Genomic DNA, 57,671 nt, shown 5'->3' with positions numbered 1-57,671 from the left:
GGCCATCAGGCCGTCCCGCACGCGCAGGAAGACGCCCTCGCCGCGCACCTCACTGGCCGGTACCCAGTTCCGGATCCCCCGGGACAGTTCGACGCGCGTGGCGATCTCCGGTGATTCGGGGTCGGGCGCGTCGAGCCGGCTGAATCCGATCAGCGCTCGTGCCTCACGCAGCCGCTCGACCTGCCTGATGTCGGCGAAGAACTCACTCAGACGGGCCGGCACGGGCATCTGCCGGAGCGCGAAATCGTCGCTGGGGGTGGGAACGGGACCGGAGAGCGCGTCCCATTCGGGTCCGAAGAGGTCGGCCTGGACGTCAGGGGCGGAGGGAGCCGGCCCGGTGGTTCCCAGCTTGCGGGCCGTGATCGCCGCGACCACTGCGTCGGCGTCGAACTCCTTGAGGAAGGTGAACTTGGGCATGCGTGCCATGAAGTCGAACTGCCCTTGGTCCTCGATCAGTTCGAGGTCGGGCCAGTGGTTGTCCAGGAGCTTGCCGATGTCTCCGCCCTGAGCCTTGGGCAGTGCCAGGGCGCTGAGGGTGAGCGGGAACCACTGGTTGGACGCGCCCGCCACCATCAGGACCGGCTCCTGGTTGCAGCCGTTCGTCTCGTAGGTGCCGAGATGCGGATGCCGTCCACGGCACCGTGGAAGGTTGCGGCGCCCTCTTTCGCCCATGGCTTCCCGGATGTTGCGCTTCACGCCGCAGGCGACGCATTCGATGGTGACGTTGGCGGCCTGGTTGCCGCCATGGTCCTTCATGCGCAGCTTCGGGCGCGGTGTCTTGCCGCAGGCCTGCCCACGGTGCACGTACGCGGTGTAGGGGAACTCGTCGAGATGGCCGGCGGTGCACACGAGGGTGAAACGGGCCGCCACGGCCAGCGGCTTGCCCCGCTTGCAGTCGTGGACGAACTTCGCCTCGTGCGGTGTCCGTGGGTTGGCGTTGACGAAGGCGAACTCGCCCGAGTCGATCGCGGCCAGCACATTGCACGCGGTGCAGCGCATCCACTGCGGGAAGGGTGTCACGGGCACTCCCACCCCCTGTGCCGCCCAGCCCTTCGGGTCCGCGTCGGCGCCCTCCAGCCAGGGAGCGGCACGCAACTGCTCGACCTGGCCGCGTCCATAGCGCTGGAGCGACCGGTTGACGGCGGCGCGCAGCCGAGGTTCATCGATGTCGTATTCGGTGATACCGGAGTGACTCCAGGAGTCGATTCCCCGGATCAGGACGGAAAAGTTGGGCAGGTCGACGAGGGCGCCGACCCCGGCGGTGAACATGAGGTGGCTGGGCCGTACGGCGCCGACCCTGCGGTTGCTTCCCTGACTGCTCATCGCTGTGCCTTCCTTACCGTGCCGACCGTGACGGGTCCGTACTCGTCGCTGTCCACGGTGCTCGCCGTGTCCGGGTCGGTACCGGAGTCGGTCCCGGAGGCGCCGAACGTCCAGTCGGGTCCGTCGCCCGAGGGTTCTTCCAGGAAGGCGCCGCCGGGGAGGAGCAGGTTGATCTCGTTCTCCGTCTCGCGCATCGACATGCCGACGGTCAGCTCGGTCCACCGGGATCCGTCCGCCCGGCGCAGCAGGCCGTTCACGACGGTCGTCTTGTGCTTCTCCTTGCGGTAGGCGAGGGCGGAACTACTCTCGTCGCGTTTGCGGCGCCATTCGTCCTTGAGCCGGTCCAGACGTTCACTCAGGTACTGGCGGGGCCGGTCGCCTCCGACCCGCTCGGCGCGTTCGAGAAGCCGCCGTTCGACCTCCTGGGCGAGCGGTCCGTCGAGGTCGACGTGGTGGGCGTCGAGGTTGCGGGAGGAGTCGTGGGTCGCGTGGCGCAGCGCGGCGACATAGGTGGCGGCGACACCACGGTCGAGCGCGCGCCGGGTGTACGGGGTCACCGACAGCGCTTCCACCTGGCGGTAGAACGTCGCGTGGTAGTGCTCGAAGTCCTCGTAGTGGGCGAGGTCGCGGGGACGTGACCAGTTGTAGAGGGTCACCACCAGGCCCGGACGGGCGGCATCGCGGCCGACTCGCGAGGACGCCTGGATGTACTCGGCGGTGTTCTTGGGCTGGCCCACGACGAGCATCAGGCCGAAGCGGGAGACGTCGACACCGACCTGCAGCATCGAGGTCGCGAGGACGACGTCGACAGCCTGTCGAACGAAGGGCGTCATGGACGCTCGGGGCTCGCGCTTGTCCTTTATGGCGGCGGCGTACTCGCGGAGGAAGGCCAGCCTGCGCACCGAGGTGTCCCGCTCGGGATCGAATTCGATCTCCAGCCGCTTCAGGGCCCCGCCGATGTCGGAGGAGGAGATGCGGGAGGTCAGTTCCTGGATGCTGAGCATTCCGGCTCTGCTCACGATGCGGTCCGACAGCGTGTCCTGGCCCTTGCGGCTGCCGTTGGATCGCACCCGCGTGGTGATGTCGTCGTCCATGTACCGCCGCATGCCGGCGAGTTCACGCGTCGCGTTGAAGTAGCCGACGAGGGTCATGTACGGGTCGGCCGGCCAGCCGTAGTCGTCGAAGAGCTGTTGCGCCGAGAGCAGCAGGATCTCCGCGACGCGAATCTCGGAGGCCTTGAGACGGGTGCCGTGAGCACATACGCCGAGGTAGCGGCGGCCGGGATCCTCCCGGCTCAGTTCCACCTGCCGGGAGAAGAAGGTGTCCCCGACGTCCAGCACCTGGGGAGGGAAAACGGCGACCTTGCGGCCGAAGACACCGAGCACCTGGTCGGCGGCCCGTTTCGTGGTCGCGGTGGAGGCGACGATCTTGGGGCCGACTTCGTGACGTCCTCCGTGAGGGTCGGTGAAGCTCCACGTGCACAACTGGTCGACGGCCGCCTCGAAGAGGCCCACGGTGGTACCCAGGGCTCCGGAGATCAGGTGAAGCTCGTCCTGGATGATCAAGTCCGGAGGTCGCAGGCGAGTGACGGGCTGGGCGGTGACGCCGGGCAGGTCGCCCCGGGCGTTGTGGCGGCCACCGCAGCCGGTCTTGGCGTCCAGGTCTTCGTGGCGGTAGCCGTGGCGGGGGCACAGCTCGGTGACCCTGCCGAACAGCAGGCCGGAGTAGCCGTTCCACGGAAGCTGGGCGAACTTGTCGACCGTGGCGATCAGCAGTGAGGGTGCCAGCCGGTAGATCTCCTCGTCGACGGTGAGCACGGGGACGCCTTCGCCGAGCGCTTCGCGACGGGAGAAGGGGCAGCGGTCCTCCCCCTCGCCGCGAGGGCAGTACAGCAGAACCCTGCGGCGGCCCTCGTCGTACTCCATGTTCGAGCGGGCGGTCAGCCCGCTGCCGCACCAGGGGCAGGTGAGGACCTGCAGGACGCGGGCGTGCTTGTCGCTGGCGTTCTCCTTGGCTTCGGCGATCTGTTCCTTGGCCTCGTCGAACCAGTTCGGTGAGACGGAGGTACCCACCCAGAGCCCGATCCGGAAGGGGGTGGGTCCCCAGCGCCGGTCCCGCGCGAACTCCTCGCGGCGCAAAACCTCGCAGGCACTCACCAGGGCGGCGGCGCGCTGGAACTGCTGAGCGGTCAACAGCCGCAGGGTGTAGCGCATGAGAACGCCCACACCCGCCTCACCGCTGCGGGCTTCCGTACCCGAGCCCAAAGTGCCCTGGAGACGCCTCAGTGCGAAGGTGTAGGCGGCGAGTCCGAGATATGCCTCGGTCTTGCCACCGCCGGTCGGGAAGAACAGCAGATCGACGAGGGCTTCACGGCCGGTACCACGGTGCGGGTGTCCGGGCTGCGTGAGGGAGTCGATGTTCAGCAGGACGAAGGCGAGCTGGAACGGACGCCAGCTGGCTGCCGCCTTGCCCTTCCCGTGTACCTCGTCGTAGGCCTCCTGGTAGGACCGGGAATCGTTCTCGCGGCCGGTGCGGGAGGCCGCGATGGCCGTGTTGCGGCGCTGCAGGGCCATGGCCCGGTTGGCGAACCGGAAGGCCAGCAGGGCCGTCTCGTCGGCCACGAGCCGGTCGATGCCGAGGGTGATGCGGTCGCAGACCTCGAGCGCCTGCTCGATCGCGGTCTCGGCCGCTTCTCGCAGGTCATCGGGGAGTGAAGCGGCACTGCGGCGCTGCTGCTCCAGCCACGTGCCGTACCCGTCGGCCAACGGGGCCAGAGCGGCGCTCAGTTCGGATCGGCGGCCGGGCGTGGCGAGCGCCGCCAGCTCGTCCATGCCCAGCTCCAGCCCCTGGAGGAGGTCCTGCTCCTCGAGTGTCGGCGCAGTGGTCGCCCTGACGTCGTACTCGGGAAGCCAGACGGTGGTCAGCCGGTGCGCGTTGCGCTCTCCGTCGCGGACGTGCGCGTGAACGGCGACATTGCGGCCCTTGGCGTGGCTGAGGCTGTCCCGGTAGAGCAACCGCAGCCTCCGCTCCTCGGCGTCCTCGGGCGCGTTCTCGTGGGTCGCCGGGTCGAGGGGGTCGTCCACCGGCAGGAAGACTGCCGCCTGGTCGTCGGGAAAGGCGGTGACGTCGATCTCTGTCTGGAAGAGCCAGTGCGCGTCGCGCGCGTCCGCGCTGTCCGGCTGCCGGTTCACCAGGGCCAGCTCGACTATGCGCAGGTCCTCGGCGCCCCTACGGCCGCTGTGCCGGCGTACCTGCACGTCGAGGACGACGGTGTCGCCGTCGAGTTGAACGGTGCGGTCGGCCCCGTCGGTCACGTCGATGTCCACCAAACGCTCGACCGGCTCACGTGACCAGACCCTGCGCGTCGTCCCCCGCTCGGTGGCTTCTTCCGACTGGGTGTAGCGACCCCAGCGGACGGTGGCGCTGAGCGTGCCGACCGAGGCCGGAGCGGTGAAGGACAGCCCCATGGAGGACGCCCAGATGTGTCCGGCTGCCTGGGGACTCAGCCGGTCCTGCAGGTCACTGTCGTCACCTTCCTGCTCATCACCCGACTCCCCGTCCGCGCCCTGTGCGGCCGCACGGGCGATCCGGTCCGTGGTGACGGCCTGAGGGCGCGGACCGAGCATGCCGACCAGGTAGCGGTCACGGGGTCCGGAGGAGGCGCTCTGCAGCGTTTCCGTCTCACCGTCCCAGGGGCCCAGCAGATCCCGGCGGATGTAGTGCACGAGTGCGTCACGCACCGCGTACGAGTCCCCGGCACGGAACGTCTGGGGAACTTCGTCGAGCGGATGCGGAACAGCGGCCTGGGCAGGCTGGGCCGGCATGCGGTGGGTCCTTTCGGACAGGGCCGTTGGAGCACGGATGTGCACCCGTGGTGTGGCAGCATGAGAAATATAGGCTCGTTGACTCAGTTCACACAACAAATTCGAGGGGTCCGTCGCTCGGCGTCCCGTCAGTCTCTAGGCTGGTACCTGCCCACTGGGCGTCCACCACCCATCCGCGACCCGAGGACTCCCATGCCCCGTCTCGCTCTCTCCGACGACTTCGTCGCGGATCTGATCTCCCTGCAGAGACCTGTCCAGAAGGAAGTCAACGACACGATCCAGATGTTCCGGAGCCTGACCGTGCCGCAGCTCCATGCCAGCAAGGGAATGCATCTGGAGAAGCTCGAGCGGGCGCGCGACCCCCGGATCCGCACGATCCGGGTCACCAGGTTCTACCGGGGCGTTCTCCTCGCCCCGGACGACGGCAGCGAGTTGTTCACTCTCCTCAGAGTGGCGCCCCACGACGAGGCGATCAACTGGGCCTGCAAGCGCGCCTATTCTGTGAACGGCGCCACCGGAGGCCTGGAGGTTCGCAATGTCGAGGCACTCGAGCAGATGGAGACCTACTTCGAGACGAAGGCGGTCCGGACCCCGGCCAGGCTGTTCGCCCACCACTCCGACACCGTGCTGCGTGACCTCGGCATCGACGAGCAGGTGATGCGACTGGCGCGCGTGTGCGTCACCGCTGACGATCTGACGGTCATGGCGCCCCCCATGATGCCTGCCGATCAGTACGAGGTCCTGGAGTACTTGGCAGCCGACTGTTCCCCCGAGGATGTGTGGGAGCAACTGATCGCCCCGCGAGGTCAGACGGTCCGCACGGCGGAGGACCGGCCGGCCGTCACCATCAGCGAGGCGATCCTCAACACGCCCAACCGCATCGTGGAGGTCACCGGACCCGGTGAGCTGGAGCGGATCCTCACCGAGGACTTCATCCGCTGGCGCGTCTTCTTGCACCCTGCCCAGCGCCGGTATGCCTACCACGCGGGCTTCAACGGACCGGCTCAGGTGACAGGCGGCCCTGGCACCGGCAAGACGGTCGTCGCCCTGCACCGGGTACGTCATCTGCTGCGCACCGGGGGCGAGGGGGACCGGATCCTGCTCACCACCTTCACCAACGCCATGGCGGCCGCCCTGCGGGACAGCCTCGCTCTCCTGCTCGGCGACGCCGACGCGCATCTGCTCGACCGTGTCGACGTCACGACGGTGGACTCGCTGGCCGCCCGGGTACTCCGGGAAGCCAGGGGCAGCTCGCCGAAACCGCTGTCGGCGGCAGCGGAGAGGAGCGCTTGGACCCGAGCCGCCGCGCGCGAGGACCTGCCCTGGTCGGAACGCTTCCTGTCCCAGGAGTTCCGCAACGTCGTCCTGGCTCAGGGGCTGCGGACGCCTGAGGAATACCTGAGATGTGTGCGCAGAGGGCGCGGCACACAGGTGGGGCGGGTGCAACGGGCCCGGCTGTGGCGGGTCATGGAGCGTTTCACGGGGGATCTGGCCTCCCGCGACTCCGCGACGTACACCATGGTGTGCGACCAGGCCGCCCGGATTCTGGCCGAGCAGGGGCCGCGCTACCGACACGTCGTGGTGGACGAGGCACAGGACCTGCACCCGGCCCAATGGCGGGTGCTGCGTGCCTCCGCGGCCGAGCGGGCGGATGACCTGTTCCTCGTCGGCGATCCCCATCAGCGCATCTATGACTCCCGGGTCTCGTTGCGGTCCCTGGGGGTCAACGTGCGGGGACGGACGTCCCGGCTGCGCCTCAACTACCGCAGCACGGAAGAGATTCTGCGCTATTCCGCGTCTCTCCTGGACGGTCAGCCGGTGGGCCGCCTCGGTGAGGACGACGAGGACGACGGCGGCCGGGACTCGCTGCGCGGCTACCGTTCCGAGCTGCACGGCCGCGTCCCGGTGGCCCGCGGCCATGGCAACCAGGACGACGAGCTGCGCGCGCTGGTGGAGCAGATCCGCACCTGGATCGACCAGGACGGTGTGAAGCCGTCCGAAGTGGCAGTATGCGCCCGCTTCAACACACTCGTCGACGCAGTCATCGCCCGCCTGCGCCGGGAGGGTATCCCCGCCGTCGCGGTCAAGGACGACCCGGGGCCGAAGGTGTCAGGTGTGCGCGTGGCGACGATGCACGCCATGAAGGGGCTGGAGTTCCGCTGTGTGGCCGTCGTCGGCGTGACCTCCAACGTGCTGCCGTTCGCCCCGCAGGTGACGCCGGCCGACGAAGACGCCCTGCAGCACCGTTCGGATCTGCTGGCCGAGCACTGTCTACTCTTCGTGGCGTGTACGCGGGCGCGCGACGCGCTGGCGATCTCCTGGAACGGTGAGCGGAGCCGCATGCTGGACCCGGTCACCGGCTGAGCCGCACCGGGCCCTGTCCGGCGGACCCAAGAGGTGGGTTCGCCGGACAGGGCCCGTCCTGTCACCTTGCTGTGGCCTCGATCAGACGCTGATCTCCCGCACGACAACCGTGCGTGTCTTGCCCTGGGACGCGTCGTACGAGATCTCACGTCCTGTCGGCTGCCAGGTCAGGGCGAGGCCGAGGGGAGAGGACGGAGAAACGATGTCCGCCTCCTCGGTGGGCAGTTCGGCGATCGTGTACAGGGTGTCCTCGTCCACCTGGCCGTCGAACTCCAGACGGAGCAGCGCGCCCGGGATCACGACGTCCGGCACTGCAGCTTCACGTCCGACGCCGACGGCGTCAAGGAAGCTCCGCAGGAAGGCGAGGCGCTTGGTACGCCGCTCGCGCTGCTGGTCCTGGGTCCTCCTGAAGAAGACCAGCTGCGCCGCGTCCGCTCCTTCGGGGCTCTCGCGGGGAGCATCGACTGCCACCTGCAACAGCTGCACCTCGCGCACCAACCTCTGGAAGGCCGCAGCCGGGATCTCCCGAACCGGCAGGGGGCTCGACGCGGTCGGAGTGGGCATCGCCGACCGCACCAAGCCCTCGGATGGTGCGACATGCCCCGGCGAACCCGTCGGCCGTGCGGCCGGCGCCGCCGCAGGCACCGTCGCCCCAGCCCCCCGTGTGGGAGCGGCCCCGCTCCCCGCGCTCGTGGCACGCGTCCGGGTCGGAGTAGGCGTCGCCTGTCGGGCCGGACCAGTAAGGGACGCGTGCGGGTCCGTGGCCCTGGGCGCGGGCACCACCCCAAGATTGGCCGGAGTTCCAGTCGGCGATTGAGCTCGCACCGCGTCCCGGCTCCCTACAGCATGGCTAGGGGCGCCCCGCAGCTCGGACGGCACGCCGGCATCGGCCACGGCAGCGTTATCAGCCTCGCCCATGTCACGCGTGCGGGCAATGTGACCGGCCTCGGCCATGTGCCCCGTCACGGACACACCACCGCCCGCCGCCTCACTGGTCGGCTCCGCCCCGCTGGGCGCGGCGCCGTCGGCGGCACCGGAGACCTCCGGCTCCCGCCCGACCGGTTCGATGCCCAACCTTTCCAGCTCCGCCCACAGCGGGGCCAGAGCCTGCTCGCGGTCGAGGTGGAAGCGACTGCCCCGGATCCGGATGAACGTCCAGTCGACACGTTCCAGGTCGCGCTGTCTGGCGGCCGCGGTTGAGGCGTCCTCACCTTCGGCGAAGGCGTCACCGTCGCAGGCGACCGCGAGGCGACGCGTTCCGCCCTCCACGACCAGGTCGATCGTGTGACGGCCCACCTGGTATCCCGGACGGACCCGGTGGCCCCGTGCCGTAAGTTCCAGGTACACCTTCTGCTGGAACAGGCTGTCGAACGCTTCGTGCCGGACATCGGGCAGAACCTCGCCCTCGACCGCGACGACATCCTCCTCCGCGGGACGGGTGAGGTGATCGAGCCACCGTCGGCGCAAGTCGTTCTCGTGGAACTGTTCGGCCCGCGCGCTGTGGAACACCCACACCTGGTCCTGGGCACGCGAGGCCGCCACGTTGATGCGCTGCTCGTAGGTCTTGCCGTTGAAGCCGCCCGGGACCGCTCCTGCGGCCGTGGTCGCGGAGTTGACGAACGAGATGAACATGATGTGCCTCTCGTCGCCCTGGAAGTCCTCGGCGTCACCGACCCGGATGCGCCGCTCCTCGCGCTGCTCGTAGTCGAGGCGCTCGGCGAGCAGGTTCTCCAGCTCCGTCAGGTGTCCTTTGCTCGCGCGGAGGCTGACGACGCCCATGGTCTTCCCGTCGTAGGCGGGGTCTGCGCAACAGTGCACGATCGCGTCGACAAGGGCCTCGGCCTCGGCCGCGTTGGTCAGCCGGGTGTTGGCGCCGAGGGCTTCGCCGGTCTCGACGTACACCGTGCGCACTGGAGGCAGCCGGTCGGCGCCGTATTGCCGCAGGGGCAGCAGATCACGGTTGTAACAGAGGTCGTTGGAGAAGGAGATGATCTCCGGCATGCACCGGAAGTGCTCCTTGAGCATGAGCGTGCCGCGGCCCGCCGAGAACGCCTCCGTGAGGTCGAAGAAGCTGGACTCGGGGCCGAACAGACTGCGGACGTCCGGTTCCAGCGCGGTGAGCAGGCGATCCCTGAGGTGGAAGTACTCGTCCTGCTTGAGGCCGACGTTGGACGGACTGACCTGCTTGCTGTCGCCGACGACGACCATCCGGTCGGCGAGCCAGCTCAGCAGCATGGCCTCCAGGCCGGATTGGCTGGCCTCGTCGACGATGACGACGTCGAACAGACCCGGCCGGTCCATGGGTACGGTCTCGGCGACCTGGTGCAGGGGCATGATCCAGGCCGGCACCGCCGTCTGCGCCTTGCGCAGCGCGGCCTGCGCGTCGCGCCGGTAGCGGTGCTGGTACTTGCCCTTGATGCGCCGCGCGGCCTGCTGGTAGGCACTGAGTGCCCGGGACTGATCGCCGGTGAGCAGGCCGAGGCAGCGGTGCCAGGCGCGGGCAGCGGCAAGCCGCGCGAGCAAGATGCGGGCCTCGTCGTCGGCCTCCGTCAGCCGCTGGCGCAGGGCACGCTCGGCCTCGGGATCGGTCAGCCGCTCCAGGCGGTCGCGCCACGCGGACCAGGCCCAGGCCTCCGCGAGCGAGGGCAGTCTCGTCTCCCAGGCACTGTCCGTGTAGGTGCTGGAGATGCGGTCCGCAAGGGCCGGGAACGCCTCCCGGACACGAGCGAGGGCCACATCCTGCTCGGCTCGGAGCCGGGCGGCCTGACGCACTTCGGCCATCTCGTCGCTGAACGTGCGGTAGCCGTCGGGGTCACGGTCGCGGACGGTACCGAGTGCGCGCACGACAGCCGGCGACACACCTGGCCGATCACCCCAAGTCCGCAGGAGTTCCTCGCTGTCCGCGATGGCCTTGCGCGACTGTTCGGCCGCGCGCAGGGTGGTCGAGGCGCGCAGCAGGGTGCGCACGGCGTTCTCGACCGAAGGATCGTGCCAGGTGGCGACCGCGAGTGCCGTGGAGGTGGCCGCGGCGGTCAGAACGTCCGTACGGGCGGCGGCGACGGCGAGCAGGGCGTCCAGCACCTCCGCGTCCTGCCGCAACCGCGCGAGGCGCGGTCCGTGCCCCTGCCAAGCGGCGACGGGCGTGCCCCACTCGGACTCCACCTGGGCCAGGCGCAGTTCCAGCTGGACGCGGGCGAGGACGACGGCCGACGTCGGGACGTCCTCCGGCGCCCGGCCGTCGACCCGTACGTTCTCCGCGAACGCGCCGGCCGTCTTCGCAAGCTTCGAGCGCATACCGAGGGGGCCGCGCAGTTTCTGTCCCTGACCGAGACCGTCGTGCAGTGCGGTGACCTGCGCGAGCGCCGTGGCCGGATCGTACTGCTCCAGGCCGCTGACCATGGCGGTGCCCAGGATGGAGAGCGAGCTGTCGACGGCCGCAAGGGTTTCGGTGACGGCGGCCCGCCGGCTGCGTGCCTGCCAGTCCTGTCCCTCAGTCACCTGCCTCAGGAGCGCTGCGGCCCAGTCACCGGCCGCGGCGGCAAGAGCCGCGGCGCGGGCGCGGGTGGTGGAGAAGGCGTCGAGCGCCGAGGACAGCCGCTGCTGTTCCCCCTCGCCGAGGCTCCTCACGGCCGTGTCGTACTCCGCACACAGCGGGTCCTGGCGCGCGGCCGCATGTGCTTCCTCTGCCGACCGTACGATACGTACGGCCTCCTCGAAGTCGCCGGGGCCGGGGAGTTCGGAGGGGCCGGGCACCTCTGCCGCGAGGGCCTGGTGGTGCGGGGTGTAGGCACGGGTGCTGTGCAGCAGACGCAGGGCCTCGTCGGCGCTGAGGGCGGGTTGTTCCTGCGGGACCGGGCCCAGCCAGTCGTACCGTCCCGCCTCCCCGGTGAGGCGCCCTGCGATCTCCTGCAGGCTGCCGCTGTAGTCGCCGATCTCCGCCTCGAAGCGGTGCGTCTCCTGCTCGCGCAGTACGGCGAGGTCGCGCAGCATGGCCTGCTGGGCGGCGCGGGCCTGGGCTAGTCGTGTCTGGAGGGTACGGATCTCCTTGCGGGAGGCCTTCTCGTCGTAGCCCGCGTACTCACCGAGGATCCGCTGCACGGACGCCTCGAGCTCTCGCTGGGCCGCCGCGCCGTCCTCGGTGCGGCTCACGCACAGGTCGCGGACGGACTCCGGCAGCTTGTCCCGCAGCACGCGCAGGGCGCGCGGGGTGTGGCTGGTGATGAGGACGCGCTTGCCCTGGGCGAGCAGGTCGGTGACCAGGTTGGCGATGGTGTGCGTCTTGCCGGTGCCGGGCGGCCCCTGGACGACGACGAGGCGGTTGGCGCGGAGGCGTTCGGCGATCGTGCGCTGCTCTTCGTTGGCGGGGAGGGCGAAGTACATCTCGTCGCCGCCCTGCGCCGTTCCGTCGTCCTCCGCCGCCGCGAGGTCCGCCGCTGTCAGTGCGCCGTCCCGGCCCGCGATGTAGCTGAGCAGTGCGGTGGGCGGCGTGCCCGCGTCGATCTGCCGGGCGATGGCCTTGAGAGCGTCCATGGTGGAGCGGCGGCTGCGCTCACGCAGGACGAGTGCGGGGGTGAGTCCCACCTGGGGGACGTCGAGGCTGCGTGGCTTGGCGCGCTCGACGGTCGGCGCGTAACTTCCGGCGCTGTGGGCGGCGTTGACCCAGCTACGCAGGGCGGTGTGTACGGCGTCGAGGTGTTCGGGGTCGGTCACGTCCAAGGCGCCTTCCAGCACCTCGACGATCGTCTCGCGTACGGCGCCCGGCACGTGCTGGGCTCCTTCGAGCATGCCTTCTTCGAGTTCCAGGCCCGCGCCGGTGGGGTCGGGGGAGGCGGTGAGCGTGCCGGTGGACGGGTCGAGCTGGATGGTGGCGCGGTGCGTGACGAGGTGCCGTTCCACCCGCTGCCCGGAGGTCGTCTGCCACGTGAGCCGGCCCAGCCCGAGCACGAGTTCGTACGCCTCACCGAGGCCCGCGGCGTCCTCGTGCATCTTGTGCAGCCGGTCGTACAACCTGACCAGGGGGTCGATCGCGCGGCGCCGTTCCGCCCAGGCGAGCCATTCCTGCTCCCAGGCGGCGTACAGCTTCTCGATCTTCTCCCGCTGGGGGTGTTGGTCCAGCTCGTGGTAGGTCTTGTCGAGCGGGATGCCCCGGGACCAGTCGGGGAACTCGGGTTCGATACGCCGGCGCAGGTGCGGGGCGCGAGGCTCCTTGAAGTCACGGATGCGGGTCTCGTCCACCCAGGGCGCGAGCAGAGCCTTGGGGTGCGGCGCGTCCTCGCGTTCGGGGCGGGCGACGGTCAGCCAGGCCGGGTCGTCCCCCGCGAGAGCGCCGTCGATCATCACCTCGACGCCGTCGTCGTCCGGCAACTCGTCGAACCACACGGCCCCGGCCGCCCCGTCGAGCGTGCGCACGGGGCGCGTCTTCGACTCCTCGGCCTCGGCGAGGAACCGGAAGATCTGCCGGACGCGAGCGGCGTCCAGACCGTCGGCAGAGATTTCCGGGACCAGTGACCGGGCGGTCTGACGTCCGGGGCCGGTCGGCTGGGCCGGGACGGCGTCGAGCGCGGCCGGTGCGGTCGCTCGCTGCCCACCTGCGGCCGAGTCCGCGTGCCCGGCCCCGGTCACGGGCTCCGGGGCCTCGTCCGGCTCCGCGAACAGCGACTGCTGATGCTCACCGAACAGTACGGACTGGTCGAATGCCATCGGTGCGGGGCGCTCGCCGACCACCGTGGCGGCGGCCGACGCCGTGCTGAACGTGACGCTCCCCCGGTCGCGCGCCGGGAAACGGACCTCGATGTCCAGGTCACCGGCGGTGCCGGCCGGAATGCTGTAGGCCCACGTGGCGGAGACCCTGCGCCCGGTACGCAGGGTGCCCTCGAGCTCGTCGTCGAGCACGTCACTGCGGTAATCCTGCACCTGACGGCCCGTCTTGCCGTACGGCCCTCCCCGCACCAGCAGGGTGACGCCGTCGAGGTCGAACGGCCGTCCGGTGCCGTTGCTCACGGACAGGGTGCACCGCACCAAGTCGTCGCCCTGCCGGTACCCATGAGTGTCCTCGGCGTCTGCCAGTACGTGCGGCACGACGTCGTACACCCGCACATACAGGCCGTCGTCGTATTGGTAGACGGAACCGACTGGCCGCAGACCTTCGTTCAGCCCGCGCTCATCCTGACTCACACGCCCACCCCACTACTGCTCCTGAGGGCCATCCGGTGGCCCGTCCGGTCATACCGCCCCGACCACCACGAGCTCGATCACAATGCACCCCCCGGCGCACGAACTCGAGTGTGAACTGAGCACACATTGTGAGCGTATCAGCAATCCCGGACACCCATCACGCCATGACGCCCACCCCGCACAGATCGCCACCAACGAGTGATCACCGGCGACGTCGACCGCCCTCGTGGACACTTCGAGTCCGACCGACCTTTCGCGATATCGGTGTTGACTTAGTTCACAAGGGACGAGAGGCTGTCCTCGACGTCATGCCAGAGGAAGGCAAAGGTGCCATGCACATGCAAGTGGTCGACGTGTCGCCGCAGTTGGCAGCGCAGTGGCTCACCCACAACACCAGCAATCGGCCGCTCAGCAAGAGCACAGTGCAGCAATTGGCCGGTCAGATCCAGCGCGGGGAATGGCAGCTGACGCACCAGGGCATCGCCTTCGACGAGGACGACGTTCTCATCGACGGACAGCATCGCTTGGCCGCCGTCGTCAAGGCGGGCATCACCGTGCCCCTGACCGTCACGCACGGCGTGCCGCGCACCGCGTTCACCGTGATGGACACGGGCCGTAAGCGCACCGGCCTGGACGCGTTGGCCCTCGCGGGGGAGGCCAACGCGACCCACCTGGCGGCAGCCCTGCGCGGACTGCACCTGTACCGCAACGCCCCCAACTCCGCGTGGAGCGGCGGATCGTCGGTCACGAGCAACGATCAGCTGCTGAACCTGCTCGGCGAACACCCCGGTGTCCGCGACGCCCTGCACCACGGCATCGCGCTGAACCGGGGATGCCGTATCACCGTCACGGCCGCGACGATCGGCTGGTACGTCACCAGCGAGGCCCGGCCCGACATCGACCAGTCCGACTGGGAGGCGGGGGTCGTCACCGGCGCCCGCCTGGAGCCGGGCGATCCGCGTCTGACGCTGCGCAACACCATGCTCAACCTGGCCCTGGGCAACACGCACCGGCGCCGCGACGACTCACGCGAGCACCTGCTCTACTACCTCAAAGCGTGGAACGCGTGGGTCGAGGGCCGCACCATCAAGCTGCTGCGCCGCTCCCCCAACGAGACGATGCCGCGCATCTCCAGCCGTTCGTCCCTGGCATCGGCAGACAGCGACGCCTGACAAAGCCTGGATTCAACGGACAACTGCCTCTGAGCCGTGATACATCGGACATGAACGGGCTCGGTTTGTACACCCGTCAGGGTGCCGTAGGAAAGGGAGGCGCATGCGCGCCCAGGAGATCACCTTCCTCAAGCTCGTCCAAGGGGACAAGCTGTTCCAGGTGCCGCTCTACCAGCGCACGTACAGCTGGGGCCGGGATCAGCTTCAACGACTGTGGGAGGACGTCGGGGAACTCGTCGATCAGCATCTGGCCGGCGAACCGGCCGCACCGCACTTCCTCGGCTCTGTGGTGCTCGCACCCGGTCAGATCCAGGCGGGCGGGGTTCAGAGATGGCTGGTGGTGGACGGGCAACAGCGGTTGACCACACTGATGCTGGCCTTCACCGCCCTGCGCGACCACCTGAAGGAGACGGGTGATGCGCGCGGGGTGGACCGGGTGCACCGCCAGATACTGGTCAACGAGTTCCACGAGGGCGCGGACCACTATCGGTTGCTGCCCACTCAGGCGGACCGGGACGCGTACGCCGCCTGCGTCCAGTCCCGCGCGGACGCCGGCGGAAGCGACAACATCGGAGCTGCCTACCGGTTCTTCCGCGGTGTGCTCGCCGAGGGCCATGAGGCGGGCGACGCGCAGTGGACTGCCACGGTCGAAACGGCGCTCAAGGACCTGCTCTCCATCGTGGAGATCACCGCTGAGCCGGGCGACAACGTGTACCGGATCTTCGAGTCGATCAACAACACGGGGGTCGGGCTCAGTCAGAGCGACCTGTTGCGCAACTACGTGTTCATGCTGCTGCCCAAACGAGGCGAGCGGATCTATCAGGAACTGTGGCTGCCCATGCAGCAGAGCCTCGGCCCGAAGAACCTCGAACTCCTGGTCTGGCTCGACCTGGTGGTACGCGGCCACTACAAGACCAAGCAGAGTGAGATCTATCGCGAGCAGCAAAAGCGACTTCAGCCGCTGGCCGGCGACGAGGACGCGCTGCAGCGCGAGATCGAGCAACTGGCCGAGCGGGCCGGGAGGTTCCTGCGGATCATCGACCCCTCGCGTGAGCGGTCCCCCGCCCTTCGGGCGGTCCTGGAACGTCTGGCCGCCTGGGGTGGCCAGACGCACTACCCGCTCACGCTGCACCTGCTGGACCTTCTCGACGCCGGCGGGACGACGTCGGACGACGCCGCCCAGGCATTGGGTTACGTCGAGTCGTATCTGGTGCGACGCCTGATCTGTCAGACGCCGACCACCAACCTCAACCGCATCTTCATGGAAGCGCCGAAGGAGCTGGAGACCGACCGGCCGGCCGCCGAGGCGGTGAGGCGGTTCCTGTCCGGCCGGCGCCGACGGTGGCCGAGTGACGAGGAGCTGCGCGAGGCGGTCCGCACCAAACCGTTCTACTGGTCCGGGCGCCCTCCACAGCGCAGCTACATCCTGCGCCGCCTGGAGGAGAGCTACCGCGCCTCCGAACCCGTGGACTTCGCCAAGGCTTCCCTCAGCGTGGAACACGTCCTGCCGCAACGCCCCGCTCCCGCATGGTTCGACCTGCTCGCGGAGGAGACGGAGCCGAACCAGACTCCGCAGGAGCTGCACGACCTGCTGGTACACACGCTCGGCAACCTGACGCTGAGCGGTGACAACGCCAAGCTCTCCAACCACCCCTTCGAGCGCAAGCAGCAGATCCTCGACTCCAGCGCGCTGCGCATGAACCTCGAGATCGCCTCGGCACAGCGCTGGGGCAAGGCGCAGATCCTGGAGCGTGCCGACCGCCTGGCCGACCGCGCCGTGGAGCTGTGGCCCGGTCCGATCGGCGGGGTCAAGCCGACCGGTGAGGAATCGCCGGGCTGGGCCGAACTGCGGGCCGCTCTGACGGCGATGCCGAGCGGCACCTGGACGACGTACGGCGATGTCGCCGAGCTGATCGGCAGCCATCCGGTACCCGTGGGGACCTACCTGGGCGCCAACACGAGCGTGCTCGGCGCCTACCGGGTACTCACCGTGGAAGGCAGGATCTCCCCGTCGTTCCGCTGGGCCGACGGCAGTGACCGGCCGCCACCGCAGGAGCTGCTGACGAGCGAGGGAGTGCGCTTCGACTCGCTCGGGCGGGCTCACCCCTCCCAGCGCCTGTCCGCCGCCGAGCTGGCCACCCTGCTGGGCAAGGACGTGACGCGGCCCACCGCGCACGACCCGCTCCCCGAGGGGGAGGACGCGGTGGCCGCCGAGCGGTTCCGTGCGCAGTTGCGGGAGAACTGGCCTGATACGTACGCCGGAGTGGTGGCGGCCCTCGACTTCTGGCGCCGCCAGGGCGGCCATGTGACCTACGGCCGGCACGAGGAGACGAGCTGCTTCCCCATGCTGGACCTCGGGACCAGCCGTCGGCCACACCTGATGTGGCCGGTTGGGATCTACCCCGTCAGCGGAACGGTCGAGGTGGTCTTCCAGTACCTGAAGACCCGCAGCCCCTTCGACGACACGGAGCAGCGCCGGGAACTCCTGAACCGCCTCAACAAGATCGAGGGCATCGACCTGCCCGAGGCGAAACTGGAGCTGCGTCCGTCCTTCCCGGTCAGGGTTTTCGCGGAGCACGGGGACGAGATCTGCGAAGTGCTGGACTGGTTCGTCGGGGTGGCGGCGCTGGATCTGGCACGGAGGGACTGAATGCGTGGTGGGGATTTCCCAAAGGAGGCATCACTCGTGCGGTTATTGAACGACCTCACGCTGGTCCGAAACGCCGGAAGGGGCATCGAGAAGAGCGGAACGACCTGTTCCGGGGAAATGTCCAGGGCCACCGCCGTCGAGTGGGAGCTACGCCTCCCCGGGCAAGCGTCGCTGACGGTCCATGACAATCACTGGGTGAACGGCGAGCGCGACGTGGTGCTCCACAAGCCCACGGTCGTCCCCGAGATGCCGGCGGCCCTCTCCAATCTGCACAACCGACTGCGCTCCGGAATATGCGCATCTGCGAGGCCTGGGGAACTGCGCATCATGGTGTTCCCCACGTACGTCGACGTTCATGGCAGACCACGGATCAAGAAGTCCCTCACCACAGTGGACCTCGCGGACGCCATGGGACTGCACCATCTCAGAGAGCTGACCGCTCGGGAGGGTGTCATGTTGGAGGCCGCGTTCGACCGACCGGATCTGCCTCCGGTGGACCTGTACGACCCACAGCACGAGAAACCCCTCCAGCACGCTTTGTTCTTTCCCGCCGCGGATGACGAGACACCGGTAGTCGCCTTCGTCCGCTTCCGGATCGTGCCCGTGCTGCGGCATATCGGCTGGCTGTCGCGGGACGGCGACTGAAGGAGGCAGTGTCTGTGCCGGTCCGACCGTGCCGAGGAATTGTTCGCAGGCTCAATGGCCAGACGATCTGCTTCACAGGTCGAGTCCTCGTCGACGACGAGTGGAGGGTCAGAACGCACTGCGCCGAAAGGGCCAGGCAGGAGGGCGCGACCCCTAAGACCGACTTCTCGCAGAAGGCCACCCTTGTCATCTACGGCGATCTGGCCAGCAAGGTCGTGACCGACGACAGCCGTACCTACAGCAGCACGCTCGTGAACGCCGAGGCCGAGCGCCGCCGGGGACGGCATGTCTGCGTCGTGGACGGAGACGGCTTCTCGAAACTGCTGCGGGGGCGTCCCGCACCGTGCCTGGAGCTGAGAAGGGCACGTACGGGACGCGTTCGTCCCGTCGCCGCCGCTACGACCGAAGCACACATCCTCGGCGGCCCCCTCCGAGTCCGGAGGACCGGCCGACGCAGTTCCGCTGATCTCACGCTGGACCTCAACCGTCTCGACGAGGCGACGGCGGTGCACGAGGCGACGGTCGGAGCGCTCATCGCCCACCTGTCCCGCCAGGGCATCGAGGCATGTACGTACTCCTCCGGTGCTCCGGAATTCGACGCCGGCTGGTCACGCGGAGAGGACATCTTCGTCGCCGAGGTCAAGAGCCTCACCGGGGCACGCGAGGACCAGCAGATCCGCCTGGGCATCGGGCAGATCCTCGACTACGCCCACCAGCTCCGGAGCGCGCACCCGAGCACCGTCATACATCCTGTCCTGGTACTGGAGAAACGCCCGTCCGCAGCCCGTTGGACCGCACTGGCCGAGGGTGTCGGCCTACGACTCACCTGGGCACCCGGCTTCTCCGGGATCTGACCGGCCGTACTCTCGCTACGCCGTAGTGGACATCAGCGGTCCCACTCCATGATGATCCGTTCGGGCACGCCACCACTGCGGCCGGCTGCTCGGCCTGAGTGACGGGTCCGGGCCGTGACGGAGGTTGACCCTCGACCTGGTCGAGGGCTCAGAGTTCCGGGTGTGGAGAACGAGATGCGCAGCATCGGGGAGATGGCCCGGGACGGCGGACTGAGCGTGAGCGCGCTGCGGTTCTACGACCGTGCCGGCGTGCTGGTCCCCGCCTGGGTGGACCCGGTCAGTGGCTACCGCTGGTACGAGCCCGAGCAGTTGGAAGAGGCCCGGTTGCTGGCGCGGCTGCGCCGGGCGGGCACGCCGTTGGCGGATATCCGACTCGTGCTGGCCGCTTGGGCCGGCGCGGACACGGACCTGGTGCGCGGTCTCCTTCAGGCGCACCTGCGCCGTCTCGAGCTGGGGCTGTCCGATGCCCGCAGCGAGTTCTCCACGCTCCGAGCTCAACTCGACCGCAGGGAGACAGACCCCATGACCTCACTCCACACCGTCACCGCCCGGTTGTCCGTCCCGGCACAGGAGCTGGCCGCAGCGTTGGACGCGGTCCGTTTCGCCGCCGGTACCGACGCCGAGTTGCCGATGCTCGGCGGGATCCTCTTCGACATCGAGGGCGAAGACCTCCATCTCGTAGCCACCGATCGCTACCGGATGGCTGTCGCGCGAGCACAGACAGCCGGGTTCGGCGGGCCGAGGTCGCAGGTGGTCGTGCCCCTTCCGCTCACCGATGCGATGCGGGCGCTGCTGACCGGCAAGGAGACCGTCCACATCGCGGTGGACGGTGACCGCGTCACGCTGGAAACCGGCGACCGGCAGACATCCGGCCGGAGTCTCGGCCACGAGTTCCCCGACTACCGTCGCCTCGTCCACCTCCCGGCCGGTCGCCAGGCCACCGTCGGCACGGCGGCATTCCGGGAGGCCCTGAAGACCGGTCCGGTCCGCGCGAACGAGACACGGGAGCAGGACGGCGAGCCGTACGACCTCAGTGTGCTCAGGGTGACGGAGAACGGGTCCGTGATCGTGTGCGACGACGGTGACGACGACTCGAACAACGTCGCCGTCAACCGCGAGTTCCTGCTGCACGCGCTCACCGCAGGAGCCCGGGACGAGCTGATCCTGGAGCTGGCCGCGCCCACGGCGCCGGTCGCGATCCGCCGGCCCGACGACGAGGGCGCCTTCTCGCTCCTGATGCCGGTGCGGTTGGAGAACTAGCTTCCGTCCGGCGCAGCAGGTTCCCTCCGGCAGACAACTGCTGTGGGGCGCACCTTCACCTCGGCCGAACTCCTGCACACCCCTGCCCATTTGGGATGTTGCTGTCCCATACTTCACCAAGGGGCTGGTCCCGTATCTCGTCCGGGACCGGGGGGATGGGGGGACGGTCATGGCTGACGCACGTCTTCAGTGGCTCAAGGAAGCTGTTTCCGTCTTCGGCGCCGAATGCAAACGGAACCTGCTGGGCCCGGGTGACCGCGAGGCGGCCATCCGCAGCCCTCTGGAACAACTGTTCCTCACCATAGCCGCGCACCATGCTCGCCACGAGATCGGCTGGTACCCGGAGACCCGCATCCCGCACCTGGGGGTACGACCCGACTACGCCGTACGCGTCGGCAAGGACGTGACCGGCTACATCGAGGTGAAGCGGCCCGGAAAGAGCATCGACCCCGACTCCTTCACCGGTCACGACAAGAAGCAGTGGGAACGCCTGCGCGACCTCCCCAACCTGCTCTACACCAACGGCACCCACTGGCGGGTGTTCCAGTACGGCACGCAGATCGGTGAGGAGGTCGTGCTGTCGGGGGCTTTGAAGAGCGCTGGGGAGAAACTGACAGTCGTCGACCTCGCCGCCTTCGACGCGCTGGCACAGGCCGTGCTCTGCTGGGACCCGCCGAAGATCCGTCGTGTTTCGGTGCTCGTCCAGCACATCGCTCCGCTGTGCCGTCTGCTGCGCGAGGCCGTAAGGGAACAACTACGGGCCGAAGCCGGGCTGAACGCGGCGGACTCCGCCGCCGACCGTCCTTTCACCGGCCTCAGAAGCGACTGGCGCCGGCTCCTCTTCCCCTCCGCCGACGACGCGACCTTCGCCGACGGCTATGCCCAGACGGTCACCTTCGCGCTGCTCCTCGCCCGTACCGAGAACATCCCGGTCACCGGCACGAGCTTCCACGAGATCGGCCGCCGCCTCAACGCGGGCCACGCCCTGATGGGCAAAGCCCTCCAACTGCTCACCGACAACGTCAACGAGCGGTTCGAAGTGACCTTGAACCTCCTCGCCCGTACCGTCGCGGCCGTCGAGTGGGAGACCATCCGGCAGGGCAACCGGGACGCCTACCTCCACCTGTACGAGTCGTTCCTCTCCGTCTACGACGACAGCCTGCGCCAGCGCAGCGGCTCGTACTACACCCCGCACCAGGTCGTCGAGGAGATGGTCCGGCTCGCCGAAGAGGTGCTGCGCACCCGCCTGGGCAAGGCGCGCGGCTACGGCGACGAGAGCGTGCACATCGTCGACCCTGCGATGGGCACCGGCACCTACCTGCACACCGTCATCGAGCGGGTGGCACGCCAGGCGGCCGAGCGGCACGGCGAGGCCATGGCACCTGACGCGATCGGCCGGCTGGCGCAGCGACTGTACGGCTTCGAGCTCCAGATGGGCCCGTTCGCGGTCGCCGAACTCCGCGCGGCCGACCTGCTGAAGAAGCACGGCGCCCCACTCCCGCCGGGCGGACTCAACCTCCACGTCACGGACACGCTCGACGACCCCTATGTCCAGGAGGAGCAACTCGCCTCGACGTACGCGGCCCTCTCGGTGTCACGCGCCCGCGCCAACCACGTCAAGGCCAACGTCCCCGTCACCGTGGTCATCTCCAATCCGCCGTACGACGACAAGGCGGAGAACCGCGGCGGCTGGATCGAGAAACGGGTGAAGGGTCAGGGCCGTCCTCCCCTGGATGACTTCCGGTATCCGGGCAACGGCCGTTACGAGCACGCGCTGAAGAACCTGTACGTCTACTTCTGGCGTTGGGCCACCTGGAAGGTCTTCGACGCCCACGCGGACGACCGGCACGGCGTCGTCTGCTTCATCACCCCGTCGGCGTTCGCCACCGGTCCCGCCGGGCGGGGCATGCGTGACTATCTGCGCAGGACGTGCGACGAAGGGTGGGTCATCAACCTGTCGCCGGAGGGGCAGCGGTCGGACGTGGCGACCCGCGTGTTCCCCCACGTCGCCCAGCCGTTGTCGATCTGCGTGTTCGTACGGCGGGCGGATCACGACTCGGAACGTCCAGCGCGGGTTCACTACCGGGCACTTCAGGGCAGGCGGGCGGACAAGTTCGCCCAGCTGCGGGAGGTGAGTCTGGGTGACGGGGGCTGGAGGGACGCGCATGCGCGGGGGGTGCGGCCGTTCACTCCGGCGACCTTGTCGGGGTGGGACGACTATCCGGCGCTGGATGAGGTGTTCCCGTGGGGAAGCCCCGGCAACAAGACCAATAGGTCGTGGGTGACCTCGCCTTCAGATGCGGTTCTTGAACGTCGATGGGCTCGTCTCATCGGTGAGACGGACCTCGAGGTCAAGGCCCAGCTGTTCAAGGAGACTGACAGCCGCAGTCTCGACTCGCGTCCGGCAAGCCTGCCAGGCTTTGCCCATCCCGACCGGTGCATGATCGATGAGTCTCACACCGGTCCACGGCTCTTACGGGTAGGGCTACGCAGTTTCGATCGCCAATGGCTCATCGCGGACCATCGCGTCATCGATCGGCCTCGGGCAGAACTGTGGGAGTCGCTACAGCCAGGGCAGGTGTTCCTCAACCAGCAGAGCAGTCACCCGATAAGCAACGGTTGTGCCCTGGTGGCGACCGTGCTGTTACCGGACACCGACCACTTCAACGGCCGGGGCGGGCGAGTACACCCCTTGCTCCATCCCGACGGCAGCGCCAACGTGCCCACCGGACTGCTCCGGTACCTGGACGGGGCCCTCGGCTTGGACAACGAGCTGACCGTGCACGACCTCGCCGCCTATGCCGTCGCGGTCGCCGGACACAGCTCATTCACGGAGCACTTCAGCGAGGAACTGCTCACTCCCGGCGTCCGGTTACCCCTCACCCGCGATCCGGTGCTCTGGAGCGAGGCGGTCCGCGTCGGCCGCGAGTTCCTGTGGGCGGCGACCTACGGCGACGCCGGCGCCCCTCCCGCCGGGCAGGAGTCGGACCAGGAGAGCGTCGCCTTCCCAGCGGGAGACCCACGGCAGGTGCGGTACGAGACCGCGATCGGCTCCACCGTGCCCGACACGCTCGCCTACGACGCGGAGACCGGCACCCTGCGGGTGGGTCCGGGCACCTTCACCGGTGTCCCGCCCGAGGTCTGGAACTACGAAGTCGGCGGGATGAACGTCGTCAAGAAGTGGTTCGGTTACCGGAAGGCCTCCCCCACCAGCCGGAAGACGAGCCCGCTCGACGACATCCACGTCACGTCCTGGCCGAGCGAGTGGACCGAGGAACTGATCGACCTGCTGTCCGTCCTGCGGCGGTTGGTCGACTTAACACCTACACAGCAAGCGCTCACCACGAAGATCGTGGGTTCGCCGGTCGTCACCGTCACCGACCTCACATCGGCGGGCGTGCTCCCGCCGCAGCCCGGGGCGACTCGTGCACGGCGCCGCGTCGTCCTGGACTTCGGCCAACCGAACGAGTCATGAGCGGTCCGCGCCCGTCTCACCCGTGCGGACGTAGGACTTCGCCTGGTCCAGGGTCCATGCCCCCTCCGCGAGCCGTTTCAGGGCGAGCCCGGCAGGGCGGGGCGCCGCGCCCATGGACACGGTGTCGGCGAAGGACGCCACCGCGCTCAGGCGAGCAGTCAGCTCGTCGCACTCCGCCGCACGCAGGGTCGCCGCTCCGAGCGGGGTGAGCGCGAGGCTGCCAAGGTCGCCACCCCGTCGCTCCACCAGTCCGGCCCACAACAAGGTGGGCAAGGCATCCCGGATCTCGTCCGTGTCGAGGTCGCGAGCAAGGTAGGACTCCGGTGCCCTTTCGGGAGCCGGGAGGTCACACAGATCCAGTTCCTGCAACAGGTGTTGTTGGAGCGGCGAAAGCTGACCGCTGGGAACGAGCATGCCCCCAGTATGACCCGCGCCGTGTGCGACGACGGTGACGGTGGACAGAACAACGCGACTGTCCATCACGAGGTCCTGCCGCACGCGCCGGCCGCCGGAACCTGGAACGAGCTGATCCGGTCAATCGGCCCGCTCACTGCGCCGCCCACGATCCGCGGGCTCGACGACGGGGTCGCCTTCTCGCTCCCTGTGCCGGTCGGTTGAAGAACCAGCCTCCGCACGCATGGCTCGGTCCCCGCCCGCGGCTGCTCGTCTCAACTGTGCAGTGGGGATGAGGGCACGTCGTACCGTACGAGCGACCGCGCGAAGGGCTCGCCGCTGCGCCGGGCGTACGTCATCCGCTCGCGGACCTCCCTCAGGGTGCGGGGGCGGTAGCCGGGACCGCCATCCGCTCCCTGTCCCTGTCGCAGGGCTGCTTGTACGAGGCCCGGCAGGGCAGGCAGACGTACGAGGTCTTCGCGTGGGACATGTCGGCAGGATAGGCGCCGCCGGGCGGAACTCGATGGGATTTCGGCACCGCGGGGGTCAGCAGGTCAGCTCGCCCGACGAATCGGGCGGCGCTCACTCAGCCTTGCTCGTCCCCTTCCGCCTCGCCCCCGCGCCGACGGCGCGCTCGCTCGGCGATCCCGTCGGTGAGTCTGCCCTTGACCGAGCCGGCGCGGTCGAGGGTCAACTTGCCGCGGCTTCGAGCGGCATCGACGCCCTTCGCTCCCGTCTCGAGCGCCTTGTCCCTCACGTCGGTGGCCGCTTCCACCCATCGTCTCGCCTCCGACGACCGGCGGCCGGACTCGATACCGAGCCGCTCGTGGAAGTCATGGACGCCGATGGCCATCTGGTTGCTCGACTGGACCACAGCCGGGGACTTGGCCGGGTGCAGCAACACCTTCGCGTTGGCCGTGCCGGCGACCGCGTCCATCCGCGCCACCAGACGCCCGGTGCTCCGCGAGATCAGTTCCCGCCGGTCCTGCCGGGCGGCCTTCAGACCGAGGCGGTGACCGTCCAGTTCGTCCGGGGACGCGTCCAGCACCCTGTCGAGTTCGAGCACGGCGATCGCGTCCTGGAGTTGGAAGCAGCGAGCCAGAACGGCGAGCCACTCCCGAACCGGGGACTCGGCCTCACTGACCGCCGCGGCGAGATCACCGATCTTGGACTGTCGCTCCATCTTCTCCGCGATCGCGTCGAGTTGACGCAGGGCGTACACCTGGGTCTCCGCGATCGCCGTCGGCGCGTCCTGCACCTTCGACCACATGGTTTCGTCGACCCTGCCCCTCCTCTCACGGATGGTCATGGTCTCGTCGATGACGAAGCCCACTCCGATCATGCGGGACAGCACCGTGTCCTTCTGGGCGCGCAGCACGTCGTCGACCTTCGCGTCGATCGCGGCGAGGTAGTCGGTGATCTCGTCCATGCTCTGCTGCATCGCCACCTGCGACATGAGCTTGGCGGCATTGGCGAGAGCCGCCGGGTTGGTCAGGAACGACCGTGGCCCCTTCACGAACTCCACGAAGCCCCTGATCTGGCCCTTCTGCCCCTTCACCACGCCCGTGCCGAAACCGGTCTTCGAGCTCTCCCTCAACCCGTACTTCTTGACGAGCTGGGCCGACTTAGGAGTCAGCTTCACCCAGCGTCCGGAGTTCTCGGCCATCTCCGAGCCTGCCTGCGCGACGGCGGCTCCGACACCGAAGACGGACTTGAGCCACTGCGGCCCGAGGTCCTTCGACGACGACAGTCCCTCCGAGATGAGGAAGCGGTCGACATCCGCCGCGTTCCCGATGACCATCAGACCGTCATCGTCACTGATCAGCTGGATCTCGCTGTCCATTGTCCGCTCCTGAAGTCGCTTCTCACAGCTGTGGGTGGTTGGGTGCGCCCGGCGGGGCCGAGGTCTTGCGATGACGGGAGCGAGGTGCCGGCCCCGGGCAGCGCCAGAGCGCGCATCCCCGGTACGGACGTGGAGTCGACGTCCTTAGCTGGCGGCCATGTCGTCATGGCTCGGGCCGGGTTCGAGCCGGCTCGTCGTCGGGTCGGCGACAACTCGGGCCGACCGTGCTTTCCTGGCCTGCCGCGTCGTGGCATCTGACCGCCGGTGTCATCGCTGCGGAACCGGAACGCACATGCTGGTCGGCCGCGCTCATCCGTTCACTCACCCCCGGCCACGCACGCCTGCCCGCCGAGAGGGCGGGCGGCAGTTGATCGCCCTCAGTATGAGACCCATGCACTCAGTTCACAAGGGGAACATGTTCACTTCGCGCATTCGAGACGCGCTCACACCGACGGTGGCGTAGGTTCGGCGGTCGTCGGATCCGAGGTCGGGAGGGCACATGCAGAAGGGCACGCTGGAGTACGAGCAGGCTCTGGACGCCGTGATCGAGATCCTGCGTTCACGGGCACGTCAGGGCGCGGCACCGATTCAATATGGCGACCTGAGCAGCGAAATGGCACGGCTCGGTCATCATGTCCCCGCCTACGAGGGCCCCATGCCCTACCTGTTGGAGGACGCCTCGATCCGGGAGAGCCCGGACGGGTCGCTGCCGCTGCTGTCGGCACTCGTGGTGCTGAAGGACAGCGGCTGGCCGTCCGGCGGCTTCTTCAAGCTGGCCCGGCGCGCACCGTACAAGCGGCCGGGCGACGACATGGTGCTGTGGACCCGGGAGATCGAGAAGCTGACGGAGCACTACGCCGATCACTGACGGTCCCTTTTCGTCGGCGTTGCGGCGGCTCTCGCCGGGGCCGTCCCGGACGAGGGGCGGGCCGACGTCACGAGCCCGTGGTGCGGAGTTGCACCTCCGCCCAGACCGTCTTCGTGTACGCGTCGCGGACCGTGCTTCCCCAACGGTCGGCGTAGGACTGGACGATGAGCAGTCCGCGGCCCGACGTCTCCTCGGCGGGCTGTGGCGTCACGGGCGGCGGAGGCAGGCGCTCGGGTCGGGTGTCCGTCACCTCGACGCGGAAACGGTCGGGCAGGAGCAGCAGCGCCAGGCGAAAGTCCCGGCCGGGGAGGCTGCCGTGGCGGACCGCGTTGGACGCCAGCTCGGCGGTGACGAGGGCGACGGTGCGGGCGGGGTCGGAGTCGTACGGGAGGCCGGTCCACTCGGTGAACTGTTGGACGGCGAGCTGGCGGGCGAGGCGAGCGCCGCGTCTCGTGCTGCTGAAGCGCAGGGTCAGTTGGCGGACGGGCGTGAGAGGCGGCTTCGCCTCGTCGGTGAGCTGATGGTGGGTCACGGGGTCAGCCTGGTGGGGTGAGTAGTCGGCTGACCAGGTACGACGGGCGTACGTCGTCCTCGTCGTACGGAGTGGGCGGCCTGCTGTGGGCTTGGTTGTACGGGGTTTGTACGGGCGTTGTACGGGTCCGGTGCGTGTCCCGGTTCCCGCGCGTCGCGTTGGACATGGACCGGTGGCGAGCGCGGCCGTGGGCGGGGCGTGGAGCGGGATGGGAAGGGTGTGGGACTGTGAGGACGGTACGAGACGTACGGAACAGGCGGACGGGGCGCAGCACCAAGACCAAGGATGAAGGGCCCGATCTGCCGGGCGTGTGGTCGGCGTACGGGGTGTTGTTGCAGTACCTCCGCAAGCGGGCCGGGTTGAACCAACAGCAACTCGGCGACGGGATCGGCTACTCCCTGGAACAGGTCGCCTCGGTCGAGCAGGGGCGACGGCCGGCGAAGGCGGCGTTCACGGCGGCGGCGGAGCGGGTGCTGGAGGCGGGTGGGGTTCTGGAGGCGCTCCAGGGAGAGGTGGATCGGGCGAAGTTGCCGAGGTTCTTCCGCAATTTCGCGCTCATCGAGGCGGAGGCGGTGAGCCGGTTCGAGTATGAGCCACTGTTGGTGCCGGGGCTGTTGCAGACGGAGGCGTACGCGCGGGCTCTGTTCGCTGGGCACTGCCCGCCGCTGAACGAGGAGATCATCGACCAGCACGCGGAAGCGCGGTTGAGTCGGCAGAAGCTACTGACGCGAGTACCGCTTGCAGAGTTGTCCTTCATCATCGGCGAGGAGGCACTGCGGAATCCGGTGGGCGACAAGGAGATGATGCGTGGACAATGGCAACACCTGTTGGTGGTACGGGCGTTGCGGAACGTGGAGGTCCAGCTCATGCCTGCCGCATGCGGGTTCCACTCCGGTCTGAACGGCCCGTTCGTGATGCTGGAGACCAAGGAGCACCAGCACCTCGGCTACATCGAGTCTCAGGAAGTCGGGTGCGTCGTGCATGATCCCGCAGAGGTCAGTGCCTTCGGGTTGCGGTATGGCAAGCTGCGGTCGCAGGCTTTGAACGGCGTCGAGTCTGCGCGGCTCATTGAACGGCTGGTTGGAGAGACATGAGCGTGGAGCAGGTATCCGAGAACGTGGCCGGGCTGCGCTGGTTCAAGAGCAGCTACAGCGGCTCGGGAGGTGGCAACTGCGTGGAGGTGGCTGCCGGCCTGGACGCCGTGTACGTACGGGACTCGAAGGTCGTGGGCGGCGGGCCGGTGCTGCGGGTCGGCCGGGGCGAGTGGGCGGCGTTCGTGGCGCTCACCATGGAGTAGGGCCGAACGGGTTCTGAGCGGAACAACGGGCTCGCTCACGTCACTTGAGGTGAGGGGAGCGAGCCCGTTGTCATGCTGTCGGCTCAGAACAGGGCGCCCTCAGCGCCCTCACCGAAATCCGACCCACCTCGCGCGGCCAGCTGCTCCTTGCGCTTCCGAATGGCTTCGGGCGACGGCGGGGGCAGGTCTGGGTGCTTCTCTCGCGCCTTCTTCTCCGTCACACCCTTGTGCAGCCCGAGGTGAACCTCATCAGCGTATGCCTGGTGGTTCAGTTGGCGCAGACGGTCGATGATCTCGGTTCGGGCGAGGAGACCGATGGTGTAACGGGTGCCTTGGTCGGTCTCTTGGAAGCCGTGGTCGAGTGGGAACGTCTCATGGGTCGAATCGGCGGGTGAGCTCTGCCCGGAATCGTCGAGGAGGTCACGCCAGCCGTAGGCCTCAACAGTGGCCTTGTCGATCTCCTCGTGGATTCGGCGGAGTTCGACGATCTCTGGATCTTGGCACTCTGGCTGATGAACCAGGTTGCAGGTGTCAGTAAGCCCCATTCCACGAGAGAGCATCAGCTGCTGCCGATGCGAGTTGAGCCGCTCTCCTGCCTTGCCAAGTCGTTCCGTCAGAAGGGGGCGAACCAAAGTCTCGAAGACATCGGTGGTCGTATAGCGCAAGTCGCCCTTAATTGTTGAGCCACGGTCCAAGGCCCACCAGTAATGCGGAGCGCTACTCAATAGAGCGAGAAGCGCATGGTCCTCAGATGCGAACAAAGCGAGTGCGTGCGAGAACACCTGACCTGTCGGCACCAGAACCGGCATGGCAGTAGGCGTATGAATAGTCATCACGATGCAATACGGCAAGCCGGAGATAGCCGCGAGCATCGCAGGACGCTTCTCAGCGTACTGCCACCAATAGTCGCGATACACCTTGCGATTATTCTTGTCTCGCTCAGGCTTCACGTCGCGAAGTGATTTGGCGTACGCCAGGGGATATTCCTCAGCCCGCCCTTCCGGCCAGTCATGAAAGTTGATAACCCATCGATCCGATACATGATCGGGTCGATTATTGACATCCTTTCCATTGACGAACGGAAAGAGGATTTCCCTATACCGCCCATCTCCTTCAATCCATCGCATAGCTTCATCGCGCGGCAAGGTGAAACCAATACCGTCGATCTTGCTCCCAGTGAAGGAGATCCCAGCGTTGACCGCAAGAGGCTCCACGAGCGATGACTGGCGAGTTACGGGAGTGAGCGAAGTTGAAATACCCTTGGATACAGGAACACCCGCCAGTATGGGAACAGCGTCAGCTCCCATGGAGCCGGTCGTCCAAATCGCACAGTATTCCAGTACCGCTGAGCTCGCTGGCCATGGTGCAGTTTTTACAGCTCGCCGGAAAGTCACACCAATATTCGCCAACTGGTCCAGCGCGACTTCGCGAGTGTCCCCTTGAGCTAGGGTGTTCGTTGCGATTAGCCCCGCTTGCCCCTCAGTGTTGAGTAGCTGATGAACCCTCAGAACAAAGTAGGCGACAAGATCAGCGTTGCCTCGCTTTCCGTTAGCTACACGATCGATGAGCTCTTCACGGTAAGCCTCACCGAACGCCCCGGTGACTTTACTGCCGCCCAGAAACGGAGGATTTCCTACAATTGCATCGAAGCCCTCCCCTAGAGAAAATACCTCAGGAAACGCAAGTGGCCAGTGAAATGGTTTCCGGACCAAACCCCCCTCCGGCAGCTCCGCCACCAGCCACTCCTCCGCCGTAACCCGAGCCCCCCGCACCACCTCGGAGTCGTCCTCGACCCCGTCCTCCATGATCCGCTGCACGATCCACGCAGCCCGAGGGAACAGGTCCCGGACCCGCTCTCCGCCCTCCCCCTCGTACCAAGGCACCCGCCCCGAAGCACAAGTGGCAATCGCCGCCCCCGCGATCAGGTCGCCCACCAGCCGCAGCCGCCGCGAATGCCGGTTGACCTCCTCCAACCGCTCCCGCTTCTCCTGGAGCGCAGGCAGGTCCACGCCCTGGATGGCTGTGATGGCCAGCCGCTCCCGCGTCAACTGGTCCACCAACTGCCACGCCTGCTCGGCCAGGACGTCGGTCTGCCCGCTCGGCTTCATGTGCACCGACTGGATCTGCTCCATGTGGTGCACGCCCAGCAGCGAGTCCCCCGCCACCAACCGGTCGTCCAGGAACGTGAACGGCCGCCCCGGGTCCATCGACACCAGCCACAGCGACAGCTTGGCCATCTCCACCGCCATCGGGTTGATGTCGACGCCGTACAGGCAGTGCTCGATGATCTGGCGCCGGGCCTCGACGACCACCGGGTCCTGCTCCGCGTCCACCGCTGTCACCGCGTCCACGGCCCGCCCCGCCCGGTACGCCATCGCGTCCGCGCGGCCCTCGGATTCCCACGCCTCGATCAGGCGGTCGCCCAGGTAACGGCAGGCCGCGACCAGGAACGCCGCCGAGCCCATCGCGATGTCCGCGACCTTCAGGTCGAGGATCTGGTCCGCCGACTTCAGGCGCCACTCCCCCGTGTCCGCCGTCTGGAGCGGGCCCGGCTCGTACACCAGCGGCTCCAGCGCGTGCAGCACGACCTCCTCCGCGAGAAACCGGGGCGTGTAGTGCGTGCCCGTGTTCTTCCGCAGGGAGGACTCCGTGACGTACAGCGCGCCGTTCGGGATGACCGTCGGCAGGCCCCGCAGGTCGTCCCGGAGGATGCCGACGAACGGCAGCAGCCGCTCCGTCAGTGCAGGGTCCTTCGTCACCGCGTTCAGCCGGCGCCGTGCCTCCGCCGCGTCCTCCGTGCCGAGCGGAGCCAGCTTCTTCTCCAACTGGCCAGCCGTCGCAGGGGGCTTGGGGTCCTTCCACTTCTCGTGGACGGACGTGGCGAGCGTCTTCACGGAACCGCCGGCCTTCGCCGCCAGCGCCTCCAACTCCCGCAGACCGACCTCGTGTTCCAGGCCCTGGGGGCCGATCAGCCCCACCATGTGCTCGGTGGCCCTGCGTCCGTCGAACGACAGCAGACCCTCGTACACGTAGCCGATCTGTTCGACGTCCAGCGCGCGGAAGCTGAGCGTGCGGACCTCTCGGTCCTTGCCCCTGCCGACGCGGACCTCCTGCACGGCCTGGAGCATGTGCAGGACCGTGCGGTCATCGATGGGGAGGAGCGGGGTGGTGCGCTCCAGCCACGGGTACTTGTCCGGGTCGAAGATCGAACCGTCGTACGCGGGAAGGTGGAAGCCCGAACCCGGGTGGTCCACTCCCCCGTGCACGGCGTGGAAGAGGGCGATGAGGCGGTGCCACGCGGACGTCGTGTGCTCCAGCGACGTCTCGCCCTCCTCGTCCGCCCGCGCCTTCAGCTCGTCGCGCAGGAAGCGGGCGGAGTAGGAGCGGGCGTACACCTCGTTGTCCGCCGGGAGCAGGACCCGCTCCTCCGCGAACAGCAGGAAGACGACGCGCATCATGACCGCCACCGCGCCGCGGTACACCTCGCCCGCGCTGACGCCGGACGCGTGCAGGCTCGGCGCCCCGTGCTCGACCGCCCGCACGTCCGCGCGCCCTATGGCGTCCACGAGGAGTTCGACCGCCTGGCGCACCTGCACGCCAAGCGCCTCGGTGACATCCTCGCCCGCCGCGAGGCTGGCCTTGAGCAGGCCGACCAGCGTCTCGGCGTCGTCGTACTCGAAGAAGCGGCGGCGCCGCAGCAGGGACACGAACGCGCGGACGACGTTGCGCTCCGCCCGCTCGTTCCAGCCGATGGAGTCGAAGACGACCGTGGTCGTGACGCCGCCAAGCGGGGCCCAGACCAGGCACCACCAGCGGCCGTCGGTGACCAGGCCGAGCGGTACGCCGTGGTGGCGCAGGAGGCGGGCCAGGCGGTCGGCGGGGGCCGCGGACCAGTCGCCGCCACCGCCGACGCGGGCCGTGGGCGCCGTACCCGCCGGGACCGTCATGCCGAGCAGGCGTACCCGCTTGGCGGCCGACTCCGCGTCCGGTTCGACCGCGAGGTCCGTGCCCGGTTCGACCAGCGCGAAATCGGGGCGCACCTCGGTGTTGTGCTCCGCCACGCGCAGGGTGAGGCGGTCGAGGCCGTGGTGCTCGGAGTCGCCCTGGCGGAACGCCAACGCGTCGTCCCAGCCCAGCAGGCGGCCCAGCACGTACGCCACCCACTCGTCGCGGCCCGCCGTCGTGTCCGTCTGCCAGTCGGCGTGGCGGGCGCGGAGGCGGGCGCGCTCGTCCTTCTCCAGGGCGTCGAGCTGGGGCCAGGCGCGCAGCAGGACGGGCATGGTCAGGAAGGGGCCGGAGACCTCGGTGAGGTCGAGCCACTCCTGGTGCTGCCTGCGGCCGTCGGCGGCCTGGGCCTTGGCGGCGGCTACTCCGGCGCTCATGGGGCGGCGGGGGCTCATCGGCGGGCTTCCTTTGCGGGGATCACGAAGACGACGGCGGCGGGGAAGAGGTGGGAGCGGGGCTCGCGGTAGCGGGCGGCGATGGCGGCGAGTTCGCGTGTCCGTTCGGCGGGGAGGCCTTCGAGGCGTTCCTGCCAGCGGCGGCGGTCGTCCTCGAACTGGCGGCGCTCGTGGCCGGTCAGCTCGTGGGCGGACAGCAGCGCGAGCTGTTCGCCCTCACCGTCGCCCTCCTCCTTGAGCTTGGCGCGCAGGGTGGCCTCGAAGCGGTCGAGGGTCGCGGTGATACGGCTCTCCTCCTCCGTCCGGCGGTCGGCGAGCCTGCTCTCCAGCTGGCGGCCGAGTTCACCGGCGCGGGCCTCCAGGGACCGGTAGAGGGGGTCGCGAAGCCTCTGCCAGGCCTCGGTGAGTTCCCTGCGGAGGTGCGGGGCCGCCTCGACGCCGTCGGTGAGTGCCCGGGAGAGGACCCTGCCCTGTTCGTTCACCGACTCCCAGCGGCGGAAGCGGCCGGTGTCGCCGAACCAGCCGCCCGCGTACAGCACTTCCTCGTGCAGGCGGGTGCCGTCGGTGCCGACGAGGACGTACCGGGCGTACGCGGAGACGAGGGTGGTGGTGACGGCCGGGTCGTCGGAGACGACGGCGGTGACGCGGTGGAGGCCGATCAGGTCCGCGTTCCAGACGGCGGCGGTCAGCAGGCGGGTGGAGAGGGCCACGAGCGGGTGCTTGAGGTGGGCGAGGACGACGTCGTCCTTCGCCTGGGCGGCCACCGCCGGGGAGAAGGTGAGCGGGCGCTGCTCGCCCTCGCGGAGCTTGTGGGCGAGGCCGCGGGTGGCCCGCTCCCAACTGCCGGACAGGGGCTGTACGTCGAAGAGGTCGCCCGGCTCGAAGTCCTCCGCGCGCAGGGTGGACGGCAGCAGCGGCGGTTGATTGTCCAGGGCGAGGGCGGTGTCCACGACGCGCTTGACGTTGCCCGGGGTGAGGCCGAGCGCGGTCACCGTCTCGTCGTACTGGTCGCCGAGCCGTTTCGTCTGCGCGGTGACGTTCTGCTCCGGGGCGACCTCGCCGCCCGTGCGACGGCCCTTGATCGGCTTGGGCTTGGCGTTCTCGATGTCGACCGGTGCGGTGTCACCGGTCATCCGGCGCTGTACGGCGTCGGCGAGGACGGCGTTGACGGAGCCCAGGTCGTGCTCCATGCGCGCGACCTTCTTGGCGACCCGGGAGAGGAACTCCAGGTCGGCCTCGTACGAGCCGGCCTGGGCCTGCTGCCAGCCGGAGCCGATGAAGTGGGTGATCTCCGGGTCGTGCTTCTGGCCCCAGCGGTCGACACGGCCGATGCGCTGTTCGAGCTTGTTGGGGTTGAAGGGGATGTCGTAGTTGATCAGGCGGTGGCAGTGGTTCTGGAGGTCGATGCCCTCGCCGGCGGCGTCGGTGGCCAGGAGGATGCGGACCTTGCCCTCCGCGCGGGACGGCTCGGTCTGGAAGCCGAGGCGGATGCGCTCGCGCTCCTCGGCGGACAGGCCGCCGTGCAGGCGCTCGACGCGGCCCCCGTCGGTGAGTTGCTCCTGCTGGAGGAGGTCGTGGAGCCACTTCTGGGTGTCGCGGTACTCGGTGAAGACCACGACCCGTTCGTTGGTCCACTTCTTGCCGTCGGGGCGGCAGACGGCCTTGAGTTCGGCGATCAGCGCCTCTGCCTTGGAGTCGGGCGCGGCCTCGTGGGTGAGTGCCCAGCGCTCCATCTCCTGAAGCAGGTCCAGTTCCCGGCCGTCCTCCGCCGGGGTGAGCGAGGTGGAGCGGGTCAGCGCGTCGTCCTCGGCGTCGACCAGACCCGTGTCGTCGAGGTCGGCGACGAGGTCCGCGAACTCCTCCAGCCACTCGGGGACTTCGGCCGCGGCCGTACGGCCTCGCGCGGGGCCGGTGTCCTCCAGGTGGGAGAGGTAGACCTGGACGGTGTGGAGGAAGGCCGCCGGGGAGGAGAACAGCCGCTTCTTCAGCAGCAGGGTCACCAGGTCGGCGGCGCGGCGGCCGCCCCGGGCCTTCGGAGTCAGCTTCCCGCGCCGCAACTCGGCGAAGGCACCCAGCAGCTGGTGGACCTCGCGTTCCTGCTGGGTGTAGTCGACGGAGAGTTCGAGGGTCTTGCGGGTGCGGAAGCGGGGCGTGCCGTCGGCATTGGTGACCGTCGATTTCAGGCGTCGTACGACAGTGTCCTTGAGGGCTTCCTTGTCCGGGTCCACACCGCGTGCGAAGCGCTGGTCGTCGATGAGTTCGAGGAGCGCGGTGTACGACTCGGGGTAGCCGTTGTGCGGGGTCGCGGAGAGGAAGAGCCGGTGCTCGAAGTGCGGGACGAGGCGCCGGATCAGCTTGGTCTGCTGGGAGTCGACCGCGTACACCTGCTTGGGCGCGGCGGGCGCGACGTGGTGCGCCTCGTCGAGGACGAGCAGGTCGAAGAAGCGCTTGTGCTCGCCGTCGGTGCTCTCCTCGGGGGCGCCGATGACCTCGTCGAGGAGGCGCTGGGCCTTGTGGCCACGCAGCCAGGGCAGGGAGACGATGGTCAGCGGGTGAACCCGGAAGGGGTTGGCGGCGGTGCCGTGGGTGCGCCGCAGGCGGGCGCAGTGCTCGGAGTCGACGATGGTGAACTCCAGGCCGAACTTCTCGGCCATCTCGTCGCGCCACTTGAGGGTGAGGCCGGCGGGGCAGACGACCATGGTGCGGCGGGCCCGGCCGCGCAGCATGAGTTCCTGCACGACCAAGCCGGCCTCGATGGTCTTGCCGAGGCCGACGTCGTCGGCGAGGAGGAGGTTGACGCGGGGAGCGCCGACCGCCCGGGAGACCGGCTCCAGCTGGTACGGCTCGACGGCGACGCCGGAGCGGAACGGGGCCTGGAGGGTCCTGCCGTCGGCGGAGGCGACGGCCGACCAGCGGACGGCGTCGAGGAACGCGGCGAGGCGGTTCGGGGAGTCGTAGGAGCCCGTGGAGGCGTCGGGCAGGGAGCCGGCGGGCAGGACGCGGCGGCCGGGCTCGACCTCCCAGATGACGGAGAGTGTGTCGCCGAAGCGGCCGTCGGCGACGGACTGGAGGTGGACCAGGGTCGCGGGGCGCCGGTTCTCCTCGCCGTCGGACGCGGCCGGAGACGGCTCGACGCGGGCGACCACCCAGGACTGGCCGCGCACCTCGACCAGATTCCCTTCTTCGGGGAGCGGCTGCGCCCCCGTCCGCTCGGTCTCGCGCTGAGCTGCTGGCGTCATGGGCGCTGTTCCCCTCGGTGTTCACCTGCCGTCGTCCGCAGACAGTGTCCCGTGTCCTGTCTCCCCTCCGGAACGACGTGACGGCACATTAGCACGAGCCATATCCTGTGAACAGAGATTACAAACCACCGGATCGGCGGTTGGGATCACCGGTGACCCTCAGCCCATGCGACGCAGCCGCCCCAGCAGCGTCCGGCTCCGTCCATGCCCGTCGTCGGACTCGGGCAGGACCGTCTCCTCCTCGTCGGCCAGACGGCGCAACAGCCCCTCGGCGGCATGCCGTTCCCCAGTACGGATCAGCAGAACGGCGATCTCGTAGCGGGTGTCCAGCACGGCGGGGTGGCCCGGACCGAGCAGGCTGCGCTGTTCGGCGAGGACGGACTTCAGCTCGTCCAAGGCCTCGCGGGTGCGGCCGAGTGCCCCCGCGCACAGGGCGGCTCCGGCCCGGGCGGCGAGCGTGCCCGCGCGATCGAGGCCGGGGTCGGCCATCAGCTCGCGGTACTCCTCCAGAGCGCGGGCCGGACGTCCTGCCCGGCGCAGGGCGGCCAGCTCGTCCAGCCGCGGGTGAGCGGGCGTGGTCCCGGCGAGGCGAGCCGGTCGGGGCGCCCAGGCGGCGAGCAGGGCGGCCACCTCCTCGGCGGAGGCGGGCCGGTCCTCGGGCTTCTTCGACAGCAGCCGCTCGACCAGCGCCCGCAGGCCGTCCGGTACGCCGGGGCGACGGTCGGCGAGCGGCGGGACGGCGTCGTTTGCGTGCCGGTGGTACAGCATGAACGGGCTGGCGTCAGTGAAAGGGGGCGCGCCGGTGAGCAGCTCGTACAGGACGCATCCCAGCGAGTACAGGTCGCTCGCGGGCACGGTCCGGCCGACGGCTTGTTCGGGCGCCATATAGACGACCGTGCCGGGAGTGGCGTTGGCAGCGGTGAAACGGGTCTCGCCGGGCTCGGGCTCCAGAGCCGCGGCGACCCCGAAGTCCAGGACCTTGATCTCCCCGTCGGGGGTCAGCATCAGGTTCGACGGCTTCAGGTCGCGATGCACGACCCCCTGACCGTGGGCGTAGGACAGCACCTCGGACGTGCGGCGGGCCACGTCCGCGGCCTGCTCGACACGCAGAGGGCCATCGTTCTTGAGGACGGCGTCCAGGGCGCGGCCCGGGACGAGATCCATGACCAGGAACAGCTCGCCCTCGTGATTGCCGTGGTCGTGGACGGCGGGGACACCCGGGTGCCGCAAGCGACCGGTCAGGCGGATCTCGCGCAGGAACCGGCGCTCCAGCGTGCTCGGTTCGGGGCCACGGCCGCGGGTCGCGAGGAGCTTGACGGCGACCTCGCGGTCGTGATCGCGATCGTGGGCCGCCCAGACGACGCCCATCCCGCCCCGGCCCAGCTCGTGCGTCAGCTCGTACCGCCCAAGGCTCCGCCCCATCGCGCCCCGCCCTCAGTTCCGGTGCCTGCCGCGCCCGCCGCCTCCCGCGACCGGGAGCGTCGCGGCTCCCCGGCCGACCGGGCCATTCTGTCACCGGTCACGAGACTCCTGTGCCGCGCGTGACCAAGAAAGTGCGGGCTGCAACGATCAGAGCCCTCTGGAACCGGGTGGCTCTGTCGCTCACAGCGGCACAGGGCCCTGGGGGACCAGGAAGGGACGGCGTGGGTCCTCGGGCGGAGTCCGCCTGACGGCCAGTCCGGGATCCGGCTTCGGCAGGTGGGGTGCCAGAGCGGCGTAGACCTCGGCCGCCGACGCGGGACGGTCGTCCGGCCGCTTGGCCAGCAGGGCCGTGATCAGGTCCTGGAGATCCCCGGGCACACGTACCCCCGCGTCGGCGACGAGGGGTGGGGGCGAGGCGAGATGGTGGGAGGCCAGGAGCGCAGGCTGATCCGTGGGAAAGGGCGTCTCACCGGTGAGCATGTGGTGCAGCAGGCACCCCACGGCGTACAGGTCGCTGCGGCCGTCGAGCCGGTCCCGGCCGGCCAGCAGCTCGGGAGAGGCGCAGATGAGGTTGCCGACGCCCTCGCCGGTCGTCGTCAGCCGCGGATCGGTGTCACTGAGCAGCTTGACCAGGCCGAAGTCGAGGATCTTCACGACGCCGTCGCGGCGGACCATCACGTTCTGCGTTTTGAGGTCACGGTGCACCAGGTCGGCCGCGTGGACCGCGGACAGCCCCGCGCACAGCTGGGCGGCGACGGCGGCCGCCGAGGGCACGTCGAAGCGGCCATCCTCCTGCTGGTCGAAGAGGTACTCGAGCGTGGCGCCGTCGATCAGTTCCATCACCAGGCAGCACGTGTCGCCCGCGATCGACGCGTCGAAGACCGTGGCGACGTTCGCGTGGTCGAGGCGCGCGGCCGCCCGCGTCTCCCTGCCGAACCGTGCGAGTGCGGCGTCGCGGCTGCTCGCCACGGCCAGCAGTTCCGTGGCGACGGTCTTCACCGCGACGGGCCGGTCAAGAGGCAGGTCGCGCCCCTGCCACACGTGCCCCATCACTCCGCGGCCCAGGATGGACTCCAGCCGATAGCGGTCATGGATCACCATTCCCGGCACGGGACTCCACATATTTGCCGACCTCCACATTCCCTACACAACACGATGGAACATGCATGCTGTGAACAAAGTCAATGAGGGTAGTAGCCTTCCCGCATGAACGGCCGCTGGGAACGCCGACCAGCCCAGCCGCCAAGTACCTCGGAGACTGAACCATGAGTGCCCATGACGCCGTCCCCGTCAGCCTGGCCGAGATCGCCCGGATCGCCGGCGTCGGGCGAGCCGCCGTGAGCAACTGGCGGCGCCGTCATGACTCCTTTCCCAGCCGGATCGGGGGCACCGACGTCAGTCCGCAGTTCTCGCTGGCAGAGGTCGAGCAGTGGCTGCGAGGCAACGGCAAGCTCAGGGACATCGGCGGCCGGGAACTCCTGTGGCCGCGTTTCGAGGCACTCGGCAGCCGGAACGAGTCCGGGCTCGCCATCGCCGAAGCGGCTCGCCGTATGCGTTCCTCCAAGGCGCGGATCACCCACCCCGAACTCTCCCCGCGAGCCCGTGACCTGGTGGCCCAAGCAGCGAAGGTGGGACGGGAAGAAGGGCCGCGCGAGACCTTCGAGTTCCTGCTGCAACGATGGCTGGAAACCCATGTCCGCCAGCTCAGTACCACCCCGCCTCAACTCGCCGCGCTGATGGCCCGGATCGCCCTCGCCGTCCGCCCCGGCCCGGCACAGGGCGGACTGACCCTTCTCGACCCGGCGTGCGGTACCGGACACCTGGCCGCCGCGGCCGTGCAGGAGTACGACAGCCCTGCGCTGGAGGTACTCGCGTGCGAAAAGGACCCGGCGCTGGCCGCGTTGACGGCCGGCCGGCTCGAGTTCCTCACGGACGACCACGACATCCGGACGCAGATCGCCACCGCCGACGCACTGCGGGACGACCCCTTCGCCGGAGCGATGGCTGACATCGCGCTGTGCAATCCCCCCTTCAACGAACGTGACTGGGGCTACGAGGAGCTCGCCACCGACCAGCGCTGGACGCACGGCCTGCCCCCTCGCACCGAGCCCGAACTGGCCTGGGTGCAGCACCTGCTCGCCCTCCTCAAGCCGGGCGGGGCCGCCGTGGTCGTCCTTCCGCCGGCCGTCGCATCACGTAAGGCAGGCCGCCGTATCCGCGGTTCGCTGCTGCGCACCGGAGCCCTCCGCGCGGTCGTCTCCCTGCCTCCTGGCAGCGCGCAACCGCACAGCGTGTCACTACAGTTGTGGATCCTCCGCGCGGCGCCGGCCGGCCCTGCCGCCGCTCCCCCGAGCCAGGACGCCCTCCTGGTGGACGCCACACGTTTCGCGAGGTCGGGAACACGCGAGCCCAGCCCCGACTGGGACAGCCTCGGTTCGTTCGTACTCACCGCGATGGCGACCCTCGAGCAGGCGGACCAGGAGCCGCCGCAGGGCGCCGTCCGTGTGCCCCTCCTTGACCTTCTCGACGACGAGGTGGATGTCACTCCGGGGCGCTACACCGCGACGACTGCCGAGCCGTCCCGTAAGGAACTCGCCGGCAGGTGGGACGACTTCGGATCATTGCTGGCCGATCTGGCCGATGATGCGCGGCTTCTGTCCGCACTCGACTTCGAGGTCGGGACTCCCCGGACCACAGCGACGGTGGGAGACCTCGTCAAAGCCGGAGCACTGACACTGCGCGCCGGCCAGCAGCCGCCGGAGTCGGTTGCACCGGCTCGGGGGGCCGCTGTTCCGCTCCTCACCGTTGCCGACCTTCTGAACGACGGCACTCCCAGCGGGGTGGTCCCCACCGGCTCGGCCCCATCCATCGCCGAGGAAGGCGACGTCGTGGTCGCCGGTGTGGCTCGAGCCTTCAAGGCGTGGGTCCACGAAGGAACGCCGATAGCCCTGGGCCCTCAGCTCTACATCCTGCGGGTGGACGCGGAGAAGCTGGAAGCACACTTCCTCGCCGGCTGTCTGTGCGCGCCGGCCAACGGGCGCCAGGCGGGCACCCACGCCTCCAGTTCGTCCAGGGTCGACATCCGGCGTCTTCAGGTGCTCCAGCTTCCCCTGGAGAAGCAGACGGAGTATGCCGAGACGTTCCGTCGTCTCCGGGCGTTCGAAGAGTTGCTCACCACAGCTGGCAGTTCGGGCAAGGGGCTGGTGAGCGACATGAGTGATCGTCTTGCGGCAGGTGGGCTGACCGCTTGACCTCCCCCGCCCCACCGGCGGCCCGCCGGTGGGGCGCCTCGTGCGGGTGACGAGGCAATGCGCCACAGGGCACGGCGCGCAGGCGTGTCGACGGGGAACTCGACACCTCGGGCCGGCGCGATGCCGCGGAGGACCAGACGGGACAGCAGCGTGCCGTCGTCCAGGCCGTGGGCCGAGGCGGTGGCCCGGGTTGCCGGCTCGCCGCGCCCCCAGGTGATCGGGGGTCTGTGTGGGGAAGAGCGTCGCGAGAGTACGGTCGCCTGGGTGACGACGGTGGCCGCCGTGTGCGGATCCTTGCGGGGGTTGTGCTCGCCGAAATGGGAGTCGAGCCACCAGGACACCTCAGCCGGGGCCGTGTAGCCGGCTCGCCTACGACTCGGCATCCACCCGGCTCTTCGCCCGCCGCCCGACCACCACCGCCGCACCCACCGCGCTCCCCACGAACGCCGCCGCCAGCGTCCAGCCGCGGTCGAACAGGTGCCCGCTGGCGTGGTCGATGGAGTAGCGGCCCGGGCCGGCGAGGCCAACGGCTGCCGCGGTGAAGCCGAGGAACGCCGGGTACTCGAAGCCGCCCGCCGTGGCGAAGAACCCGGCGGGGGCGTGAACCGCCACCGCGCCCGCCATCGCTCCCGCCGCGGCCGCACCGGCCGCCGGCGTGGCGAGGCCCAGGGCGAGCAGCACGCCGCCGCCCGCCTCTCCCACCCCGGCGGCGATCGCGCTCTGGCGGCCGGGGTGGTAGCCCATGGCCTCCATGGCCTGGGCCGTGCCCTCGATGCCTGGGCCGCCGAACCAGCCGAACAGCTTCTGCGATCCGTGCGCCACGAGCACCGTTCCGGTGCCGAGGCGCAGGGCGAGCAGTCCGAGGTCACGTCGGTTGAGGCGGGCCATGAGTGTCTCCCGGTGCCGGTGGGGCGCGAAGGGTGGAATGCCGCCGCGGAGGCGCATGTGACCACTCTCGTCCCGTCCGGCCGCCCACCCTCGGTAGTGCTACTCCATTCGTGTGACGCGGGTGCCTGATCCACTCCGCGGGGCGTGCGGTAGATTTTGCGCGCCCTGACCGGCATCAACCTCATCGACACGGAGACCGGCCCCTCAATGAGCGACATCGTCAACGGACTTGGCCGCGCGAGCGCGTACGGCGCACTCGGTGTGGTCCTCCTCATCCTCGGGATCTTCCTGATCGACCTGCTGACGCCGGGCAAGCTCGGCCGTCAGATATGGGAGGACCGCAACCGCAACGCCGCACTGCTGCTGAGCTCCGCGCTCCTCGGTATCGGCGGCATCGTGTTCACCTCGATCTGGACGACGTACGACAACTTCGGCAAGGGCCTTGCCTCGACGGCCGCGTTCGGCCTCCTCGGTCTGGTGATGATGGCGGTGGCGTTCCTGGTCGTGGACCTGGTGACGCCGGGCAAGCTCGGCGCGACCCTCGTGGAGCCGGAGCCGCATCCGGCGGTGTGGGTGACGGCCTCGTGCAATCTGGCGGTGTCGGCGATCGTCTCCGCGTCGATCGCCTGAACCGTCTGACCGGCCTGGCGCCGGCCTCGTCCCGATGCGTCGATCGCCTGACCAGCCCTGCGAAAGCTCACGATGCGTCGTGGAACACGAGCCCCAGGGTGTGCCGCTTCCCCGACCTGATCGCGCTCACTCCGTGCCGTACCGGTGACGCCGACCAGCCGCGGCTGGAGCGGACCGGGCGGTCGCGGGTGGTGAAGATCAGGGCGTGGCCCTGTTCCAGCAGGGTCGCCGTGCCGCGGGACTGGGCGCGGGGCCGCTGTTCGACCAGGAGGAACTCACCGCCCGTGTAGTCGGTACGGGGCCGGTCCAGGCCGATGGCCACTTGCAGGGGGAAGACCGCTTCTCCGAAGACGTCACGGTGCAGGGCGTTCCAGTCGCCAGGACCGTAACGCAGCAGGATCTGTGAGGACTTACTCTGTCCGGCCCGGTGGCAGATCGCGAGCCAGTCGTCCAGTTCGTCGGGCCAGGGTGCCGGCCGGTTGAGCCGCTCGGCCCAGTCGCGGGCGATGGGCAGCAGCCGCGGGTAGAACGCGGCACGCAGCGCCTGGACCGTCGGCGGCAGCGGGTCGGCGAAGTAGCGGTAGGTGCCGGATCCGAACCGGTGGCGGGCCATGTCGACCGTGGACCTGAATTGCTCGGGCTCGTCCCAGAGGGCGGCGATCGCCCGGCACTCGGCCGGATCGAGGATGCGCGGCGTCCGGGCGCAGCCGTACGCGTCGATCTCCTCCGCGACGGCCGTCCAGTCCGTGGTGGGGAGGACTGCTTCGGTGGCGGGGGCTTCGGTGCTCCGGACGGTCATGGTGTGCTCCAGAAGTGGTGCATGGCGTACGAACTCCAGGGCCGCCACGCCTCGGTGTCGGAATCCTGCGCGCCCGCCCGGCGCATGCCCGCGCGGACGGACGGGTCGTCGGTGAGGAGGACGTCGGGGTCGCCCAGGGCCCGCATCCGGATGTAGCCGGCCGTCCAGTGGTCGATGCCCGGCAGGGCGAGCAGACGGCGTTCGGCCTCGTCCCGGTCGGCGCCGGGGTCGAGAGTCACGGTGCCGTCGGCGAGCGCGGTGGTGAGGGTGCGCAGGGCGGCCCGACGCGCGTCGGGCAGGTCGACTTCGTGCTGGTCGGCGTCCGCCAGGGTGGCGGCGTCGGGGAAGAGATGCGTGAGCCCGCCGCTCGGTTCACACAGCGGACGGCCGTGTGCGACGACGAGCGCGTGGCCGCGACGGCGTTCCTCCGCGGTCGCCGCCCTGTGGCCGAGCACGGCGCGTACAGCGAGTTCGTGCGGGTCGGCCGCGCCGGGCGCGCGCAGTCCGGGGCGGGCGGCGACCAGGGGGGCGAGCGCGGGGTCCGCCCCCAAACGTTCGGCGACCGCGCACGGGTCCGCGTCCAGGTCGAACAGACGGCGCACGCGCTGGGTGGCTGTCGTCAGGTCGCGCAGATCGGTCAGATGCAGCCGGCACTCCAGCCAGCCCCCCGCGCCCGGCTGTTCACCGACTTCGGCCACACCGGCGCCGCCGGGGAGGCGCAGGGTGCGCCGATAGGTCCGGGACCCTCGCTCGCCGACGATCTCCTCGATGCCGGGGACGGCACGGGCGTCGAGGTGGTCGAAGACCTCGACCGCGGCGTAGGGGCCTCGGTGGGCGAGCCGCAGGGGTACGCCGGCGCGGCCGTTCGCCGCCGCGACGGGACCGAAGCGTGAGGTGCGTCCGGGGCGGGCGGAGCGGATCTCGCTCGGCGTCGCGGCGTAGATCTCGCGCATGGTGTCGTTGAACTGCCTGATACTGGCGAATCCGGCGGCAAATGCGATCTCCGCGGCCTGGAGGGTCGTCGTCTGGAGCAGTACGCGGGCGGTGTGTCCGCGTTGGGCCCGGGCCAGCGCGATGGGGCCGGCGCCGAGTTCGGCGTTGAGCTGGCGCTGTACCTGGCGGGCGCTGTAGCCCAGCCGGCCGGCGAGCCCCGCCACGCCCTCTCGGTCCACGATCCCGTCGCCGATCAGCCGCATCGCACGGCCGACGACGTCGGCGCGGGCGTTCCACTCGGCGGATCCCGGCACCGCGTCCGGCCGGCAGCGGCGGCAGGCGCGGTAGCCCGCGCCCTGGGCGGCAGCCGCCGTGCGGTAGAAGGTCACGTTCCGGCGCTTGGGGGTGATCGCCGGGCAGCTGGGCCGGCAGTAGATCCCGGTGGTGGAGACGGCGAAGAAGAAGACGCCGTCGAACCGGGCGTCCCGGCTGCTCACCGCCTCGTACCTGCTGTCCTCGATCGTCATACGGCCAGTATGGGCACCGCCTCTGCGGCCGGGCTGGCGGAATTCGGACGTCACGTTCGGCAGGCTCGGACCAGCTCTCGGGCCGGTCAGAGGCTGATCAGCACCGGGCCGCCACCGGGGTCCAGGCCTTCGAGCCGGCCGACTCGCACATGCAGCGGACGGCCGGGCCGGGCGGGCCTCAGGAACTGCTGCCGGTGCAGCACCCGGCCGTCCTGGCTCACCAGCACACGCGGCGGCGCCAGCGGTGCACGGGGGCGCAGAACGAACCGCACCGCCTGCGGGCCCTGCGGGTGGACGACGTTCGGCACGGCCCACAGCAGCGGGTCCTCGACCCGTACGGGCAGCCCGGGGCCCGGCCACGGCTCGCCCGCGAGGTGGCGCAGCACGTCCTCCGCGGCGGCACTGCCCTCCTCGGCGGCGACCCCGGCCCGCTCACCGCCGTGCAGCAGATTCCCCGCCGCGAAGACGCCGGGTGCGGCCGTGCGGAAGGCGCTGTCGACGGCCGGTCCGCGGGTGCCCGCGTCGAGCGCGATCCCGCCGCGTCGGGCCAGTTCGTGGTCGGGGATCCAGTCGCCGGTGAACACGATGGTGTCGCAGCCGAGGGTGGTGGTCCGCCCGTCCTCGTGACGCAGCCGTACGCCGGTCAGCCGGCGCCGGCCGAGCAGTTCGACGACATGTGTCCTGGCCAGCAGGGGCACGGGTCGGCGCAGTGACGGCGCGAGGATGCGGGGCTGTTCGGTGACCATGGCGACGGTCTCGGCGCCGCTCGCGCGCAGGGTGCGCACCGCGGAGAAGGCGACCGGCTCCGCGCCGACGACGACCGCGCGGCTGCCGACCCACTGGCCGTGCAGGTGGACGGCCTGCTGGAGTTCGCCGGCGGTGAGGACACCCGCGGGCCGCGTGCCGGGGACGAGCCGTGCGCTGCGCGGGCGTTCACGGGCTCCGGTGGCGAGGACCATGGCCCGTGCCGAGACGGTCTCCAGACCTGCCGGTCCGACGGTCTCCAGGGTGCGCGGGCCCGCCCAGCCGGTGACGGTGACGCCGGTGCGCAGCCGGGCGCCGGAGCGTACGGCGTCGTGGACGAGCCGGCGGGCGTACTCGGGGCCGCTGAGCGGTCGGTGCAGATCGCGGAGCCCGAAGCCGCCGTGGCAGCAGTGGCGCGGGATGCCGCCCGCCTGCTGCTCACGTTCGACGACCTCGACCCGGCCCGCTCCGGCGGCGGCCAGGCGGGTGGCGGCGGCGAGCCCGGCGGGGCCCGCCCCGACGACGAGGACGTCGACCGTGCGCGCGGTCATCGCCGTTCCTCCTCGAACAGGGCGCGCACCGCGGGCCCGCAGAAGAATCCCTGACAGCGGCCACCGCGGGCCCGGGTCCGCCGTCGCAGCCCGTCCAGGGAGCCGGGTGGGACGGTGCTGTCCAGCGCGTCGCGTATCTCTCCGAGGGAGACGCGTTCGCAGTGGCAGACCAGGGTGCCGTACGCCGGATCGGCGGCGATGAGCTCGGCCTGCTGCCAGGGGCGCGGGAATGCCTCGCCGAGGTTCGGCATCCGCACCGGTTCCAGGTCGCGGGCCGGACCGGGGTCGAGTCCCACGTCGGACAGCAGGTCCATGACGTACGCGGCGATGGCCATGGAGGCGGTCAGTCCGGTGGAGCGGATGCCTCCCACGGTGATGTACCGCTGCCGGACATGGGCGCGCACCTGGTAGTCGTCGTGCTCGGTGGCGGCGCGCAGACCGGCGTAGACGGCGGTGACCTCCTCGGTGACCAGCTCCGGCAGGATCCGTCGGCCCTGCTCGCGCAGGAGCGCGAGTCCTTCGGCCGTGGAGCCGGTGGCCCGCTTGTCGTCCAGGTCCTCGGCGGTCGGGCCGAGCATCACATTGCCGTACACGGTCGGGGACACGAGCACGCCCTTGCCGAGGGCGGTCGGCACCGGGAGCAGGATGTGGCGGACCAGTGGGCGGGCGAGCTTGTCGAAGACGATGAGCTGACCGCGGCGCGGGGTGACGGTGAAGCCGTTGTGGCCGAGCTGCCGGTCGAGTGCGTCGGCGTACAGGCCGGCGGCGTTCACGAGGAAGCGGGTGCGCAACAGACCGCGGCTGGTGGCCAGTTCGTGGTGAGTGGTGCCGCTGACGCTCTGCACCCGGCAGTTGAGATGCAGGTCGACGCCGCCGCGGACGGCCTGGGTGGCGTATGCGAGGGTGATCGTCCAGGGGCAGATGATGCTCTCGCCCGGGACATCGAGTGCGCCCAGCGCGCCGGGCCCGAGGTGCGGTTCGCGGCGGCGCACCTCGTCGGCGTCGACCGGTCGGGCGTCGTGGTAGCCGTTGCGCTCGGCCTTGGCGGCGAGGACCGGCAGCGCGTCCAGCTGTGCCCGGTCCCAGGCGACGAGCAGCGCGCCGATGGGTTCGACGGGGATACCGGCCTCGGCCGCGTAGGCCGCGAGACGGCGCTGTCCGTCGCGTACGAGCCGGGCCTCCAGCGAACCGGGCACGGCGTCGAAACCGGTGTGCAGGATTGCCGTGTTGGCCTTGGACGTTCCGTTGCCGACGTCGTCGGAGGCGTCCACGAAGGCGGTACGCAGCCGGTGGCGGGCGAGTTCGCGGGCGATGGCCGACCCGACGACCCCGGCGCCGACGACGATCACGTCGTAGAGGGAGTCCGGCAGTGCCCCGGCGGTGGTGACGGTCATGCGCCGGCCGTCCCCGCGCCCCCGGCGGTCGTGGGCGTACGGTCCAGCAGCGCGGCCACCTCGCCGCGGAACCGCCCGAGGCGTTCGGCCGCCTGCGAGGCGCCGATCCTCGGTTCGTAGACGGCGGAGGGCCGCCAGAGCGGCACCACCTGGTCGGTGGTCAGTGCGGCGTCCATGCCGAGCCGGGCCACGGCGCCGACACCGAGCGCGGTGACATCGGGCAAGGCCGATACTTCCACCGGGAGTTGCAGCAGATCGGCCTGCGTCTGCATCAGCAGCGCGGAGCGGGTGAGTCCGCCGTCCACCCGCAGACCGGTCAGTGGGCGGCCGAGGTCGGCGGCGACCGCGTCGGTCAGTTCGACGACCTGGGCGGCGATGCCTTCGCAGAGCGCGCGCACGAGATGCCCGGGACCGGTGTCGAGTCCGAGTCCGGTGAGTGAGCCGCGCAGGTCGCCCCGCCACCAGGGGGCGGCGAGTCCGGCGAGCGCCGGGACGAAGGTGACACCGCCGCTGTCGGGCACGGACGAGCCCACCGGGTCCAGGTCGGCCGCGCCCGCGATCACGCCCAGGTCGGTGAGCCAGCGGACGGCGGAGGCGGCCGTGTAGACCTGTCCGTCCAGGCAGTAACTGGTGTGTCCGTCCAGCCGCCAGGCGACACAGCTGACCAGGCCGCTGCCGGTGCGGCGCGGGTTCGATCCGGTCTGCGCGAGCAGGAACGCCCCTGTGCCGTATGTGCACTTGGCACTGCCGGGCTCGGTGACGCGCTGCGCGAGGAGGGCCGCCTGCTGGTCGACGAGGAGCCCGGTCAGCGGGATGCCGTCGCCGAAGGCGGTGGTGATGCCGACGGGCCCGTCGGCATCGACGACCTCCGGCATCCGTTCGCCGTCCAGGCCGAAGATGCCGAGCGCCTCGGGCGACCAGGCGACCCGGTCGAGGTCGAGGAGCTGGGTGCGGCCGGCGGTCGCCGCGTCGGTGACGAAGGCGCCCGTGAGCCGGTGGACCAGCCAGGCGTCGCTGGTGGTGACGACCCCGTCGCGGGTGCGTTCGCGGCGTATCCACGCCATCTTGGGCGCGGCGAAGTAGGGGTCGAGGGGCAGACCGGTGAGCCGGGTCAGTTCATCGGCGTGCGGGGCGAGTTCCTCGCACAGCGGCTCCGCCCGCCGGTCCTGCCAGACGATGGCGTCGGTGAGCGGATCGCCGCTCGCGGGATCCCAGGCCAGCACCGTCTCGCCCTGGTTGGCGAGCCCGACCGCGTGGACCGGTTCCCCGGCGTCGGCGAGGGCCTGCCGGCCCGCATCGACCACGGATGTCAGCAGGCTCACCGGATCGACCTCGACACTGCCTCCCGCGCCGTAGCGGGGTTCCACCGTCGCCGATCCGGTGCCGATCACTCCGCGTTCGGGGCAGATGACCAGCGCTTTCGTGCCGGAAGTGCCCTGGTCGACGGCAAGCACCGGGCCGGTCATCGGCCACCCCGCCCCTCGCTGGAAGGAAATCCTTGATCGTGGACGCAAGAAGCGTGGATCAGGGCACGTCGGTCGTCAAGTAACGATCGAAACCGACCACGGACCGATACTTCAGCAACTTCTTGTCGTCATCGAACAGTTGAGTAAGATCGGCGAAACTACGGGCCGTGGAGCGAGATCTCCCTTCCGGTCCCAACCCCCCACTGTCCCAAGAGGACCCATGACGACCAGAATGCGACATCCGCGCCGTTGCAGGCCGACGGGGGCGTTTACGCGCTGATGGCCCAGGACCAGAACCGCCCGGTGTACCACCCGGCGGGTCACGACAATGAACTGCGCGCTGCCATGCAGGACTTACGTACCGGCCGTTGGCTCTCCATGCGGAATCTGCTGGCCTCCACCTCCGACTGGGGTCTTTGGACGCAGCGGACACAGGTACTCGCCGCGGTGGCGGCCGGCTCCGACGCCGTACAGGCCTGGCGGGCCGAGGAACCCCACTCCCTCGCCGCGACCGTGATGCACTGCCGGATCTCCGTCGAACGGGCGCTGCGGGCCCACCGCGAGCAGCACCAGCGCACCCAGGACCTGTGGCACGAGGCCTGGGAGGCGTGCCGGATCGCCGCCCACCAGGGGCCCGACGACCCGGTGCCGTGGGTGTGTCTGCTGGCCCTGGCCCAACTCGACGAGAAGCAGCGGCTGGAGGAGCACCGGCAGATACCGCCGGGTCCCATGCTCTTCCCCGGACCGTGGGGCCTGCTGTCGGAGGCCCACAAACGTAACCCGCACAATCGCGAGGCGTACCACCGCATGCTGCAGTTCGTGTACGCCCGCAAGGCGGGCGGGCATCTGTCCGAGGCGGTCAACTTCGTGCAGTGGGCGTCCTCCACCGCCCCCACCGGTTCCGCTCTCCTGGCACTTCCGCTCTATGTCCGTGTCGAGCGCTACCGCCGCGACAAGGGGCATGAGCGGGCGCTGGACCTGCACTGGGTGACGGACGACGCCACCCGGGAGGCCACGCGGGCGCTGGAGGGCTGGTTCGACCATGTGAACCCGGCCCTGTCCTCGCTGCTCGACCTCAACCACCTCGCCCACGCGCTGTGGGGCTCGGGCCAGTTCGCCGAGGCCGCGCGGGTGTTCGAGGCGTTGGGCCCGTACTACACGGCACCGCCCTGGTCGTACCGCCCCCAGAGTCCCGGCGACGCGGGCCTGGCGGAGGAGGTATTCCTCCGTGCGCGCGGGAGATGCCTGGCCGCAGCGCACGAGGCGGGTACGTAGCCGAACGCTGCCGCCGTCCTGTTCCCCCCTTGCACCACAGCACCTCCCCTTCGCCCTGTCCGCTCAGTGCATCTTCCTTTCCCCCGGAGGTACAACGATGTCCATATCCCCGCCCAGGTGGTCGAAGCCGGACCAGTCGCCGCCCAAGGACGAGGAGGAGCGGCTGCGGGAACTGGGCTACCAGCCGGTTCTGGCCCGCCGCATGGGAAGCTTCGGCAACTTCGCCATCAGCTTCTCCGTCATCTCGATCCTCTCGGGATGCATGACGCTGTACGGCTTCGGTCTGAACACCGGCGGCCCGGCTGTGATGCTGTGGGGCTGGGCGGGCGTCGGCCTGTTCGTCCTGTGCGTCGGTATGGCGCTGGCCGAGGTGACGAGCGCGTACCCGACCTCCGGTGCGCTCTACTACATGGCCGACCGGCTGGGCGGACGCAAGTGGGGCTGGTACACGGGCTGGCTGAACCTGCTGGGCCTGCTGGGCGCGATCGCCGGTATCGACTACGGCTGCGCCCTGTTCACCGGCGCTTTTCTGAATCTGCAGTTCGGTTTTGATCCCACACCCGGCTCCACCATGATCATTTTCATCTGCATTCTGCTCATCCACGCCACCTTGAACCTCTTCGGTGTACGGCTGGTCAGCCTGCTCAACTCGGTCAGCGTGTGGTGGCACCTGGGCGGTGTGGCGATCATCGTCGGTGCGCTCGCCATCGTGCCGTCGAACCACCAGTCCCCCGAGTTCGTCTTCACCGAGTTCGTCAACAACACCGGCTGGGACAGCCCCATCTATGTGGCGGCGATCGGTCTGCTGCTCGCCCAGTACACGTTTTCCGGCTATGACGCCTCCGCCCACCTCTCCGAGGAGACCTCCAACGCCTCCGTCTCCGCCGCGCGGGGCATCGTCCGCTCGATCTGGGTCTCCTGGATCGCCGGATTCGCGCTGCTCGCGGGTCTGACGTTCGCCATCCAGGACTACGCCGGCACGCTGGACAGCTCGACGGGCGTACCGCCGGCGCAGATCCTGCTCGACGCGCTCGGCACGGGTGGCGCCACCGCACTGCTGCTGGTGGTCATCGTGGCGCAGCTGTTCTGCGGCAACGCCGAGGTGGCCGCGGCCAGCCGGATGGTCTTCGCCTTCAGCCGCGACAACGCGCTGCCCGGGTCGGCCATCTGGCGCAAGGTCAGCAGCCGCACCCAGACCCCGGTCCCCGCGGTGTGGCTCTCGGTCGGCTTCGCCTGCCTGCTGGCCCTGCCCTCGCTCTACTCCACGACGGCCTACGGCGCGGTGACGGCGATCAACGTCATCGGTATCACCCCGGCGTACGCGATCCCGATCTACCTCAAGCTGCGCGCCGGTGACCGCTTCGAGCCCGGTCCGTGGAACCTGGGCCGCTGGAGCAAGCCGATCGGCTGGATCGCCGTGGTCTGGGTGGCGTGTGTGACCGTGCTGTTCTGCCTGCCGCAGTCCAGCCCGGTGACGGTCGACACGATGAACTACGCTTCGATCGCGCTGGTCACGGTGCTGGTCCTGGCGACCGTGTGGTGGTTCGTCGCGCGTCGCTCGTACGGCACACCGCAGTCGTACGGCACCGCCCGTGAGCAGGCGGAGATCTCCGACCAGATCGTCTGACGCCCCCGCCGCATCCTTGTGGGCCCCGTCCGGACGGACGGGGCCCACAAGTGTGTCGGGACGCGGACGGCTACTGCCGCGCGCGCTGTCCGGAGACCTTCAGGTTCCGCAGGCTGCCCACATTGTCGAACGAGCCGAAGCCGACCCGGCCCGCGGCGAACGTGGTGTCGACGGCCGTCATCAACGGGTGCTTCGAGCCGTCGACATAGACCGCGATCTCGCCGCTGTCGGCGCAGTGCACCACGCGGACGTCGTGCCAGTCGGCGTCGGTGACGGCGGGCGGCGCACCGGTCGATCCGTTCCACTGGTGGTCGAGCCGCAGCCGGTCGGTGTCGTTCACCACGAAGATGCCGTTGTGCGGGTAGATCGTGTTGTCGGACGACAAATGGGCGTAGTAGAACCGGGTGTCCGACTGGTGACCGAAGACGATGATGACATCGCGGTTGCTGACCTCGACCGGTGTGTCGAGTCTGACCTCGGCGTCGATACGGGTGTTGCCGAAGCGAGGTCCGGCGCTCAGTACGGCGTACTCGAACGGCCTGCGCGGGCCGGGACGGGCGGTGCCCGCTTCGGCGAGCGTGACCCGGCCGCGCGGGAAGGTCCATTTTGCCGGGGTCACCGGCGCCCAGTTCCGCTGCCCGGTCACATGCGTCAGGGTGGTGCCGCTCGTCCGGCAGTCGGCGAACTGCCGTGTCCCGGTGACCTTCCAGATCTTTCCGTTGGCCTTGGACAGCAGATACAGCTCACCACGGGCGTCCTGGCCGAACCGGAGGTCGACCCGGGAGTCACCGACAAGCTCCGGCATGGTGACGCGCTTGCCGGTGCGGTCGAAGAGCATCAGCCGGTAGGCGTCCGCGAGGCGGTCCGAGCCGCGGCGCATCTCGCGCGTCTCGGAGTACAGCAGCCGGCCGTCCACCAGGTCGCCGTAGACGTACTTGCCGCGCAGGGCGGGGGCGAGGGTGCCTCGGTAGACGAAGCCGCCCACGATGGCCCGGCCGAGGTCGGACCTGCAGTTCCAGTCAGCCGGCGGATCATGGTCGTACGCGGCGACCGGATAGGTGTAGCCGTATTGCGCGTCGTCGGCGGGAAGCGGCAGCAGCCGGTCGCAGGGGTCGGCGGCGGCCTTGTCGTAGACGAAGGCCCCCTCCCGCTCGCTCCAGCCGAGGTTGTCCCCGGCCCGGACCTCGTAGACGCCTTCGACCGCGTGCTCCCCGATGTGACCGAGGTAGAGGCGGTGCGGAGCGGCCGCGTCCCAGCTGAAGCGGTGGGGGTCGCGCATGCCGTACGCGAAGATCTCGCCGAGCGCGCCGTCGGTGCCCACGAAGGGGTTCGACGCGGGGATGCCGTAGCGGCCGTTGGCGCTGCCGCGTCCGCGCGCGTCGATCCGGAGGATCTTGCCGTGCGGGAGGGACAGGTCCTGCGGCTCGCTGTTGTTCACTCCCTGGGCACCGTCGCCGACGGCGATGTGGAGCAGGCCGTAGTCGCGGTCGCCGGGACGGGAGGTCGGGTTGAAGTCGATCTGCTGGATGCCGTGCCCGCCGCCGGAGAACCCGATCCGCAGTACTTCGCGGCGGCTGCCGGCGAACGTGCCGGCGGAAGGTTCGTCGGCGGTCCACTCGGTCACGACGCCGTGGTAGTTGGTGACCGCCTGCTGCACGTAGTCGGGCCGTGCGGTGGTGGCGTCCGCCTTCTCGGTGTGGACGGTGTAGAAACTGCCCGTCCTGCGGAAGTCCGGGGCGAAGGTGACGAACCCGAAGCCCGACCCCAGCCCGCTGCTCGCGAAGAAGGCGGGGCCGACGGTGGCCGCGACGTCGAGATAGACGTGCGGTCGGCCGTTCTCGACGAGGTAGAGCCTGCCGTTGAGGTCCGGGACGGCCATCCGGCCGGAGTGGTCGGGCAGTTCGCTCAGAAAGTTGATACGGGCGTGGCGGCGCAGCCGCGGGTCGGTGACCGGACCGGGCACGGGTTCGCTCTTCGGGAAGGCGGCGTACTCCTCGACGACCAGGCCGAGACCCGATTCGACCGGTTGCTGCGGGACGGGGTCCCGGACCGGGTCCACGGCCTCCGCGGCTCGCGCCGTGAACGGGGTCGCGGTGAGCACCGGGACCAGGAGGGCCAGGGCCATCAGGGCGAGGAGGAGGGGTGAGCTGCGGAACGATCTGCTGTCGGGCCTGCTGCCGGGCTGTGCGGGCACCACTGGTCTCCTTAGCGGGGGGGAGGAGCGAGGCCCATTCATGTAAGCGATGTCCGTGTCCTTGAACAACCGTCGTGCACCTATCAGTTGGAGTCAGCGGCACATCCGGCCCGAACCTTGACACCACTTCGGCCGATACGTAACTTCCGGCACACGGACAAGACTTCTGGTCACATAGAGGAACGGTGGGGTGCGTGAGTCCACGGCAGATCGTGGTGTCGGGCGGCGGTACGGGAATCGGGCTCGCCGTGGCCGGGGCGTTCGCCGCGTGCGGCGACCGGGTCACCCTCCTCGGGCGCCGCGAGGAGGTTCTTCGTGCGGCGGCGGACAAACTCAACGCCACCCACGGCGAGTCCACGGTGAGCTGGTGCCCGGCGGATCTCTCCGAACCCGAACAGGTGCGCCGCGCCGCCCGCTTCGTCGGCGAACGCAGCGACACGGTCGACGTCCTCGTGACGAACGCGGGCGGCAATGTCGCCCCGTCGCACGAGGGCACACTGGAGGGCATCGCCGACGGCTACCGCCGCAACTTCGCCGCGAACGTCCTCACCGGCGTGCTGCTCACCGAGGCGCTTCTCCCCCAGCTGCGGCGGCCCGGCGGCCGGATCGTCCATCTGTCGTCGATCGCCGCCCTGCGCGGCCCGGGTTCCTACGGCGGAGCCAAGGCGGCCGTCAACACCTACACCTTCGAACTCGCGCAGAGGCTCGGCCCGGAGGGCATCACCGTCAACGCGGTCGCTCCCGGTTTCGTGGCGGACACGGAGTTCTTCGGCGACCGCGCGACCCCGGAGTTCGTCGCCTCCCGCCTACGGCGGACACTGACCGGACGGCCGGGCCTTCCCTCGGAGATCGCGGCGCTCGTGAGGTACGCCGCCTCACCGGAAGCCGCCAGTCTGACCGGCCAGATTCTGCACATCAACGGCGGCGCGGCACTCGGCCGCTGATCGGTTGTCAGTGGCGCGCGAGATGCTGGACGGTCCGACACCTCTCCTAGGGGGGAACTGACATGACCGATCCCGAACTCGCGGCGGCGCAGGCGTATGTACGACTGTTGCAGACCACCCGGGCCGTGCTCGCCGACACGGAGCAGCCCATCGTTCCGATGCCGCTGCTGATGGCCCCGATCGCCGAGGCGGACGACGCGCTGGACGCGCTGGGCATGGCGGGGAACGAGGCCGGCTTCTTCCAGCTGGTGGCCAGGCTGCAGCCGGTGCTGTACGAGGATCAGCGGGTGACCTGACCCGCGGGACGCGCTCGGGGTCGAAGGCGGTACGGGCCCGAGGCTGCTCCGCCTCCCGAGGGCGCGAAGCGGCACGGGTGCGAGGCGGCGCGGGCGCGAAGCGGCACGGGTGCGAGGCGGCGCGGGCGCGCAGCGGCACGGGTGCGAAGCGGCACGGGCAGTCGGACGCGTACCTGTTCCGCCGGAGGGCGCGAGGCTGCTCCGTCGCGCCCCGGGCACGTCCTTCGGCGGAGACGGTCCCGGCGGATGCCTGGTACGCCGCCCTCTTCCGCGTGAGCGCCCGGCACAGGTGTTTGACGTGCGGCAGAACGGTCACCCTTGACCTCATGGGCGAACTGAACCCACTCGAAAGCCAGGCACTCTGGGAGGAGTTTCACCAGCTGGTGAACATGACGTCCCAGGAGCTGACCGCATGGCTCAGGACCAGTGAGGCGGCCGAGACCGCCGAGTCGCTGCCCGAGTCGGCCGGTGCGGCCACCGGCCTCCAGGTGGTGGCCCTCCTGCACAAGCGGCGTGCCGATCTGACCGACGAGGACGTGCGGCTGATGCTGCGGGTCGTGGAGGAGATCGAGGACCAGCAGGAGCGGGCATCCGGCTCCGATGACGAGCGATGGCGGCAGGGCCTGATGACTCTCGGACACGACCCGCTCAAGCCCTGAGGGGCGTACGGCAGCCGCTCACGCCCTGGGGGCCACGGCAATCCCGGCCCGCACGAGCCCTGAGGGGCGCACGCACCCGGCCCGGTAAACCGAGCCCGGACGCACGCGAGGCGTAAGGCCAAGCTGCCACACAGCTGTGCCCCCGGAACGCGCGTCAGACGCGTTCCGGGGGCACGATGCCGCTGTGAGCCGCGTCAGCGGCCCGACGGCCGCTTCATGCGCTCGCCGGCGCGCTCGGCGGTCCGCTCCACCTGCTCCTGAGCCTTGCCGGCCGCCTGCTCGCCGTGGCCCTCGGCCTGCATGCCACGGTCGCCCATGGCCTTGCCGGCGGCTTCCTTCATCTTGCCCTTGGCCTGCTTGCCCTTGGCCTTCGCCTTACCCATGACGCTTCCTTTCGTGCGTTGCACAAGGAAATGAATCGACATATTCACACTGACCCCATCACCCCGAGTGCGCAAACGGGCACAGTGCGTCGCCGCCATCGTCCCTGGTCAGAGCTCTTCCAGCGGCCGGGTAGCCGGGCCGTGCAGGACGGATCCGTCGGTGGCGAAGCGGGAGCCGTGGCACGGGCACTCCCAGGTCCGCTCGGCGTCGTTGAACTGCACCAGACAGCCGAGGTGGGTGCACCGCGCGGACAGGGACCGGACCTCGCCCGATTCGCCGCGGTAGACCGCGCAGTGCTTGCCACCGATACGGACAACCGCCCCGCTGCCGGGCGCGACCTCCTCCACGGAGTCGACATGGCTCGTGTGCAGCCGGTCGCCGACGAAGTGCTTCGCCACCCCGGCCTGGAACTTGGCCAGTTCGGCCGTGTCCCGTACGGCCGGCAACCGGCGGGGGTCGTACAGCTCCGTCCAGGGCGGGCGCGGTCCGCCGGCGATGTGGGCGGTCAACAGCCGCCCCGCCATGACCCCGTTGCTCATCCCCCAGCCGCCGAAACCGGTCGCCACATAGAGGTGCTGCGTGCCCGGATGCGCATGACCGACGTACGGCAGGTGGTCGTGCGAGTCGTTGTCCTGGGCGGCCCACCGGTAGGTCTTCTCCGCGGCGGCGAAGCCCGGGATGCGCTCGTCCGCCCAGGCCTCCAGCCGGGCGTACCGCTCCCGGACGCCGCCCGCGCCGGGCTCGAACGACTCCCCGGTGAGGATGACCAGCCGTCGGCCCTCGTCGTACGGCGCGCTGCGCAGCGACCGCGTCCCCGACTCCGGGCTCAGATACATGCCCTCGGGTGCGTCCGTCGCCGGGACGGGGGCCGCGAGGACCAGTTCACGGCGGGGCTTGAGCCGGGTGAACAGCAGGGTCCGGTCGAAGACCGGGTAGTGGGTGGCGATCACGGCGTCGCTCGCGTCGACCGTGGCACCGCTCTCGGTCGTGAGGTGACAACGCCTGCCGTCCCGCAGGCCCGTGACCCGCGTGCGCTCATGGATGCGGCCGCCGGCCCGGACGAACCGTTCGGCGAGGCCCAGCAGGAACTTGCGGGGATGGAACTGCAGTTGACCTTCCACCCGTACCGCTCCGGCCACCGGGAAGGGCAGTTCGGTGTCGGTCACGAAGGTGGCCTCCAGGCCTGCCCTGCGCGCGGTGTCGGCCTCGGCGCGCACCTCGTCCACCCTCTTCGGGTCCTCCACGAAGGTGTAGGCGGGGACCCGTTCCAGATCGGCGTCGATGTCCAGCTCGGCACAGAGCGCGGCCACATGCTCGACGGCGTCCTGCTGGGACAGCGCGTAGAGCGCCGCGCTCTCACCGCCGTGCCTGGAC

General features: G+C 69.7%; 37 protein-coding genes and 1 pseudogene (2 of these 38 only partly in view). 18 read left to right on the top strand and 20 right to left on the bottom strand.

Going from position 1 to position 57,671, the window contains the following annotated elements:
* Both drmB and drmA read right to left on the bottom strand, forming a co-directional pair.
* Nucleotides 1-1,323, bottom strand: partial view of a DrmB family protein gene (drmB, locus tag ABTX78_RS23945; protein ID WP_352208835.1) — the 5' portion only. 573 nt of this gene lie to the left of the window's left edge; the window shows 1,323 of its 1,896 coding nt (coding positions 1-1,323); it begins with the start codon at nt 1,321-1,323; the stop codon falls past the left edge of the window.
* Entirely contained in the window at nt 1,320-5,147 is a 3,828-nt protein-coding gene (gene drmA, locus ABTX78_RS23940) for a DISARM system helicase DrmA (protein WP_352208834.1), read from the bottom strand. The genes drmB and drmA overlap by 4 nt, the downstream gene beginning before the upstream one ends.
* Before the next feature lie 192 nt (nt 5,148-5,339).
* On the opposite strand from drmA, the gene ABTX78_RS23935 reads away from it, so the two are divergent.
* Nucleotides 5,340-7,511 carry a UvrD-helicase domain-containing protein gene (locus ABTX78_RS23935; RefSeq protein WP_352208833.1) on the top strand — a complete coding sequence of 724 codons (2,172 nt, stop codon included), beginning with the start codon at nt 5,340-5,342 and terminating at the stop codon, nt 7,509-7,511.
* An 81-nt stretch (nt 7,512-7,592) separates the two neighbouring features.
* Here the strand turns inward: ABTX78_RS23935 and ABTX78_RS23930 are convergent, their stop codons facing one another.
* Complete coding sequence (locus ABTX78_RS23930; protein WP_352208832.1) at nt 7,593-13,685, bottom strand: PDDEXK-like endonuclease domain-containing protein; 6,093 nt, start codon at nt 13,683-13,685, stop codon at nt 7,593-7,595.
* Nucleotides 13,686-14,017: 332 nt separating this feature from the next.
* Between ABTX78_RS23930 and ABTX78_RS23925 the strand changes: the two genes are divergently transcribed.
* The 6 genes from ABTX78_RS23925 (at nt 14,018) to ABTX78_RS23900 (ending at nt 23,741) form a co-directional block, all read left to right on the top strand.
* Nucleotides 14,018-14,857 (top strand): hypothetical protein, encoded by an 840-nt coding sequence (locus tag ABTX78_RS23925; protein ID WP_352208831.1) that lies wholly within the window; start codon nt 14,018-14,020, stop codon nt 14,855-14,857.
* A gap of 103 nt (nt 14,858-14,960) precedes the next feature.
* Nucleotides 14,961-17,507, top strand: a complete 2,547-nt coding sequence (locus ABTX78_RS23920; RefSeq protein WP_352208830.1) for a GmrSD restriction endonuclease domain-containing protein — start codon at nt 14,961-14,963, stop codon at nt 17,505-17,507.
* A gap of 36 nt (nt 17,508-17,543) precedes the next feature.
* A complete protein-coding gene (locus tag ABTX78_RS23915) occupies nt 17,544-18,152 on the top strand; it encodes a hypothetical protein (RefSeq protein ID WP_352208829.1) in 609 nt (202 codons plus the stop codon).
* Between the two features lie 14 nt (nt 18,153-18,166).
* Nucleotides 18,167-19,006: a BRCT domain-containing protein gene (locus ABTX78_RS23910; protein ID WP_352208828.1), complete on the top strand. Its 840-nt coding sequence runs from the start codon at nt 18,167-18,169 to the stop codon at nt 19,004-19,006.
* Between the two features lie 174 nt (nt 19,007-19,180).
* Complete coding sequence (locus tag ABTX78_RS23905; RefSeq protein WP_352208827.1) at nt 19,181-20,266, top strand: DNA polymerase III subunit beta family protein; 1,086 nt, start codon at nt 19,181-19,183, stop codon at nt 20,264-20,266.
* A gap of 169 nt (nt 20,267-20,435) precedes the next feature.
* Nucleotides 20,436-23,741, top strand: a complete 3,306-nt coding sequence (locus ABTX78_RS23900) for a type ISP restriction/modification enzyme (protein ID WP_352208826.1) — start codon at nt 20,436-20,438, stop codon at nt 23,739-23,741.
* On the opposite strand, the gene ABTX78_RS23895 is transcribed toward ABTX78_RS23900, so the two are convergent.
* Entirely contained in the window at nt 23,736-24,155 is a 420-nt protein-coding gene (locus ABTX78_RS23895) for a hypothetical protein (RefSeq protein WP_352208825.1), read from the bottom strand. The two genes, ABTX78_RS23900 and ABTX78_RS23895, sit on opposite strands and share 6 nt — an antisense overlap.
* 9 nt (nt 24,156-24,164) lie before the next feature.
* On the opposite strand from ABTX78_RS23895, the gene ABTX78_RS23890 reads away from it, so the two are divergent.
* On the top strand, nt 24,165-24,359 hold the full coding sequence (locus tag ABTX78_RS23890; protein ID WP_352208824.1) for a hypothetical protein: 195 nt from the start codon (nt 24,165-24,167) through the stop codon (nt 24,357-24,359).
* A gap of 361 nt (nt 24,360-24,720) precedes the next feature.
* Here the strand turns inward: ABTX78_RS23890 and ABTX78_RS23880 are convergent, their stop codons facing one another.
* Nucleotides 24,721-25,977: a hypothetical protein gene (locus ABTX78_RS23880; protein ID WP_352208823.1), complete on the bottom strand. Its 1,257-nt coding sequence runs from the start codon at nt 25,975-25,977 to the stop codon at nt 24,721-24,723.
* A 499-nt stretch (nt 25,978-26,476) separates the two neighbouring features.
* On the opposite strand from ABTX78_RS23880, the gene ABTX78_RS23875 reads away from it, so the two are divergent.
* Nucleotides 26,477-26,845 carry a hypothetical protein gene (locus ABTX78_RS23875; RefSeq protein WP_352208822.1) on the top strand — a complete coding sequence of 123 codons (369 nt, stop codon included), beginning with the start codon at nt 26,477-26,479 and terminating at the stop codon, nt 26,843-26,845.
* A 67-nt stretch (nt 26,846-26,912) separates the two neighbouring features.
* Here ABTX78_RS23875 and ABTX78_RS23870 read toward each other — a convergent pair whose 3' ends face one another.
* A complete protein-coding gene (locus ABTX78_RS23870; RefSeq protein WP_352208821.1) occupies nt 26,913-27,377 on the bottom strand; it encodes an ATP-binding protein in 465 nt (154 codons plus the stop codon).
* 227 nt (nt 27,378-27,604) lie between these two features.
* On the opposite strand from ABTX78_RS23870, the gene ABTX78_RS23865 reads away from it, so the two are divergent.
* Nucleotides 27,605-28,471 (top strand): Scr1 family TA system antitoxin-like transcriptional regulator, encoded by an 867-nt coding sequence (locus ABTX78_RS23865; RefSeq protein WP_352208820.1) that lies wholly within the window; start codon nt 27,605-27,607, stop codon nt 28,469-28,471.
* Nucleotides 28,468-28,674 (top strand): DUF397 domain-containing protein, encoded by a 207-nt coding sequence (locus ABTX78_RS23860; RefSeq protein ID WP_352208819.1) that lies wholly within the window; start codon nt 28,468-28,470, stop codon nt 28,672-28,674. Before ABTX78_RS23865 ends, ABTX78_RS23860 begins: the two co-directional genes overlap by 4 nt.
* 83 nt (nt 28,675-28,757) lie before the next feature.
* Here the strand turns inward: ABTX78_RS23860 and ABTX78_RS23855 are convergent, their stop codons facing one another.
* The 4 genes from ABTX78_RS23855 to ABTX78_RS23840 form a co-directional block, all read right to left on the bottom strand.
* Nucleotides 28,758-33,074 carry an Eco57I restriction-modification methylase domain-containing protein gene (locus tag ABTX78_RS23855; protein WP_352208818.1) on the bottom strand — a complete coding sequence of 1,439 codons (4,317 nt, stop codon included), beginning with the start codon at nt 33,072-33,074 and terminating at the stop codon, nt 28,758-28,760.
* Complete coding sequence (gene drmD, locus ABTX78_RS23850; protein ID WP_352208817.1) at nt 33,071-36,313, bottom strand: DISARM system SNF2-like helicase DrmD; 3,243 nt, start codon at nt 36,311-36,313, stop codon at nt 33,071-33,073. The genes ABTX78_RS23855 and drmD overlap by 4 nt, the downstream gene beginning before the upstream one ends.
* Before the next feature lie 159 nt (nt 36,314-36,472).
* Entirely contained in the window at nt 36,473-37,735 is a 1,263-nt protein-coding gene (locus ABTX78_RS23845) for a serine/threonine-protein kinase (protein WP_352208816.1), read from the bottom strand.
* Between the two features lie 180 nt (nt 37,736-37,915).
* Nucleotides 37,916-38,836, bottom strand: coding sequence for a serine/threonine-protein kinase (locus ABTX78_RS23840; protein WP_352208815.1), 921 nt, complete (start codon nt 38,834-38,836; stop codon nt 37,916-37,918).
* A 164-nt stretch (nt 38,837-39,000) separates the two neighbouring features.
* Between ABTX78_RS23840 and ABTX78_RS23835 the strand changes: the two genes are divergently transcribed.
* Entirely contained in the window at nt 39,001-40,986 is a 1,986-nt protein-coding gene (locus ABTX78_RS23835) for an N-6 DNA methylase (RefSeq protein WP_352208814.1), read from the top strand.
* A gap of 65 nt (nt 40,987-41,051) precedes the next feature.
* Here the strand turns inward: ABTX78_RS23835 and ABTX78_RS23830 are convergent.
* A pseudogene (locus ABTX78_RS23830) lies at nt 41,052-41,369 on the bottom strand (TIGR02679 domain-containing protein); the annotation flags it as partial.
* A complete protein-coding gene (locus ABTX78_RS23825; protein ID WP_352208813.1) occupies nt 41,356-41,874 on the bottom strand; it encodes a DoxX family protein in 519 nt (172 codons plus the stop codon). The gene ABTX78_RS23825 and the pseudogene ABTX78_RS23830, both read right to left, overlap by 14 nt.
* Before the next feature lie 207 nt (nt 41,875-42,081).
* Here ABTX78_RS23825 and ABTX78_RS23820 point away from each other — a divergent pair, with 207 nt between their 5' ends.
* Nucleotides 42,082-42,504, top strand: coding sequence for a DUF350 domain-containing protein (locus ABTX78_RS23820; protein ID WP_352208812.1), 423 nt, complete (start codon nt 42,082-42,084; stop codon nt 42,502-42,504).
* Between the two features lie 67 nt (nt 42,505-42,571).
* Here ABTX78_RS23820 and ABTX78_RS23815 read toward each other — a convergent pair whose 3' ends face one another.
* The 5 genes from ABTX78_RS23815 to ABTX78_RS23795 form a co-directional block, all read right to left on the bottom strand.
* Nucleotides 42,572-43,303 carry a 2OG-Fe(II) oxygenase gene (locus tag ABTX78_RS23815; protein ID WP_352208811.1) on the bottom strand — a complete coding sequence of 244 codons (732 nt, stop codon included), beginning with the start codon at nt 43,301-43,303 and terminating at the stop codon, nt 42,572-42,574.
* Nucleotides 43,300-44,763, bottom strand: a complete 1,464-nt coding sequence (locus ABTX78_RS23810) for an AlkA N-terminal domain-containing protein (RefSeq protein ID WP_352208810.1) — start codon at nt 44,761-44,763, stop codon at nt 43,300-43,302. The genes ABTX78_RS23815 and ABTX78_RS23810 overlap by 4 nt, the downstream gene beginning before the upstream one ends.
* A gap of 86 nt (nt 44,764-44,849) precedes the next feature.
* The gene (locus ABTX78_RS23805) at nt 44,850-46,058 is read right to left on the bottom strand and encodes an NAD(P)/FAD-dependent oxidoreductase (protein WP_352208809.1); all 1,209 of its coding nucleotides are present in this window, start codon (nt 46,056-46,058) and stop codon (nt 44,850-44,852) included.
* Nucleotides 46,055-47,452 (bottom strand): FAD-dependent oxidoreductase, encoded by a 1,398-nt coding sequence (locus ABTX78_RS23800; protein WP_352208808.1) that lies wholly within the window; start codon nt 47,450-47,452, stop codon nt 46,055-46,057. The genes ABTX78_RS23805 and ABTX78_RS23800 overlap by 4 nt, the downstream gene beginning before the upstream one ends.
* Nucleotides 47,449-48,918 (bottom strand): FGGY family carbohydrate kinase, encoded by a 1,470-nt coding sequence (locus tag ABTX78_RS23795; RefSeq protein ID WP_352208807.1) that lies wholly within the window; start codon nt 48,916-48,918, stop codon nt 47,449-47,451. Before ABTX78_RS23795 ends, ABTX78_RS23800 begins: the two co-directional genes overlap by 4 nt.
* A 279-nt stretch (nt 48,919-49,197) precedes the next feature.
* On the opposite strand from ABTX78_RS23795, the gene ABTX78_RS23790 reads away from it, so the two are divergent.
* Nucleotides 49,198-50,193, top strand: a complete 996-nt coding sequence (locus ABTX78_RS23790; protein ID WP_352208896.1) for a hypothetical protein — start codon at nt 49,198-49,200, stop codon at nt 50,191-50,193.
* Nucleotides 50,194-50,290: 97 nt separating this feature from the next.
* Nucleotides 50,291-51,820 carry an amino acid permease gene (locus tag ABTX78_RS23785; RefSeq protein WP_352208806.1) on the top strand — a complete coding sequence of 510 codons (1,530 nt, stop codon included), beginning with the start codon at nt 50,291-50,293 and terminating at the stop codon, nt 51,818-51,820.
* A gap of 70 nt (nt 51,821-51,890) precedes the next feature.
* Here ABTX78_RS23785 and ABTX78_RS23780 read toward each other — a convergent pair whose 3' ends face one another.
* Nucleotides 51,891-54,014 carry a PQQ-dependent sugar dehydrogenase gene (locus ABTX78_RS23780; RefSeq protein ID WP_352208805.1) on the bottom strand — a complete coding sequence of 708 codons (2,124 nt, stop codon included), beginning with the start codon at nt 54,012-54,014 and terminating at the stop codon, nt 51,891-51,893.
* A 194-nt stretch (nt 54,015-54,208) separates the two neighbouring features.
* Between ABTX78_RS23780 and ABTX78_RS23775 the strand changes: the two genes are divergently transcribed.
* The 3 genes from ABTX78_RS23775 (at nt 54,209) to ABTX78_RS23765 (ending at nt 55,913) form a co-directional block, all read left to right on the top strand.
* Nucleotides 54,209-54,958 (top strand): SDR family NAD(P)-dependent oxidoreductase, encoded by a 750-nt coding sequence (locus ABTX78_RS23775; RefSeq protein WP_352208804.1) that lies wholly within the window; start codon nt 54,209-54,211, stop codon nt 54,956-54,958.
* A gap of 62 nt (nt 54,959-55,020) precedes the next feature.
* The gene (locus ABTX78_RS23770) at nt 55,021-55,254 is read left to right on the top strand and encodes a hypothetical protein (protein ID WP_352208803.1); all 234 of its coding nucleotides are present in this window, start codon (nt 55,021-55,023) and stop codon (nt 55,252-55,254) included.
* A gap of 326 nt (nt 55,255-55,580) precedes the next feature.
* Nucleotides 55,581-55,913: a DUF3140 domain-containing protein gene (locus tag ABTX78_RS23765; protein ID WP_352208802.1), complete on the top strand. Its 333-nt coding sequence runs from the start codon at nt 55,581-55,583 to the stop codon at nt 55,911-55,913.
* Nucleotides 55,914-56,107: 194 nt separating this feature from the next.
* Here ABTX78_RS23765 and ABTX78_RS23760 read toward each other — a convergent pair whose 3' ends face one another.
* Together ABTX78_RS23760 and ABTX78_RS23755 are read right to left on the bottom strand one after the other, a co-directional pair.
* A complete protein-coding gene (locus ABTX78_RS23760) occupies nt 56,108-56,296 on the bottom strand; it encodes a CsbD family protein (protein ID WP_352208801.1) in 189 nt (62 codons plus the stop codon).
* A gap of 108 nt (nt 56,297-56,404) precedes the next feature.
* Nucleotides 56,405-57,671, bottom strand: partial view of an FAD-dependent oxidoreductase gene (locus ABTX78_RS23755; RefSeq protein WP_352208800.1) — the 3' portion only. 266 nt of this gene lie beyond the right edge of the window; 1,267 of the gene's 1,533 nt are visible here — the last part of the coding sequence; its start codon lies beyond the right edge, outside the window — the gene reads right to left on this strand; the stop codon is at nt 56,405-56,407.

The organism is Streptomyces sp. NPDC096193 (genome assembly GCF_040302905.1).
Classification (GTDB): Bacteria; Actinomycetota; Actinomycetes; order Streptomycetales; family Streptomycetaceae; genus Streptomyces.
The sequence above is the reverse complement of the archived record's forward strand: the minus strand, read 5'-3'. Positions and strand labels throughout refer to the sequence as shown.

What these genes read in the sequence shown, in the direction of transcription:
- ABTX78_RS23825 (WP_352208813.1), bottom strand. Translation starts at nt 41,874, where the DNA reads ATGGCCCGCCTCAACCGACGTGACCTCGGACTGCTCGCCCTGCGCCTC.
- ABTX78_RS23815 (WP_352208811.1), bottom strand. Translation starts at nt 43,303, where the DNA reads ATGACCGTCCGGAGCACCGAAGCCCCCGCCACCGAAGCAGTCCTCCCC.
- ABTX78_RS23805 (WP_352208809.1), bottom strand. Translation starts at nt 46,058, where the DNA reads ATGACCGCGCGCACGGTCGACGTCCTCGTCGTCGGGGCGGGCCCCGCC.
- ABTX78_RS23810 (WP_352208810.1), bottom strand. Translation starts at nt 44,763, where the DNA reads ATGACGATCGAGGACAGCAGGTACGAGGCGGTGAGCAGCCGGGACGCC.
- ABTX78_RS23895 (WP_352208825.1), bottom strand. Translation starts at nt 24,155, where the DNA reads ATGCTCGTTCCCAGCGGTCAGCTTTCGCCGCTCCAACAACACCTGTTG.
- drmD (WP_352208817.1), bottom strand. Translation starts at nt 36,313, where the DNA reads ATGACGCCAGCAGCTCAGCGCGAGACCGAGCGGACGGGGGCGCAGCCG.
- ABTX78_RS23860 (WP_352208819.1), top strand. Translation starts at nt 28,468, where the DNA reads ATGAGCGTGGAGCAGGTATCCGAGAACGTGGCCGGGCTGCGCTGGTTC.
- drmA (WP_352208834.1), bottom strand. Translation starts at nt 5,147, where the DNA reads ATGCCGGCCCAGCCTGCCCAGGCCGCTGTTCCGCATCCGCTCGACGAA.
- ABTX78_RS23840 (WP_352208815.1), bottom strand. Translation starts at nt 38,836, where the DNA reads ATGGTGATCCATGACCGCTATCGGCTGGAGTCCATCCTGGGCCGCGGA.
- ABTX78_RS23890 (WP_352208824.1), top strand. Translation starts at nt 24,165, where the DNA reads ATGACCCGCGCCGTGTGCGACGACGGTGACGGTGGACAGAACAACGCG.
- ABTX78_RS23785 (WP_352208806.1), top strand. Translation starts at nt 50,291, where the DNA reads ATGTCCATATCCCCGCCCAGGTGGTCGAAGCCGGACCAGTCGCCGCCC.
- ABTX78_RS23875 (WP_352208822.1), top strand. Translation starts at nt 26,477, where the DNA reads ATGCAGAAGGGCACGCTGGAGTACGAGCAGGCTCTGGACGCCGTGATC.
- ABTX78_RS23790 (WP_352208896.1), top strand. Translation starts at nt 49,198, where the DNA reads ATGGCCCAGGACCAGAACCGCCCGGTGTACCACCCGGCGGGTCACGAC.
- ABTX78_RS23920 (WP_352208830.1), top strand. Translation starts at nt 14,961, where the DNA reads ATGCGCGCCCAGGAGATCACCTTCCTCAAGCTCGTCCAAGGGGACAAG.
- ABTX78_RS23760 (WP_352208801.1), bottom strand. Translation starts at nt 56,296, where the DNA reads ATGGGTAAGGCGAAGGCCAAGGGCAAGCAGGCCAAGGGCAAGATGAAG.
- ABTX78_RS23935 (WP_352208833.1), top strand. Translation starts at nt 5,340, where the DNA reads ATGCCCCGTCTCGCTCTCTCCGACGACTTCGTCGCGGATCTGATCTCC.
- ABTX78_RS23845 (WP_352208816.1), bottom strand. Translation starts at nt 37,735, where the DNA reads ATGGGGCGGAGCCTTGGGCGGTACGAGCTGACGCACGAGCTGGGCCGG.
- ABTX78_RS23765 (WP_352208802.1), top strand. Translation starts at nt 55,581, where the DNA reads ATGGGCGAACTGAACCCACTCGAAAGCCAGGCACTCTGGGAGGAGTTT.
- ABTX78_RS23880 (WP_352208823.1), bottom strand. Translation starts at nt 25,977, where the DNA reads ATGGACAGCGAGATCCAGCTGATCAGTGACGATGACGGTCTGATGGTC.
- ABTX78_RS23800 (WP_352208808.1), bottom strand. Translation starts at nt 47,452, where the DNA reads ATGACCGTCACCACCGCCGGGGCACTGCCGGACTCCCTCTACGACGTG.
- ABTX78_RS23770 (WP_352208803.1), top strand. Translation starts at nt 55,021, where the DNA reads ATGACCGATCCCGAACTCGCGGCGGCGCAGGCGTATGTACGACTGTTG.
- ABTX78_RS23855 (WP_352208818.1), bottom strand. Translation starts at nt 33,074, where the DNA reads ATGAGCCCCCGCCGCCCCATGAGCGCCGGAGTAGCCGCCGCCAAGGCC.
- ABTX78_RS23820 (WP_352208812.1), top strand. Translation starts at nt 42,082, where the DNA reads ATGAGCGACATCGTCAACGGACTTGGCCGCGCGAGCGCGTACGGCGCA.
- ABTX78_RS23925 (WP_352208831.1), top strand. Translation starts at nt 14,018, where the DNA reads ATGCACATGCAAGTGGTCGACGTGTCGCCGCAGTTGGCAGCGCAGTGG.
- ABTX78_RS23900 (WP_352208826.1), top strand. Translation starts at nt 20,436, where the DNA reads ATGGCTGACGCACGTCTTCAGTGGCTCAAGGAAGCTGTTTCCGTCTTC.
- ABTX78_RS23795 (WP_352208807.1), bottom strand. Translation starts at nt 48,918, where the DNA reads ATGACCGGCCCGGTGCTTGCCGTCGACCAGGGCACTTCCGGCACGAAA.
- ABTX78_RS23905 (WP_352208827.1), top strand. Translation starts at nt 19,181, where the DNA reads ATGCGCAGCATCGGGGAGATGGCCCGGGACGGCGGACTGAGCGTGAGC.
- ABTX78_RS23835 (WP_352208814.1), top strand. Translation starts at nt 39,001, where the DNA reads ATGAGTGCCCATGACGCCGTCCCCGTCAGCCTGGCCGAGATCGCCCGG.